The organism is uncultured Campylobacter sp., assembly GCF_944323605.1.
Taxonomy (GTDB): Bacteria; Campylobacterota; Campylobacteria; order Campylobacterales; family Campylobacteraceae; genus Campylobacter_D.
Genome location: NZ_CALUTC010000005.1, coordinates 57,672 through 114,487, shown reverse-complemented (window position 1 = coordinate 114,487; position 56,816 = coordinate 57,672). Strand labels below are relative to the sequence as shown.

The window sequence follows — 56,816 nt, the reverse complement described above, 5'->3', positions numbered from 1 at the left end:
AAAACTACTCAAATTTCAGAGCTAAAAAAAGCCTTAATGAATACCTAAAAGAACACGGAAAAATAGGCGTTTATGATATTGATACGAGATTTTTAGTAAAAATGATACGAGATAGTGGAAATTTAAACTGTGTAGTTTCCACAGAAATTTCAAACAAAGAAAAACTAAAAGAGCTTTTAAAATCTAGCAAAAAGATAGATGAGGTTAATTGGGTAGCTAAAGTTAGCACTAAAAAACCATACAAACACCAACAAGGCGTATGGAATACCGCAAACAAGGCTTTTAACAAGGCTAAAAAGTGTGTAAAAAAACTTGCAGTGCTTGATTATGGAGTGAAAACAAATATCTTAAATGAGCTTGTAGAAGTGGGTTTTGAAGTAGAGGTTTTTCCTCATAATACAAAAGCAGATGAGCTAATCAAGCTTTATGATAGTGGAAAAATAGAAGCTATTTTCTTATCAAACGGTCCTGGTGAGCCAAAAAATTTAAAAGATGAGATAAAAGAGCTTAAAAAACTTATAGATAAAAAAATTCCTATGCTTGGGATTTGTTTAGGACATCAATTACTAAGCAATGCCTTTGGATATGAAACATATAAAATGAAGTTCGGACAACACGGAGCAAACCACCCTGTATTAAACCAAGAAAACAAAAGGATAGAAATAACCGCACAAAACCACAACTACAACGTCCCAGAAGAGATATGCGAAGTAGCTATAATAACTCATAGAAATCTTTTTGGAGATAATGTAGAAGGAGTAAGGTATAAAAATTATCCTATCATATCGGTTCAACACCATCCAGAAAGCTCGTCTGGTCCTCACGAAAGCAAATATATATTTAAAGAATTTATGAGTTTGCTTTGAGTATTTTAGCCACCGCATTAGTAGCTATACTTGCTAGTTTTGGGCATTGTTACTTTATGTGCGGTGCTTTTGTGATACTTATAAACAATTTAAGCAAAAATTTAAAATATCCATTTTTAGGCATTTTTTTATATCATATTTTTAGAATTTTAGTTTATATTGTTTTAGCTTTTGTATTTTTTTCTTTTTCCTCCTTGCTTTTTATGAATGACTTTAGTAAGGGCATAGTATTTTTTATATTAGGTATATTTATGATACTTCTTTCTTTGTCTTTAATTTTTAGATTTAAAATTTTACACTTGCTAGAAAATTCATATCTATTTGATAAAATCTTACCTATCGTAAAAGGAAAAATAAAACTTAAAAGCTACTATGGGCTTTGTTTTCTTGGTGCTTTAAATGGGCTTTTGCCTTGCGGACTTGTGTATTTTTATCTAGCCTTATCTATAAGTGCGGATACTGTTTATCAAGCACTGCTTACTATGGCTGTATTTGGAATTTGCACTATGATTGTTATGATGATCTTGTCTAAATTTGCATTTTTATTTTCTCAAATTTTTATAAAAACCTCATCTTATATAGCGTATATCATAATACTTTTTTATGGACTTTACCTATCTTATAGTGGATTAATGCTTAGTAGATGAGTTTCTTTGTTTTAAAATTTCTAAAACATCATTTAAGCTTAATCCTGCATCCTCAAGCAATACAATCAAGTGAAATATCAAATCAGCAGCTTCATTTTTTAGCTCTTCCTTGTCTTTAACCGTGGCAGCTAATGCTGTTTCCACTCCCTCTTCTCCTACTTTTTGAGCTATTCTTTTTGTGCCTTCTTTAAAAAGTTTTGCCGTGTAAGAAGATGTTTCATCAGAATTTTTTCTACCTTTAACAAGGTTTGCAAGTCTTGACAAAAATACAAAATCAGCCTTACTGGAACAAGCTTCAAAACAAGATATATTACCACTATGACAGGTTACACCGTGTGGTTTTGCTAGAATCAAAAGGCTATCATTATCGCAGTCTAATCCAAGCTCTACTATATCTAAGAAATTTCCGCTACTTTCTCCCTTAGTCCAAAGCCTATTCTTGCTTCTTGAAAAAAAACTAACCCTCTTTTCTTTTAAGCTTTTTTCCAAGGCTTCTTTATTCATATAACCAAGCATTAAAACTTCAGAGCTTTTATAATCTTGCACTACAACGGGAAGTAAATTTGATACCTTTTGCCAATCAACCTTATTTATTATATCTTCGCTCATTTATAACCTTATACAAATGGAATTTTCTTTTAGAAAAAGTTTTAAGTCTTTTATATCTATGATCCTTTGATGAAAAATAGATGCAGCCAAACACGCATCTATGCCTATATTAAAGGCTTCTAAAAAATGCTCTTTCTTTCCAGCGCCCCCGCTTGCAACAAGAGGAATTTTGCAATTTTGCCTTACTTCGCTTAGCTGCTCTAAGTCATAGCCGTTTTTTAAGCCATCTTTATTCATCATATTTAAAACTATCTCTCCAGCTCCTAAGTCTTGCACTTCTTTTACCCATTCGATGGTATTTTTTCCGCTATGAGTAGAGGTTTTTTCATCTCCTGTATATTTAAAAACCTTTAATCTTCCGTCCTCATCTTTAAAGCTATCTATACCAACAACTACACACTGCACACCAAAATTTTGTGCTAATTCTGTTATAAGCTTTGGATTGTTTAAAGCTGGAGAATTAATTGAAATTTTATCTGCACCGTTTGCCAAAATTTCCTTAGCATCTTCTGAAGTTTTTATGCCTCCAGCTACACAAAATGGTATAGAAATTTCTCTAGCCACCTTTTCAACCCAAGACCTTGAAACTCTTTCATTTTTTGCACTAGCACTTATATCATAAAAAACAAGCTCGTCTATGCCATTTTGAGAGTAAAATTTAGCAAGTTCGACAATGTCTCCCATATCTTTGTGGTTTTTAAACTGCACGCCTTTTACTACACGGTTATTTTTTACATCAAGACAAGCTATTATCCGTTTTGTAAGCATTCTAAACCCTCTTTAACAGTAAAAACCCCGTCTAATAATGCCTTTCCTGCGACTATGTCACTACAAATTCCTTTTAATCTTTTTAAGTCTTCTAAAGAATTTAAGCCTCCAGAAGCCTGTGTAGCTACGCTAGGAAATGCCTTAGCTATGCTTTCATATAAAGATATATTCATACCTTGTAAGGTCCCATCTCGCGAAATATCAGTGCATAATATATGTTTTAAGCCGTTTTTCAAGTAAAATTCTATGCTTTCAAAAAGCCTTTGCTCGCTTTGCTCCTGCCAAGCATTTATGGCAATAAAAAAATCATTATTATTAGGGACTACATCAAGTGCTATGCAAATTTTTTCTCCTGTAAAATGATCCAAAATATCCAAACAAAGCTTTGGATTTGTTATAGCCAAAGAGCCTATCGCCACACGTTTTACGCCTATATCTAATAATGCTTTTACCTCATCTTTCGTGCGAATTCCGCCACCGACTTGCAAATTTACAGAGCTTTTTTGTATTAGATTGTTTATAAGTTTTATCTGCCTTTTTTTAGGATCTTTTGCACCGTCTAAATCAACCAAATGTATCCATTTAGCTCCCATATTTTCATATTCTTTTAGCTTTTCTAAAGGGTCTAACTCATCATAGCTCGTCTTTTTTTTATAATCTCCCTTTATTAGTCTTACTATCTTTGAATCTATTAAATCAAGTGCGGGGATTAATTCGGTTTTCATCTTATCCTATATCCTTTATAAAAGTTTTTATCAAAATTTCACCAGCTTCAGCACTTCTTTCAGGGTGAAATTGAACTCCGTAAAAATTATCCATTGCCACAGCTGCACTAAAAATTTGAGAATACTCGCAACTTGCTATACTATAATCATTTATATCTACGCAAAAACTATGAACAAAATAAAAATACGCTCCATCAAGACCTTTAAATAATGGATGTGAGCTTTTTATATCATTCCACCCCATATGAGGTAGAGTAAAACCATCTTTTTTCTTAAATTCATAAGTTTTAAATGGTATTATACCTAAAGTTTCTTGCCTCAATTCTTCTGAAAAAATTCCTAATATTTGCATTCCTAGACAAATTCCTAAAAGGGGTTTTTTGTTTTTCTGCAAAAAAGATACAAGATCTAATCTTCTAAGAGAATCCATAACATTTCTTGCAGTGCCAACACCCGGCAAAAACAGCTTATCAGCCATTTCTAGTTCTTTTAAATCTCTAGTAATTAAAGCTTCATGCCCCAGTCTACCGCAGCAAAATTTTAAAGAAGCTAAATTTGCACAACCTGTATCTATGATGCAAAGTTTCATATAAATCCCTTTCTCTTAACAAAATCATAGCAAAAAAAAATATATTTTTAAAAAATATTTAAAAAAAATATTTATCCATTTTAAAAAAAGATGTTATAATAAAGGCTAAATATATTTTAAACATATATAATGTAGAAAAAGGAATTTGATATGAATAAGAAAAAAGAATTAACACTTTCTGCAAGACTTTATTTAAGTTTTGCTTGCGTTATAGCTATTATGTTATCAATAGCTTTTTACTCCATATATAAGGTTGATTTTTTAAACGAAAGTCTAAATCAAGCTACAAATGTAAATGCTGTCATATCTAGACAAGCTATAAATTTTAGAGGTTCTGTGCATGATAGATCTATCTTAATACGAGATGCTATTATGATACAAAACGATAAGGCTGATTTAGAAAATACTTTAGCTACTATAAAAAAACTTGAAGATGACTATAATAAAGCCGACGTAGAATTTAAAAAATTTATTGAAAACAATATCTTAAATTCAGAAGAAATAGCGATGTATCAAAAGATAGATGATACTAGAAAGCTTACTGTATCTACTTATGCTAAGATTATTGATTTTGTAAAAAATGGAGATAATCAATCCGCAAATGAGCTTGCACTTAAGGAAGTAAGACCTCAATTTATACAGTGGTTAGCTGATATAAATAAAATTATAGACTATGAAGAAGCACAAAACCAAAAACTAACTCAAATAGCAATCAGCGAATCAACAGCTTTCATAAGCATTATGGTAATATTTGTGATAATAGCCTCTTTAGTTTCTATTGCAATCGCTTACATTATATCAAGATATGTAAAAGTATCAGTTGGCGGAGAACCTGGATATGTAAATAAAATTATTGCCGAAGTTGCAAACGGAAATTTAAGGACAAATATACAAGATAGTTATAGTGGAAGTATATTAAGCTCTATTGTTAAAATGCAAAAGCAATTAAGAGATATTATTCAAAAAGTAGCCACTCTTTCTAACTCCATAAATCAAAAAGTTGATACTGTATCAGAAGTGTTTTCTAATGCAGAAATAAGCTCTGCTAAACAAAACGACTTATCTTTACAATCAGCAAAAGGAGTTCATAGCCTTGTTGAAAAAACAAAAAATATTTCAAAAATAGCTGATGAAACAGAACAAAATTCACAAAATACAAAACAAATTTGTGAAGAAAGCGTAAGTGCTGTGCAAGAAACAGCTGCTAAAATGGAGGTTATAGCTGAAAATTCTACAAGAACATCAGAGCAAATTTCATTTTTAACAGAACAAGCACAAACCATAGGTGCTAGCACAGATTTGATTAGCGAAATAACAGACCAAACAAATTTACTAGCATTAAATGCTGCTATAGAAGCAGCACGTGCTGGAGAAGTAGGAAGGGGATTTGCTGTCGTTGCTGATGAGATTAGACAGTTGGCTGAAAAAACAGGTGGAGCAACAGAACAAATCACGATAATAAACAAAAAAATACAAGAAGAAACAGTAGCCACTGCTAGTGCTATAGAACAATCCATACCTCTTATAATGCAAGGTAAAGAGCTAAGCGATAGAATGAGAGATGATATGGAGACTATATTAAAACAGGCAAATGATAGTTTGCTTAAAGCAAGAGATGTAAATAAAGAAGTAAATGAACAAATGAAGCTTATGGAAGATATAGAAAAAGGTATAAATTTAAATGTTGAGCTTTCTGTTCAAACACAGAAATCAATAAGTGAAAACAAAAATATCACTAATGAGCTAAAAGATATAGCATACAGTCTACAAAAAGAGATAAGATCGTTTAAACTATAAGCTATCTATCATATACATATAGCTTGGTAGACTTATTTCTACAAAAGGTTCTATTAAGGCACTTTGATAGACTTCATCATCTATGATTTCTTTCACTGTGCCTACTGGAACACCCGAAAAAAATATATTATCCAAACCACTAGTATAAACAGTATCGCCTAAATTTATATTTTTGGTTTTAGGTATAAATTTTATGCTTACACTGTTTCCAAGTCCTTGTAAAACTCCTGGGACCTTGTCTTTGCCTATATAAACTGAAAAAACGCAGTCTTCATCTTGCTGAAGAAGTGCCATTGGTCTATTATCATCAAGCACTGCTATACCAGCGGTATAACCCTTATAAATAAGCCCTTTATTTTTATTTCCTGTAAAACTAGTGCTAGAAAGCCATAAACGGTTATAATTATCAAGCCTAGTGTAAGATATAGCCCTTACCAAAGATACTTGTGGGAAATGCTGACTTGAATTTTTATCCTCAAGCAATAAATTCAACTGATTTGCGAAAGTAGATACTAAAGCATTGGCTTCTTCTAGTTTGTGATTTTGCTCTTTTAAAAGTCTTATTTGCTCGGCTTGATCAAGATGTTCGCTTATGCTATCTGCTATATAACCACCTATATCATAGCTAAAATTTATAACAAAATCATTTATTTTTAAGACACTGTTTTTTATCTTTTCTCCATAATAAAGCGAAACAAATATCAAAAAAGACAGTATCAATATAGCATAAATTTTACTCTTCATTAGTTAATTGTTTTAATAATGCTATCTCTTCTAAAATTTTGCCAGTTCCTCTAGCGACAGCTAAAAGCGGCTCATCTGAAATATAAACAGGAAGTTTTACTGTTTCTGACAAATACCTATCAAGACCTCTTATTAACGCTCCTCCACCAGTTAAAACTATGCCATTTTCAACTATATCAGATGCTAAATCAGGTGGCATAGATTCTAAAACCATTTTAAGTGCATCAGCAATTTCTTTTAAATTTTCTCTCATTGCCTCTCTTACATCTTCGCTAGTTAGTTCAACCCTAGCTAATAAACCGCTCACTTGGTCTCTACCTTTTACCACCATTGTAAGCTCTTTTTCTCCTTGATAAGCCGAGCCTATGCCTATTTTTATCTCTTCTCCTGTTCTTTCACCTATAACAAGATTATATTTTTCTTTAACATAATTCACTATACTTACATCTAGTTTATCGCCAGCAACTCTGATTGATTTTGATATTACCAAACCTCCAAGAGAAGTTACGCCTATTTCAGTGGTTCCTCCACCTATATCAACAACTAAATTTCCCTTTGGCTCTTGTATGGCTAAATTTGCACCGATTGCAGCAGCCATAGGCTCTTCTATCAAAAAAACCTCTCTAGCACCAGCACTCAAGGCGCTTTCTCTAACCGCTTTTCTTTCTACCTGAGTCAAACCATAAGGAACGGAAATCACTATCCTAGGTCTTAAAAAATTCTTTCTTTTATGAGTTTTCTCTATAAAATAGCGAATCATTTTTTCAGTCATATCAAAATCAGCTATAACACCGTCTTTCATAGGTCTTACAGCTTCTATATTAGCAGGTGTTTTACCTACCATCTCTTTTGCTTCTTTGCCAACTGCTAAAATTTTAGCTTTTCCACCATATCTTTCTCTTTCAACCGCCACAACAGAAGGTTCGTTTATTATAATGCCCTTATCTTTTACCAAAACTAGAGTGTTTGCTGTACCTAAATCTATCCCCATATCGCTAGAGAAAAAGCCTATAACTTGATCAAATATCATTTATCCAACCCTTTTTGTCTTTATAAATAAAGGCTTTGCACCTTCTTTAACTACGTCTTTTGTTATAATTATATCATAATTTTTATATTCTGGTAGTTCAAACATTAAATCTACCATTAATTCCTCTATGATACTCCTAAGTCCTCTAGCCCCTGTTTTTCTCTCTAAAGAAAGTTTTGCTATCTCTCTTAAGGCTTCATCTTCGAATTTTAATTTTACGCCGTCTATTGCGAAAAGCTTTTGATACTGCTTTATTATGGCATTTTTTGGCTCTGTTAATATGCGTATCATATCATCTTCATTTAATTCGTTTAAAGAAGCGATCACGTGAAGTCTGCCTATAAGCTCTGGTATAATCCCAAAATGCACTAAATCATCTGGTTCTATTTTGTCTATTAATGTATCTTTATTTTTTGGCTCTTCACTTTCAAAAAAACCTACCACTTTATCGCCCATTTTTCTTTTTATTATAGTTTCTATACCATCAAAAGCACCACCACAAACAAATAAAATATTTGAAGTGTCTATTTGTATAAAGTCTTGATTAGGATGTTTTCTACCACCCTTTGGAGGGACATTAACTAAGGATCCTTCTATTATCTTTAAAAGGGCTTGTTGTACGCCCTCTCCGCTTACATCTCTTGTTATAGACCTATTTTCGCTCATTCTAGCAATCTTATCTATCTCGTCTATAAAAACTATACCCATTTGTGCCTTTTCCACATCACCATCGGCAGCTTGTAAAAGCCTTGTTAATATATTTTCAACATCTTCGCCGACATATCCAGCTTCCGTTAAGGAAGTAGCATCACAAATTGCTATTGGAACATCTAAAAATTTAGCTAATGTTTGTGCTAAAAGAGTTTTTCCAGAACCTGTCGGTCCTACTAATAAAATATTTGATTTAAAAAGCTCTGTATCATCATCTTGAAGTTCTGCTCTAAAAAGCCTTTTGTAGTGATTATAAACACCTACGCTAAAGATCTTTTTAGCTCTTTCTTGCCCTATGACATAATTATCAAGATGAGCTTTTAACTCTTTTGGAGTTATATTTTTAAATTCTTTTTTATCCTTACTTTTTTTTTGTATAAGCTCATCTCCCCCGTGCAAAACGCCATAAGCGGCATCTATACATTGTGTACATATAAAGTCGTCTTCATTTATCCCGCTTAAAAGTCTTCTTTGAGGACTTTCTGCAAAACCACAAAAATTACAGTGCTTTTTCATTGATTTTTTCTCCTATACATTGGGATTCCACGTGAAGTATTTAAGATAAATTCACACATTTTCTTTACATTATCACTATTGGTTTCGTCTAATAATGCAAGAGCATTTTCTTTCAAATCACCCTTATTAAACAATCTTTTGTAAGCCTTATTTAAAATTTCAACCTCTTCTTTATCAAATCTTCTTCTAATACCTACTAAATTTAAGCTTCTTATGCTTGCTCTGTTTCCCTCAGCTAGACAAAATGGCACTATATCTTGAGATAAGGCTGAAGCACCAGCTATCATCGCACCTTCTCCAACCTTTACAAATTGATGTATAGGGGTAAGCCCACCAACTACGGCAAAATCTCCTATTTCAACGTGTCCAGCAAGTGTGGCATTATTAGCCAAAATGACATTATTTCCGATATTACAGTCGTGTGCTATATGACAATACGCCATTATAAAGGCATTATCAGCTATCCTTGTAAAACCGTCTCCTTTGGCTGTGCCAGAATTTATGGTTACAAATTCCCTTATAGTAGCTTTTTTGCCAATTATTACCCCGGAATTTATATCATCATTATACGATATATCTTGTGGTATATCTCCAACTATAGCATAAGAAAATATAGTGCTATCATCACCTATTTGGGTATTTGCTAAAATTCTAGCACCTTGTTTTATGCATACATTATTGCCTATTATAGAGCCAGAACTTATGTAAGAATAAGCCTCTACTACTACATCATCTCCTAATACAGCACCATCTTCTATAACTGCACTTGGGTGAATTTTTTTCATCACTTATCCATTATCATAGCTTTTAATTCAGCTTCCGCTACCAAAGAGCCATCAACGAAAGCTTTTCCTTCAAAAATCCATAAAGTGCCTCTATTTTTAACAACAGTCATTTCGTAATCTAGCCTATCTCCGGGTCTAACAGGATTTCTAAATTTAGCCTTATCTATACCGGTAAAATACACAACTTTTTCTTTTGGATTCACTTTATCATCCATACTCTCAAAAGCTAAAACTCCTCCTGTTTGTGCCATACCCTCAAGTATCAAAACTCCGGGATATATGGGATGTCCAGGAAAATGCCCCATAAAAACTTGTTCGTTTATGGTGATATTTTTATAACCCCTTACAACCTCTCCTATTTTTAATTCAGTTATCTTATCTACCAAAAAAAACGGATATCTGTGAGGTAATATACCTTGAATTTGCATAGCGTCCATCATAGTAGCAACCTTTTTAAATACTAAAAACCTTAATTATACAAAAAAGAATTTAATGTAAGGTTTAAAATTTAGCATAGCAACAAAAAATTTTAATGAAAATTAAACATATTTTACTATATCTTCTAAATTTTGTCTGCTTTTGGCGTGCTTTGGTGGATTTAATCTGTATCCTAAAGCTAGCATAACACAAACTTTAGATTCTTTTGTATTTAAAACACCCTCTTTCTCTAGTAAAATATTAACATTATCTTGGTGAAATCCTTCTATAGGCAAAGAGTCTATACCTCTTAAAGCCGCTACGAACATCATATTTGCTAAGGCTATATAACACTGCTTACAAGCCCAGTCAAAAGTAGCCCTTTTATTTTCTAAAAGCTTAAAATGTTCTTGCTGAAAGACCGTGTAAAATTCTATCTTTTTTTCTTGTATATTAGCAGGAAGCTTTTGAACATCATTCATCATATGCTTTATAAAACTACTATTTGGCAATAAATTTTCTTGTGTTTTTGCCAAAATTAACACAAAATGAGAAGCATTTTTAAGGGCGTCTTGTCCTCCCCAAGTTAAATCTAGCATCTTTTCTTTTATATTTTTATTGTTTAAAACTACAAAATTCCACGGCTCAAAACCAAAGGAAGAAGCAGATAGTCTAGCACCTTGCATAATAGTGCCAAAATCTTCATCGCTTATCTTTTTATTAGGATCAAAAGCCTTGCAAGCGTGTCTAAAATTCAATACTTTTAAAATATTTTCCTCATTTAAAATTTGCATAGTTTCTCCTTGTGTTTTTTAAAGTATAACTAATTAAATACAATATTTATTTTTTATTTGCTATCATTCTTTCTTTTTTATTTTTAAATTTAGGTTTTTTATGGGAAAAAAAATAATTTTTATGGGGACTCCAAGCTATGCTGCTACTATTTTACAAGCTTTAATCAACAGTGGTTTTAATGTATTAGCCATATTTACACAACCCGATAAGGCTGTCGGAAGAAAGCAAATTTTAAGTGCTAGTGAAGTTAAAATTTTAGGGCTTAACAATAACATAGATGTATTCACGCCAAATAACTTAAAAGACGAGCAAATATCAAAGCTTATCTCCTCTTTAAACCCTGATTTTATAGTAGTTGCTGCATACGGCAAAATTTTGCCAAAAAATATTTTAGATATATGTCCTTGTATAAATTTGCACGCTTCTTTGCTCCCAAAATACCGTGGTGCTAGTCCCATACAAAGTGCTATTTTAAACGGAGATGAAGAGAGTGGAGTTTGCTCTATGCTTATGCAAGAAAGTCTTGATAGCGGAGATATACTAGAAAAAACATCATTTAGTATAAAAAACAAAAAAGCTGATGAGGTATTTGAACTTATGTCTAAGGAAGCTGCAAAGCTTTGCATTAGCACCTTAAATAATTTTTATAAAATAAAACCGCAAGCTCAAGATGAAAGCAAGGCAACTTTTTGCAAAAAGATAAAAAAGAGCGATGGGCTTGTAAATTTAGAAGATGCAAAAACTCTATATCAAAAATTTCTAGCATTTTATCCTTGGCCTGGCGTGTTTTTAGAAAATGGATTAAAATTTATAGATATAAATTTAATAGATGATATAAGCAAAAATAAAGAAGCCGAAATTTTAGATATACAAGGGGAAAGCTTTTTGCTTGCTTGTAAAAAAGGTGTATTAAAAATAAATAAAATTCAAGAAGCTGGAAAGAAAATTTGTTCTGCTAAATCATGTCTTAATGGAAAAAGGCTTAAAAGTGGAAATTATTTGTATTGATGAGCTAGATTCTACTCACACCTTTATGTGCAAAAAGATAAGAGAAGGCGAAATAAACAAAAATATAGCTATATACGCCCTAAAACAAAGTAATGGCGTAGGCAGTAGAGATAATGAATGGCAGAGCAAAGAAGGGAATTTGCACTTAAATTTTTGTATAAAACAAGATGATTTAAGTCCTGATTTACCTCTTTGTTCTATAAGTATTTATTTTGGATTCATAATGAAAGAATTGCTATCTTCTAAGGGTTCTAAAGCTTGGCTTAAATGGCCAAATGACCTATATATAGGAGATAAAAAAATCGGAGGATTGATAAGCTCAAAAATACAGGATTTTATAATAGTAGGTATTGGATTAAACCTAAAATATTCGCCACTTTACGCAACTGTGCTTGATATAAATATCGATTTAAAGGACTTGATTTGTGAATACATAAAAGAAGTTGAAAAAAAAATTTTATGGAAGCAAATTTTTAGAAAATATATAGTAGAATTTGAAAAATCTCGTTCATACAAAGCTAATATAGATGGGCGTGAAGTATCTTTAAAGGACGCTTTGCTGTATGAAGATGGTTCGATTTTACTTGAAAATAGAAGGGTATATAATTTAAGATGAGCGAAGTAATATCTATAGCCAATCAAAAAGGTGGGGTTGGAAAAACTACAACTGCTATAAATTTAGCAGCTTCCTTTGCTGTTGCAGAAAAAAAAGTTTTGCTTATTGATGTAGATCCACAGGCAAACGCCACAACAGGGCTTGGATTCAACAGAAATAATTACGAATATAATATGTATCACGTTTTTACAGGTCGTAAAAAATTTGCTGATATTATACTAAAAACAGAACTTGCTAAACTTCATCTAGCACCTTCTAATATAGGTTTAGTTGGAATAGAACAAGAATTAGCAAAAGATGAATCTATAGAATTAAAAACAGTTCTTAAAAATAGACTTGTAGAAGTTATAGATGATTATGATTACATAATAATAGACACACCGCCAGCACTTGGTCGTATAACTGTTAATGCTTTTGCGGCAAGCGACGGGGTTATCATACCTGTGCAGTGTGAATACTATGCACTTGAGGGTGTAGCTATGGTTTTAAATACCATTAAAATAGTAAAAAAAACATTAAACCCAAGGCTTAAGGTAAAAGGTTTTCTACCTACTATGTATAGCTCTTCAAACAATATATCTAAAGTTACTTTTGAAGATTTAAAATCAAATTTTAAGGAACATTTATTTGTAAATAATGATAATGCCGAAGAATTTATAATAGTTCCTAGAAATGTTAAATTAGCTGAAAGTCCAAGTTTTGGTAAGCCTATATTACTTTATGATATAAAATCACCAGGCTCTATAGCTTACAGAAATTTAGCTCACGCTTTGATGTAGGATTTTTTATGGCAAAAAGACCAGCTTTAGGTAGAGGCTTAAGCAGTATCTTAGGTGATGTAGATGAGGCTTACGGGAAAGAATTGGGTTTTGGTGATACAGAAGAAGTAAGCATAAGCGATATAGAGCCAAATCCATACCAACCAAGAAAAGATTTCAAAGAAGAATCCTTAAAAGAACTAGCAGCTTCCATAGAAAGATATGGACTTATACAACCTGTAGTTCTCGTAAAAAAGAATATAAACTCTTATATACTAGTCGCTGGAGAAAGAAGGCTAAGAGCGTGTAAAATGCTTGGAATGTCAAGCGTAAAATCAGTTATACTAAAGGAAAATGAAAACAAATTAAGAGAGTTAGCTCTCATAGAGAACATTCAAAGGGAAAATTTAAATCCTATAGAATTAGCAATATCTTACAAAAGTTTGATAGATGAATATGGACTCACACAAGAAACATTAGCAGACATTATGCATAAATCAAGAACCCAAATAACAAACACTATGCGTTTGTTAAATTTAAGTGATAGAACAAAAGACTTTATCATTTCTGGCAAGCTTTCTCAAGGACACGCTAAAATTTTAGTTGGTCTAGATAAAGAAAATGAAGCAAGGCTTGTAGATAGCATAATAGGACAAAGCTTAACAGTTAGAGAAAGTGAAAAACTCATACAAAATTCCAAAAATAAAACAGATAAAAAAACGCCTATTACAAAAGAAACTGACTTTAGTGTAGAACTCAAAAAACTAAAGCAAGCATTTGAAAATATTGGTGTGAAGTGCAGTGTAAAACAAAATAAAATAAGTTTGACTGTGGATAATTTGGACAAAATTAAATATTTAAACAAAATATTACAATGATTTTTTAAAAAATTTATACTTTTTAGTTATAATGCTAAGTAATGATAATAAAATAAAAGGTATATATAATGTTTGATGATGTCCATTTATCCACTATATTATCCACTGTTGTTATATTTTTACTTATGATAGTAGTGCTTAATGCCATTTTATATAAACCTCTTTTGAGTTTTATGGGACAAAGAGATGAATCCATAAAAAGCGATGAAGCTAAGGTTAAACAAGATTTTGAAAAAATTTCTACAGTGGCAGAAGAGCTCGAAAAAATAAAACAAAGCACAAGAGAAGAGATTTTTCAAATAAAACAAAGAGCAGTTGAGGTTGCTAGAGCTGAAGCTGAAACTGAATTTAATAAGAAAAAACAAGAATTAGAAGAAAAGATGTCAAACTTTTACTTAAATTTAGAAAAAGATAAGAAAAATTTAGAAGAAGAGTTGAAAACCCATATATCAGAGTGGAAAAATACTCTTAATGCAAATTTGAAAAATATATAGGATTTTAATATGAAAGCTCTAACATTAATGCTTATGATGTCGCCTGCGATATTACTTGCCGCTCCTAGTGGTTCTGGAGAATATGATATAATCCCTAGAACTGTAAACTTCATTATTTTCGTAGCCATTATGTTTTATCTTTTAGCAAAGCCTATTAAAAATATGTATGATACACGTATAAAAAAGATAGCTACTAGATTAGAAGATATACAAAAAAGGGTTTTAGAAAGCAAAAATAAAAGATTAGAAGCCATCAAAAGCTTAGAAGATGCAAAAAAAGAGGCTGATAATGCTATAGCTCTAGCACATAAAGAGGCTGAACTTATGGCAAAGAAAATAAAAAGCGATGCAAAAAACGATATGCTTATTTTAGAAAAAACTTATGATGAACAACAAAACTATGAGCTTAGAAAGATGCAAAAAGATGTGGTAAGTGCCGCTCTAGCTCAAATTTTTGACGATTCTTCACTTAAACAAGACGATATAATAAACATTATGCTTAAAAAGGTTTCTTAAATGAATGATTTACTAGCAAAAAGGTATGCGAAAGCTATTTTAAGTAGAAATGATTCTGATGAATTTTATGAATTTTTATCTTCTGTAAATACAGCTTTTTCTCTACCTAAATTCAAAGAAATTTTAAACTCTTACGAGCTAAAAAAAGATAAAAAGTTAGAACTTATCTTATCTTTTTTTAAAGAATTAAAACCTAGTTTTGTGAATTTTCTAAAAATTCTTACTCAAAATTCACGACTTTATCTAATACCTTTCGTGTTAGAAGAACTAAGAAAACAAAAAGCATTAAAAGAGCAGATTTATTCTGGTATAGTTTTTTCTAAAAATGAAGTTGATAGCTCTAAACTACTCGAACTTGAAAAAGCCTTATCTAAAAAATTTGCTGTGAATATCAAGCTAACAAACAAGCTTTCAAAGGATAGTGGCGTGAAAATAAGTTTAGATGAGTTAGGATACGAGATATCCTTTTCAATGCAAAATCTTCAAATGAAGATGAGTGATTATATACTTAAAACAATGTAAGGAGAATTTTTATGAAAATTAAAGCTGATGAAATTAGTTCCATCATTAAAGAAAAGATTGAAAATTTTGATTTAAACCTTGAAATAGAAGAAACGGGAAAAATTATTTCGATAGCAGACGGAGTTGCAAAGGTCTATGGTCTTAAAAACGTTATGGCTGGCGAAATGGTCGAATTTGAAAACGGAGAAAAAGGTCTTACCCAAAATCTAGAAGAAGCTAGTGTTGGTATAGTTATATTAGGAAAGGGTGAAGGCTTAAAAGAGGGTAGCTCTGTAAAAAGACTTAAAAGACTATTGAAAGTGCCTGTTGGAGAAGCTCTTGTTGGTCGCGTTGTAAATGCTCTAGGCGAACCAATAGATGCTAAAGGTAGCATACAAGCTACTGAATTTCGTTTTGTAGAAGAAAAAGCTAAGGGCATAATGGCTAGAAAAAGCGTTCATGAACCTTTACAAACAGGTATAAAAGCTATAGATGCCCTAGTTCCGATAGGTAGAGGACAAAGAGAGCTAATCATAGGCGACAGACAAACAGGAAAAACAACAGTCGCGGTAGATACCATAATAAACCAAAAAGGGCAAAATGTAATATGTATATATGTGGCTATAGGACAAAAACAAAGCACGGTTGCACAAGTCGTAAAAAGACTTGAAGAACACGGTGCTATGGAATATAGCATAGTTGTAAATGCTGGTGCTTCAGATCCTTCAGCATTACAATTTTTGGCCCCTTACACTGGCGTAACTATGGGAGAATATTTTAGAGACAATGCAAAGCACGCTTTAATAATCTACGATGACCTATCAAAACACGCAGTTGCTTATCGTGAAATGTCTTTGATATTAAGAAGACCTCCGGGAAGAGAAGCTTATCCTGGAGATGTTTTCTACCTACATTCAAGACTTTTAGAAAGAGCTGCTAAGCTAAATGATGAGTTAGGTGCTGGCTCTCTTACCGCATTGCCTATCATAGAAACACAAGCTGGAGATGTTTCGGCATATATTCCTACAAACGTTATATCTATAACAGATGGACAGATATTCTTGGAAACAGATTTATTTAACTCTGGTGTTAGACCAGCTATAAATGTCGGACTTTCAGTATCTCGTGTAGGTGGTGCAGCACAAATAAAGGCTATCAAACAAGTATCTGGAAATTTAAGACTTGATCTGGCACAATATAGAGAACTACAAGCTTTTGCACAGTTTGCAAGCGATCTAGATGAGGTTAGTAGAAAACAACTTGAAAGAGGACAAAGACTGGTTGAAATCTTAAAACAAGCTCCTTATTCTCCACTTGCAGTTGAAAAACAAGTATTGATAATTTTCGCTGGAACAAGAGGATTTTTAGATAATATAGAAGTATCAAAAATAGGTGAATTTGAAAGCGGTTTATACACATTTATAGAAACAAAATATCCTGATATTTTCGAGCAAATTCGTTCTAAGAAGGCTTTAGATAAAGATTTAGAAGAAAAACTTCATAAAGCCTTGAGTGAATATAGCTCAAGTCATATTTAAGGGCTTTTTATGGCTAGTTTAAAAGAAATAAAAAGAAAGATAAAGAGCACAAACAATACTCAAAAAACTACTAAAGCTATGAAATTGGTTTCAACGGCTAAACTAAGAAAAGCCGAAGAAGCTGCTAGACGCTCTAAGCTTTATGCACAAAAGATAGTTGATGTATTGGCTGATATATCTTTATCTGTTAGCAAAATTTCTGGCGATGATGGAAGGTTTATCTTTTTTAATAAAAGAGAGGTAAAAACCGTTGATATTATCTTTATAACCGCAGATAAAGGTTTATGTGGCGGTTTTAACTCAAAAACCATAAAAGCAGTAGTCGAAATGTTAGACAAATACAAAAAAGACGGTGTAAAAGTAAGATTAAGAGCTGTTGGAAAAACTGGGATAGAATTCTTTAAATTTCAAGGACAAGATTTACTTAAAACATATCTAAATTTAAGTTCTAGTCCAGATTATGAAAAAGCTTGTGAATTAGTCAGTGAGGCAGTAAAAGACTATGTAGATGGCTTATGTGATGAAGTTTATATAGTGCATAATGGTTATAAAAATATGATAACACAAGAACTTAGAATAGAACATCTTTTACCTGTTGAACCAGCTAAACTTCAAGTGGATACACAGTCAAATTCAGCTCTTGACACAGAGCCTGAAGATGATGCATTGCTAAATGAGCTTTTAAATACTTATTTTGAATACAATATGTATTTTGCTCTTATAGATTCCTTAGCAGCTGAACACAGTGCTAGAATGCAAGCTATGGATAATGCTAGTAAGAATGCTAAAGAAATGGTTAAAGCTTTAAATTTAGCCTATAATAAAGCTAGACAAGAGTCGATTACAACGGAACTTATAGAAATTATAAGTGGCGTTGAGTCTATGAAATGAATTTAAAGGGAGAGTATTATATGCAAGGAATTATTTCTCAAGTTTTAGGACCTGTTGTTGATGTAGATTTTGAGGATTATTTACCAAAGATAAATGAGGCATTAGTCGTAAATTTTGAAGCTGAGGGCAGAAAATACAAACTAGTTTTAGAAGTAGCTGCCCACCTAGGAGATGGTAGAGTAAGAACCATAGCTATGGATATGACTGAAGGTTTGGTGAGAGGTCTTAAAGTAGAAGCTACTGGAAGCTCTATAACTGTTCCTGTTGGAGAAAAAGTGCTTGGTAGAATTTTTAATGTAACAGGGGATTTGATAGACGAAGGAGAAGAGCTTAACTTTGATAAACGTTGGGCTATACATAGAGATCCTCCTCCTTTTGAAGAACAAAGCACAAAGAGTGAGATTTTTGAAACGGGAATAAAAGTGGTTGATTTACTTGCACCTTATTCAAAAGGTGGAAAAGTAGGATTGTTCGGTGGTGCTGGTGTTGGCAAAACTGTTATCATTATGGAATTAATACACAACGTTGCTTTTAAACATAGCGGTTACTCGGTTTTTGCTGGTGTTGGAGAAAGAACACGTGAAGGAAACGATCTTTACAACGAAATGAAAGAAAGTAATGTATTAGATAAAGTTGCTCTATGCTACGGACAAATGAATGAACCACCGGGTGCTAGAAACAGAATAGCATTAACAGGGCTTACTATGGCTGAGTATTTCAGAGATGAAATGGGGCTTGATGTGCTAATGTTTATAGATAACATATTTAGATTTTCACAGTCTGGTTCAGAAATGTCAGCACTTTTGGGAAGAATTCCTTCTGCCGTTGGATACCAACCTACACTAGCGAGTGAAATGGGGCGTTTCCAAGAAAGAATTACCTCTACTAAAAAGGGATCTATAACATCAGTTCAAGCTGTTTATGTGCCAGCAGATGACTTAACAGACCCTGCACCTGCTACAGTGTTCGCTCACCTAGATGCTACAACAGTTTTAAACAGAGCAATAGCAGAAAAAGGAATTTATCCTGCAGTGGATCCACTTGACTCTACATCTAGAGTGCTTGACCCACACATAATAGGGGAAGAGCATTACAATGTAGCAAGAGGGGTTCAATCAGTTTTACAAAAATACAAAGATTTACAAGATATAATTGCTATATTAGGTATGGACGAACTTAGCGAAGAAGATAAAAGGACAGTTGAAAGAGCTAGAAAAATAGAAAAATTCTTATCTCAACCTTTCTTTGTGGCTGAAGTTTTTACAGGAAGTCCTGGAAAATATATAAGCCTTGAAGATACTATAGCAGGATTTAAAGGAATTTTAGAGGGTAAGTATGATGACTTACCAGAAAATGCTTTCTATATGGTTGGAAACATAGATGAAGCCATAGAAAAAGCTGAAAAACTAAAAGGATAAATATGACTTCCTTGATACACTTAGAAATTGTAACGCCTATGGGTATGATTTTTAAGGGTGATGTTAAAATGGTTGTTTTGCCTGGAAGCGAAGGAGAATTTGGCGTGTTAAAAGGTCATGCTTCCTTGTTATCTTCTCTAAAAGCTGGTATTATAGATGTTGAAAAGGAAGATTCTAGTCACGAGCTTATAGCTATAGACTCTGGCTATGCAGAAGTAAATGAATTTAAGGTGGAAATTTTGGCTAAAGGAGCAGTTTCCATAAATGGATCTGATGGAGAAATAGCCAAAAATCTAGAGCAAGCGAAAGAACTTATAAAATCTATGAGTTCAGATAGTGTGGCTTTAGCATCCACTTTTGCCACCATAGATAGTAAAGCAGGAATTAAGTAGTGATAGATGTTTCTTCTATCCTACATTTTTTAAATGAGTCCACACTCATTACCTATGTAGTATTGTTTTGGCTGTCTTTTTATTTTATAGTATCTTTTGCTATCTTATTTTCCAGGCTAACATACCTAGCGGTTTGGACCTCAAAAGAAAGAGACGCTTTAGAGGATATATTGACATCTCGAAGAGAAATTTTTCAAACCGAATCTATACTTAGAAAGAGTTCTGAATTAAACAAAAACAATTTAGAATTATACAAAAATTTAGCAGAAAAAAAAGCTACCGTAGGGCTTACTTGGCTTAGCATTATAGCTTCAACTTCACCTTTCATAGGTCTTTTTGGCACTGTTATATCTATACTTGAAACGTTTGGCGGTCTTGGTGGTCAAAATTCACTAAGCATAATAGCTCCAAAAATAAGCGAGGCACTGATAGCCACTGGTTGTGGAATTTTTGTAGCCATACCTGCTTACACCTTTCATTTGATTATAAAAAGAAAGGCATTTGAGCTTTTGAGTATAGTAGATAGCGAAATTAAATTTTTAGTTAAGGCTTAAAATGCTTTTAGATGAAAAGCCTGAATTAAATATAACTCCTTTAGTCGATATTATGCTAGTTTTGTTGGCTATACTTATGGTTACAGCTCCTAGTATAGTCTATGATGAGAAAGTAAATTTACCAAGCGGCTCACAAAAAAGCTCTAGTGTAGCAACACTAAAAAGTCTTTTAATCACCGTAAATGAAAAAAGACAAGTTTTTTTTGACGGAAAAATTTTTCCTCTATCTTCATTTCCAGATAACCTAGCACTTTTAAAAACAAAATTTAATACAGACGAGCCGGTTTTTATAAGGGCTGATAAAAATCTAAAATACGATGATGTTATGTTTGTGTTAAAAACTGTTAAAAATTTGGGTTTTACTAAGGTAGCCTTACAGACGGAATAGTATGAAAGATTATGGTTTAGGCTCTATAAATTCATTTTTACTAGCTTTGTTAGTATATATGTCCTTAGTTTTTTTTGTTTTTTTTAAAATTAGCACAAAAGACGATGTTGTAAAATACACTGATTTAAAAGATAGTTTTGTAGATGTAGATTTAGGAGCATTTTCTGCAAAAAATTTAACTCAAGAAAAAAAACAAGAGGAAGATGCTTTAAAAGAAAACGAGAAAACAGGTCAAGAAACTACAAACAAAGAAGTTAAAACCCAAGAGGTTAAACAGGAGCAAAGTGATATAAATTCTCTTTTTGGAAACATAAAAGATTTTCAAGAAGAAAAAAGCACAAAAGTTCAGTCCTCTGCAAAATCAACTCCAGATGCTTCTAAACCAAAAGATGCAGCAGAACTTTTTAAGCAATTAAATGATAATTTATTGCCCCAAGAGCAAGAAATTGGAGAAAGCACAAACGCACAGATGACTGGTGTGTATGATGAATTTCGTGGAAAAATAAGAAGAATTTTAGAGCAAAGATGGAGACTTTATGAAGCTAGCGGAAATTTTAAAGTTTTAATTAAATATTATATAGACAGTAATGGAAAATTCGGATATACTCACGTAGAAAAAAGTTACGATGAAAATTTTGATGCAAAAGTTTTGGAATTTTTAAATACTTTGAATGGAAAATTCATAGCTTATCCTCCTAAAAATCAAAATTTTCAAGGTGATATGGAACTAAGCGATAAACTAAAATAGAGGATTATAAATATGAAAAAAGTTGTTTTTGTTTTAATGTGTTTATTTTCTTTTTCGGTAGCAGATTCGACTATATCTGTTACAAATGAAGGTGTTGCCTTACCAAAAATTATCTTAAAAGACATATCTACTCTTAATGATAGAGACTTAAAAAGCAATTTTTACAATATCTTGCTAAATGATTTAAAGGTAAGCTCAAATTTTGAAGTATTAACAAGAGGGGATGAAAAAGGAAATTATGTTTTTGAATACTCCTTAGCCAAATCAGGCACAAATCTTGATTTAAAAGTTACAATAAAAGCTAACGGCGAGGAAAAAAGCAGTAAAAATTATTCTATATCTAGCTTAGAACAATATCCATTTTTAGCCCATAAAAGCGTAAAAGAATCTGTAAGGGATCTAGGCTTAGCTCCAATCGAATGGATGGATCATAAAATTTTAATAGCTAGAAACAGCGGAAACAAAAAAAGCCAAATAATTATGGCAGATTATACACTAACTTATCAAAAAGTAATGGTTGGAGGTGGTTTAAATTTATTCCCTAAATGGGCAAATAAAGAGCAAAGTGCCTTTTACTATACTGCATACGATCACAATGTACCAACGCTTTATCTTTATGATTTAAAAACAAACAAAGCTAGTAGAATCATATCTAGCACTGGTATGCTTGTAGCCTCTGATGTTAGCAAAGACGGTTCTAAGCTAGTATTAACAATGGCTCCAAACGATCAACCAGATATTTATCTATATGACTTAAAGAAAAAAATGTTACAAAAGATCACTAATTATTCCGGTATAGATGTGAATGGAAATTTTGTTGAAGATGAAAAAAAGATAGTATTTGTATCAGATAGACTTAGCTATCCAAATATTTTTATACAAACTATAGGCTCTCCAAACGCAGAACAATTAGTATTTCACGGTAGAAATAATAGTGCCGTTTCAACATACAAAAATTACCTAGTTTATTCAAGCAGAGAACCAGAACAAAGGGGTGTTTTTAACATATACCTAATGAGTACTCAAAGTGATTATATAAGACAGCTTACAGCAAATGGAAAAAACCTCTTTCCACGCTTTTCAAATGACGGAGGTAGCATAGTTTATATAAAATATATAGGCGAACAAACTGCACTAGGCGTTATAAGGGTAAATGCAAATAAAAGCTTTCATTTTCCGCTAAAGGTGGGTAGGATTCAGTCGATTGACTGGTAAATAAATATATTTATAAATTTTATTTATCTAAAATTTAAAAATTTATTTGATTTTTAGAATTTGTTAGATAAAATTAGCAGAATTTATCTCAATTTTGAAAGGAAAGGTTATGAAAAAACTTCTTTTAGTTTCAGTAGCAATCTCTGCATTGCTTCTTGCAGGTTGTGCCCCAAGAGCTAAAACTTCAGTTGATAGTTCTTCAAGTGCAAACGGTGCTGGTGGTGCTTCTGGTGGTAGCGATGTATTTGGCAGTTTGTCAAGTGGATTAGGCAAAATTTATTTTGATTTTGACAGATACGATATAAAACCAGAAATGCAAGCTGTTGTAAATTCTGGCGCTAATCTTCTTAAAGGTCAAGCTGGTTCTGCTAAGATAACAGTTGAAGGACACTGCGATGAGTGGGGTAGCGATGAATACAATCAAGCTTTAGGTCTTAGAAGAGCTAATTCTGTAAAAAGAGCTTTAACTACTCTTGGTATAAATTCAAAACAAATCACAGTTAAGAGCTTAGGCGAATCTGCACCTGCTTGTACTACTTCTCCAGGAGACAAAGGACAGTGTGACGCACAAAATAGACGTGCTGAAATCAAGGTTGGTTTATAATACTAACTTATGAAAAAAACAATATTAGTGGTTCTATTTTTTGGAACCACTGCCTTTTTAAATGCCGAACAATCAGCTTTTGATGCTGGAAATATTAACAATAATTCTGCTTACGGTTTAACACAAAACGAACAAATTATAAAAAAACGACTAGACGATTTACAAAATAACTATATGCAAAATTCTTCAAATCTAAACAACATAAATGAAAGATTAGAAGGCTTACAAAGCACTTTAGAAGGAATAAATTCCCAGTATAGCAAATCTAATTCTAGACTAAATGCTCTAGAAGATAGAGAAGCGAATTTAAGCAAGGAACTTTCTAGCTTAAAGGCTTATGTTAGAGAAAGTAGAAAAATTCAAGAAGAAAACAATAAAGAAATAAAAAAAACATTAGAAGAGCTTTCAAAAATGCTATCTGCTGATGTTAATTTGGATTTAAATTCTACAGATACTTTAAAAGAAGATAACAAAGAAGATAACAACGATACAAAGATCAAACAAGAAGAAGAAAAAAAAGAAGTAGATGAATCTTGGAAGAAAAAAGATAGTGATGATATATTAAATTTAGCTATGAAAGAGTTTAAAAGCAAAAAAACCTTAGAGCAGGCTAAAGCTAAATTTGAATATCTATTAAGCAAAAATTACAAACCAGCTAGAGCAAATTTTTATCTAGGTGAGATTGAATACAAACAAAAAAGATATGCAAATGCCATAAACTATTATAAAAAATCAACCTCTCTTTACTCAAAGGCTGATTATATGCCTACCTTACTTTATCACACTGCAATAAGCCTTGATAAAGTAGGCGATACTAAGAGTGCGAATGGTTTTTACAAGGCATTAAAAGCAACTTATCCAAAAAGCCCTGAGGCAAAAGCCTCACCAAATAGAAAATAATCAAATTTAAGGAGACAAAGATGGCAATAGAAAAAAATAGTGTAGTTTCTATGTTTTATGAATTAAAGGATGCTAATACAAACGAGCTTTTAGAGTCAAATCTTTACGGAGAGCCTATATCTTTTATACTAGGCAAAGGACAAGTTTTAGAAAGCTTAGAAGAAGAAATTTACAAGCTTGAAAGCCCTTGTAATGCAGATGTTATAATAAAAAAAGAAAATGCTTTAGGTGAATACGACCAATCAGCGATACAAACTCTACCAAGAGAACAATTTGCTGGCATAGAGCTTAAGATTGGTATGGAACTTTTCGGAGAAAGTGAAGAAGGCGAAACTGTAAGAGTTACTGTTAAAGATATAAAAGATGATACTGTTACAGTTGATTATAACCACGCTTATGCTGGTAGAGATTTACTTTTTTCTTTGAATATACTAGAAGCACGTGTTGCTAGTGAAGATGAAATTTTAACAGGTATAATAGCTGGTTCTCACTCTTGCGGTTGCGGTTCTGGTCACGGTCACGGTGGTGGTTGTTGTGGTGGCGGACACGGTCACGGTGGATGTGGTTGTCATTAATGAAAGCTGTATTTTTATTTGCCGGTCAAGGTTCGCAAACAGTCGGAATGGGTAAAGATTTTTACGAAAATTCAAGCAAGGCTAAGGATTTTTTAGATTCTGCTAGTGATTTTTGCAAGATAGATTTTAAGCACTTGCTCTTTGAGCAAAACGAGGACTTGAATAAAAGCGAATTTACCCAACCAGCAATAGTCTTAAATTCGCTTATGGCTTTTATAGCCCTTGAAGAAAAACTCACAAACCTTAACGCTGACTACGCTTTAGGACATTCTTTAGGAGAATTTTCTGCCCTTGCCGTTCAAGGTGGCATTGATTTTAAAGAAGTATTGACTCTTGTTAATAAAAGAGGCAAATTTATGCAAGAAGATTGCTCTAAAATAGAAGCATCTATGATGGTTGTCCTTGGCTTAAAAGATGAAGTTGTAGAGGATATTTGCAAAAAAGCGAGGGATAAGGGGAAAAAAATTTATGCTGCAAACTACAACTGCGATTCTCAAATAGTAGTTGCTGGTTTAAAACCTGACCTAAAGGAATATGAACCGTATTTTAAAGAAGCTGGGGCTAAAAGAGCTATGCTTTTAAATATGAATGTGGCTTCTCATTGTCCTATATTAGAAAATGCTTCTACAAAACTAAGTGCTGAACTTATGCCATTAATAAAAGATGAATTTAAACCAGTTATTTCAAATGTTAGTGCAAAAGCGTATAACACCAAAAATGACGCCTTATCTCTTTTAAAGCAGCAGCTTACAAAGCCTGTGTTATACAAACAAAGCATATCTTCCATAGAAAAAGAAGTTGATATATTTATAGAATTTGGGGCTTCTATACTAAAGGGATTAAACAAAAAGATTACTCAAAAAGAGACTTATTCTATAACAAATATGAATGATATAGATGAAGTATTAAAGGTTTATAAATGAAAATAGCTATTTTAGGTGCAATGCCAGAAGAAATAACACCTTTGCTAGAAGTGCTAAAAGAGTATGAAAAGATAGACTATGCAAATAATAGCTACTATCTTTGCAAATATAAAAATCACGAGCTAATACTTGCCTATTCTAAGATAGGTAAGGTAAATTCGACCTTAAGTGCTACTGTAATGATAGAAAAATTTAAGGCTCAAAAACTACTTTTTACGGGTGTTGCTGGTGCTTTTAATCCAAAATTTGAAATAGGGGATTTGATATATGCTGAAAAATTAGTTCAATATGATTTGGATATAACAGCTTTTGGACATCCTCTTGGTTTTGTGCCCGGAAATGAAATTTTTATAAAAACTGATGAAAGCCTAAATTTTTTAGCCCTTGAAGTAGCTAAAGAACTCGGGGTAAAAATACAAAGCGGGATAATAGCAACGGGAGATGAATTTATATGCGATGAAAACAAAAAAGCTAGGATAAGAGAAATTTTTTCTGCCGATGCTTGTGAAATGGAAGGAGCTTCTGTGGCTTTAGTGTGCGATGCATTAAAAGTGCCTTGTTTCATACTAAGAGCTATTAGCGATAAAGCTGGTGAAAAAGCAGAATTTGACTTTGATGAATTTGTAGTAAAATCAGCCAAGATATCTGCTAACTTTGTATTAAAACTTTGTGATAAGCTATGATAAAATTAAGCAAGAAACTCATACGCCAAGTAGCACAAGCAAATGCAAAATATTCTCTTATAAAAGATAAGGATAGAGTTCTTTTAGGGCTTAGTGGCGGTAAAGACTCTTTGGCTTTAGCTCATCTTTTAAATCGTATGCAAAAACACGCTCCATTTTCTTTTGACCTAAAAGCCGTTACTTTAAGCTATGGTATGGGTGAGGATTATTCTAAACTACACAAACATTGTGAAGAAAATGGCATAGAACACGAAGTGATAGATTCAAATATATATGAAATTTCAGGAGACACCATACGCAAAAATTCCAGCTTTTGTAGTTATTTTTCGCGTATGAGAAGAGGGGCTTTATATAGCTATGCTTTAGAAAATGGCTTTAACAAACTTGCAATAGCACACCACCTAGACGATGCTGTTGAAAGCTTTTTTATGAATTTTATACATAATGGTGCTTTACGAACCCTAGCTCCTATATATACTAGCAAAAGAGGCGTAACAGTCATAAGACCTTTGATATTCGTACGTGAAAGACAACTAAGAGATAATGCAACTACCAATGGATTAGAAGTCATAGGAAATGAATTTTGTCCCGGAATGAAACTAAGTGAGAAAAATGTCAAATTCCCACACGCTAGGCAAGAAGCTAAAGAATTATTAGCCAAGCTGGAAAAGGAAAACCCAAAACTTTTCACTTCATTAAAATCAGCCTTTGAAAACATACATCAAGAAAGCTTTTTCAAGGCTGTATAGTGGAAAAAGCTTTAATAATAGTTGATTATCAAAACGATTTTATAGATGGAAGCTTAGGTTTTGAAAAAGCAAGGCTTATAAAAGATGATATTTTGCTTTTACTAAAAGAATTTGATGGGGATTTGATTTTCACCCTAGATACACATTATACAAATTACTTAGAGACTAGAGAGGGTAAAAATTTACCTATCTTACATTGTCAAGATAAAAGCCACGGACATAAAATGCCAAGCGAATTTGATAAATACATTGAAAAGGCTAAGAAAATTTTCAAAAAGCAAAGCTTTGCTAGTTTGGAGCTTGCAAATTTTATACGAGAGCAAAATTACAAGCAAATAGAATTTTGTGGTTTAGTTTCACATATTTGCGTATTCAGCAATATCATACTAGCATTTAATGCTGCTTTAAATGCTGAAATAATACTACACAGCAAAGCAACCGCCTCGCACGATGATGAGCTTGAAGAGGCTGCTTTTAAAATTCTAAAAGCTTACGGCGTAAAAATAGTATAAATTTATTTCTTCAAATAATCTTGCAAACTCTTTACAGATAAATAATCGTCTTTTTTCATATTTTGCAAAGAATTAGCCGCTATCAATGCTGAACGTATATTTGTGAAATACGGAATTTTAAGACGAGTGATATTTGACCGTATTATTTTTGTATCACTTTTTACGCTATTTTCATCACTTGTGTTAATCACCAAATCAATCTCTTCATTTTTAAGCTTATCTTCTATATTTGGACGACCCTCTGAAATTTTATACACAAGCTCACAATCTATCTTTGCTTCTTTTATAGCGGACATTGTGCCACTTGTGGCTATGATTTTAAAGCCTAGCTTAGAATAAGCTTTAGCCAAGTCTTTTGCATACTTTTTATCTTTCTCTTTTAATGATATAAAAAGCGTCCCAGAATCTGGCAAATCATTAAAGGCTGAAATTTGGCTTTTTGCATAAGAGGTGGCAAAATTTTTACTAATACCCATAACCTCTCCCGTTGAACGCATTTCAGGTCCAAGCTCTAAATCCCCTAAACTAAGCTTAGCAAAAGGAAACACAGCCTCTTTAACGCTACTATGTTTAGAAGGTTTTGTCCTAAACACTCCATTTTTTTCCTCTACAACAGAGTATTTATCATAAAAACTCAAAGCCTCTCTTAAATTGCCTTGATACATAACCCTAGTAGCAACCTTTGCTAAAGGAAGTCCCGTTGCTTTACTAACAAAAGGCACTGTCCTACTTGCTCTAGGATTAACCTCTATCATAAATAATTCATTATTATATAAAGCAAACTGTATATTTAAAAGTCCGATCACTCCTAAATTTAAAGCTATTTCTTTTGTTTTTTGCTCTATTAGTTCTATTGTTTTTTCATCTATATTATAAGGTGGCAAGGAACAAGCACTATCGCCTGAATGAATTCCAGCCTCTTCTATATGTTCCATTATACCGCCTATATAAACATCTTTGCCATCGCTTATAGCATCTACATCTAGTTCTGTGGCATTATCTAAAAATTTGTCTATTAATATAGGGCTTTTATCGCTAACTTCTATAGCCTCTTTCATATAAAGCTTTAATTCATCTTCATTATATACAACACGCATAGCCCTACCGCCTAAAACATAGCTAGGTCTAACAAGCACAGGATAGCCTATATCACTTGCCTTAGAAAGTGCTTCATTTATGCTTGTGGCGGTGTGGTTTTTGGGTTGTTTTATGCCAAGTTTTTCCATAAATTCGGCAAATTTCTTTCTATCCTCAGCTAAATCTATAACCCTAGCCGAGGTGCCTATAATCTTAGTTCCAAAAATACTAAGCTTTTTAGCAAATTTTAAAGGAGTTTGCCCTCCAAAATGCACTATCAAGCCATCTGGCTTTTCCCTTTCTATAACGGCTCTTAAATACTCAAATTCTATAGGCTCAAAATAAAGCTTATCGCTTACATCATAATCTGTCGAAACTGTTTCTGGGTTACAGTTATACATTATGGTTTTAACCCCTAAATCCCTCAAAGCAAACGAAGCATGCACACAAGCATAGTCAAATTCTATGCCTTGACCTATGCGGTTTGGTCCTGAGCCTATTATCATTACCTTTTTTTCATTTTTTTGCTTTTTTTCCTCGCTAAAGCTTTCTTGCATAGGAGAAAAAGATGAGTAATAATAAGGAGTAAAAGCCTCAAACTCGCCAGCGCAAGTATCTACTTCGTTAAAATTACTTAAGATAGCTAGTTTTTGTCTTTTGTGATATATATCATTTTCGCTTAGGTCTAAATTATCTTTTTTGTTTATAAGTTTTGCTATCATCTTATCTGAAAAGCCCATAGTTTTAGCCCTTCTAAGCAAGGCTTTATCATTTAGTATATCCATATCTATCTTAGCTTCAAAATCCACGATTTCTTTGATTTGATGTAAAAACCATTTATCTATCTTGCAAAGCTCGTAAATTTCATCTATACTAAAACCATCTCTAAAAGCTTGTGCTATGCAAAGCAATCTTTTTTCATTTGGATTTCTTAGCTTAAATACCAAATCATTTCTTTTCATATCAAGCTTTTCAAAACCACTTAAATCCTTCTCTAAAGAACAAAGTGCTTTTTGTATGCTTTCTTTAAACGTCGCACCTATTGCCATTACCTCGCCAACACTCTTCATAGCAGTGCCTAAAATTTCACTAGCTTCAGGGAATTTTTCAAAGGTAAAGCGAGGAATTTTTGTAACTATATAATCAATGGCGGGCTCAAAAGAAGCCGGAGTAAGTGTGATGTCATTTTTTATCTCATCTAAGGAAAAGCCCACAGCTAAAAGCGTGGCAACCTTTGCTATAGGATAGCCTGTAGCCTTACTAGCAAGTGCTGATGAGCGAGAAACTCTTGGATTCATTTCTATGACTATCATTCGTCCGTTTTCTGGATTTATGGCAAATTGCACATTTGAACCACCCGTATCAACTCCTATCTCTCTTAAAATGGCAAAAGAAGCATTTCGCATAACTTGATATTCTTTATCAGTAAGCGTTAGTGCAGGAGCTACCGTTATGCTATCTCCTGTATGCACTCCCATGGGGTCTAAATTTTCTATGGAGCAAACTATGATACAGTTATCATTTTTATCCCTTATAACCTCCATTTCATACTCTTTCCAGCCAAGCAGGGATTCTTCTATTAAAATTTCGTGTATTGGAGATAATGATAATGCAGTTTTTGCAAGCTCTTTAAATTCATCTAAATTATAAACAACCCCGCTTCCCGCACCACCAAGCGTATAAGAAGCCCTTATCATCAAAGGAAATCCTATCTCATCAACAGCCTTTAAGGCTTCATCGTAATTATAAGCATACATAGACTTAGGCAAATCCATACCTATCTTTTTCATACATTCCTTAAAGACTTGCCTATCCTCACCCTTTTTTATAGCCTCTGGCTTTGCGCCCAAAAAGACTGCATCTTTTGCTTCGCCGCTTTCATAAACCGCCATAGCCACATTTAAGGCTACTTGTCCGCCCATTGTGGGTAAGATGGCGTCAATATTTTCTTTTTTGATGATTTTTAAAATACTTTCTTTTGTTATAGGTTCTATGTAGGTAGCGTCTGCAAATTCTGGGTCTGTCATAATTGTGGCTGGATTTGAATTTATTAAAACAACCCTATATCCAAGCTCTTTAAGTGTCTTTGCAGCCTGAGTGCCCGAGTAATCAAACTCACAAGCCTGACCTATGACTATAGGTCCGCTTCCTATAAGCAAGATATTTTTTATGTCTGTTCTTTTTGGCATTTTTTATCCTAGTTTTATGCTTTTTTGTGTGAAATTATAACAAGAACTTTTTAATATTCTTTGAAAAAAATCCTTAATATTAATGGCTATTTTGCTAGAATTTAGCTAAAAATTTTTAAGGTTATTGCTATGTTTTATTACATAATGGCTCTTTTTATAGGCGTGGCTTTAGCAGTGCAAGTGCCTATCAATGCAGCTTTAGGACGCTCTGTTTTAAATGCGCATTTAGTGGCTGCCTTTGTAAATTTTTTTGTTGGCACTCTTTGTTTGCTTGTTATTATTTATTTTGCTGGGCTTTTGAATGCCTCTGTTTTTAAGCTTAGTATAAGTCAGGAGTGGTGGAAGTATTTAGGAGGCGTTTTAGGAGCTTTTATAGTCTTTGCGGCTGCTTTTTTAGCACCAAAAATCGGTCTTACAAATATGTTTTTAATGCTTGTTTTAGGACAAATTATAACAGGTATGATCCTAGATAGAATGGGTGCTTTTTCCTTGGCTGTAAAAGAAATTTCTATCTTTAAGATACTTGGTTTAGCAGTTATTTTCATAGGGCTTTTCATCTTTTTTTATAAAGAGCTTTTTCCTAAATCCTAGTATGAAATTTCACACCTTTATAGCCCTTACTTTGATTATCATAAATTTTAGCATACAGCTTTTTAGCTCCTTGCATTACAGGCTTTATAGAAAGTATTTAAAATACTGCTACAATGGTATGTTTTATGAAATTTTAGCTAAGGAACAAAGCTTAAGAAATAATTTTAGATTACTACTTTTTAATATCTGCAAATTAAGTCCCTTGCTCTTTTCATTTTTAATTCTTTTAGCCTTGTTTTAATCTAAAAAGCTTATTAAAGGATTAAAATTTAGACTAAAAGGAAAAATATATGAAAAAGAAAATATCTGCGAATTTTGCTTGGTTTTCAGTACTTTTTGGTGGCTTTGTTGAAATTTTTTGGGTAAGTGGGCTTAAATACTCGCAAAGCATTTTAGAATACTGCTTAACAGCTATTGGAGTTTTAATCTCTTTCATCTGTATGCTTTTGGCTGTGAAAAGACTTGAGGTAAGCATAGCTTACGCTGTCTTTGTTGGCATAGGAACGGCTGGGGTTGTGCTAAGCGAAATGCTAGTTTTTGCCGAATCTGTATCTTTGATAAAAATCATACTCATAGGCATTCTTTTACTAGGCGTTATAGGGCTTAAGCTTGTTAGCAAGGAACAGGGCGAAAAAAGCGATGAGGACTTAGCACAAGAGCTTTCAAAAAATTTAGGCATAGATGAGCTTGAGGAGATCTTAGGAGAGAAAAAATGAGCTGGGTTTTTTTGATTTTAGCTGGACTTATGGAGGTTGTGGGTGTTATAGCTATGAAAAAATTTGTCAGCACGGACAAAAAAATCTTTTTATTAAGCATAGCTTTTTGCTTTATCCTATCCCTTGGCTTTTTATCTCAGGCTATGCAAGGAATTTCAATGGGAACGGCTTATGCGATATGGACAGGCATAGGAGCTGCTGGTGGAGTTATGGTAGGGATTTTCTTTTTTAAAGAAAACAAATCCTTTGCTAAAATATTATTTTTAGGGATAATAATAATAAGCTCGATAGCATTAAAGGCTATTTCATAATGCAAATTTATGTTTGTGGCACATCTACTGACGTTGGAAAAACACATTTTTGTGCTATGTTTTGCGAATCCTTTAAGTATGAATATTTTAAGCTTATACAAGCTGGAGAACTTAAAGATAGCGATATAGTATCTAGCTTTGCACTAAAAAGCAAAATTCATAAAGAGGGTATTTTTTTAAAAACTCCAGCCTCGCCTCACATAGGTAAAAAGCTAGAAAATTTATCATACAATGCTTTTGATATAAAGATTCCTAATAGTAAAAATTTGCTTATAGAAACTGCTGGTGGGCTTTTTACGCCCATTGATGAAAAATGCTGTATGATTGATTATATGGCTTTAAATCCAAAGCCTTGTATCTTGGTAGCAAGTTATTATCTTGGGACTATAAATCACATAATACTTAGTATAGAAGCCCTTAGAAAAAGGCAAATTCCTATACTAGCTCTTGTTATGAGTGGTGAAAAAGACAATGAAATAGATGACTTTGTTTATAAATACTGTGATATTAACATACTTCATTTAAGCTATTTTACAAAGCAAACTTTTTCTGCGATAAGTAAAGAATTTAAAAAGGGAGCAAAAAAATTGATAATTTAAGAATTATATATTTTTTACAAAATTAAACGTATAAAAACTATATGAGTTTTACACATTTTAAACTTATGCTTAAACTTTAAAATCTATCTTACTCTTATCTACTTTAAATAACTTTTCTAATAATTCTAATACATCATTACCTTTTTTTCTTTCATTCTCTAAGAAAGTTAAAAAGAAATTTTTAGCTATATCATCATAAGTAAAAGTTTCACTTTTACTTTCAGCTTGTATGGGGGTGAAGGAGGGTTTATCGTTTTTGTTTTCATTTAAATCATCATTAGGAATTTTAGACAGTTCTTTTTCTTTAAGCTCTTTTGAAAAGTTTTGTAAAAAGTCTTCATACTCTTTTTTAAATTTTAAATACTCATCTTTAAATTCATCTAAGCTAAGGTTTGAGTTTAAAAGCTCTTTGTATCTTTGTAAAAAGTTAGATGCTTCATTTTGTAAGCTTAGATTATGTTCCTTGCTTAGAGCTAAATTTAAACTTAAGCCTATTATATCTAAGCTAGAGCTGTAAGAGCTAGTGCTTGAATTAAAATTTAGCTTGTTTGCATTCATAAAGCTAGTAAATTTCTCTAAGTCTTTCTTGCTTACACCCTTATCAAGTCCGTTAATTTTACCAAGAGTGGTGGTTTCACCCTCTACAAAAGGCGAATTTATAAGCTTAGAAGCAAAGAGTAAAAATACTCCTGCCTTTGATATGTTCTCATCTTTATTTGTATAAGCACTAAGGTCTAAAGTTGTATGGCTAAATAATATATCATTTTTGCTTGTTTCATTTAAGATAACAAGTTTTGTGCCTTTTTCTGCTATATAATCTCCCATACCCTGCCATTCTTTAAAATCATAGCCTTGTATGAAATTTAGACTTTTTTCATCGTATATAAAAGCTGCTGGAAAGGAGGCTAAGTCATCTTTTGTATAAAAAGTAAAATTATTTTTAGGAGCTATTTGAGTGAAAAGATTATAGATATTTTTAAGGCTTTGTGCTATATCAATAGAGCTAAAAGCTTTTAAATCAGAGCTAGAAAAACTATCTAGCAAATTTTCTATATCCTTTGCGTAAATTTTAAAGTCTTTTGGAAGTCCTGCTTTTTCATTAAAATCAGATGTAAAATACCCTTCCTTATCTACACCATATCCTAGAATTTCACTTATGGCTTGACTTTTGTCTTTGACTGTATTATTTAAACTTTCATTAGATGAGCTTAGTTTTTGAGGTTTTTTTCTAAACTCATTTATATGTTGAGATATTTGATTATGAGATAAAGAGCTGATACTTAAATTATTCATCTTTTATTCTTTTATTTTACAGAGTAATATTATTAAAAGCATATCGTCAAATTTTAAAAAAGATTTAGCAAAGTTACTAGCTCTTTCTTGCAAAATCGCATCTTTTGCAAATATCCTCTAGCAAGATGCCATTTCTAAAACCATCTTTTATATCTTGCACCCTTTTGCTCTGCAATATCAAATCCAAATCATCATAAAATATGTTTCCAAGCGATATAACACCGTCATAATCCATACAACAAGGTATCACAGTTCCATCGCTTAAAATTCCAAGTTGCTTAGAAAGCCCATAACAAGTGCCTTTATCTCGTTTGATTTTAGAAAAAGACCAGTCAAAAAGGCTTTTTTGATGAAGCACAACATAATCTTTTAGTTTGTTAAGTTTTTTGTTTTTGTCTATTTTTATATCAAATTCATTTTCTAAAGCTTCATAAAACAAAGTATTTTCGTCGGGGGGATTAAAATTTTTATCTAAATTCCATAGCCTTAAATTTATAAATTTTTTCTTAAAATCATATCTTAAAAACTCAAGCAATGGCGTAAAATATTCTAAAAAAGAAAGTCTTTTTTGGCTAAAAAATGAGGCTAGGGAAAAATTTACCTGCCTTATAATATCGCTTTTTTGCAAAAGCTTTGTTTTGCTGCTATCCAAATAAAAACCACTGCTCGTAATCTCTAGCTTCATGGAGTATTGTTTAGCAATAAGCATATAAGATTCTAAATCTTTTAAAAGTAAAGGATCTCCTAAAATATGAAAGGTAAAAATTCTAGCCCTTTTATGAACTTTTTTTGCTACAGTTTCAAAATTTCCTAAGCTCATCACGCCTCTTTTGCCCTTTTTGCTCGGGCAAAAAACGCAGTCAAGTCCGCAAATATCGCTTAATTCTATATATATTTTTTCAAACAAAACAGTTCCTAAAATGGCTCATCATTTTTATCTAAAAAATCACTTGTTTTGAAATTATCTCTTGCTAGAAATTTTATAAGTTTTTCTAATTCCTTACAGTATCTTTCATCGCTAAGATCCTTAACTATATCCTCATCTTCATTTATCAAGCACAAATTTTTATATAAAAAATTAAAAAAATCTTTCTTACTTAATTCCTTTTTAAGTCTTATACTTTTCTTGTCTAATGCATTTAGAGCCTGTTTTTTAAGTGCTTGTTTTAGTGAAGTTTGTTTTTGACGCGAAAAAAAACTATAATTTATCTTGCATATAGCAGATAAAAATTCATCGCTTCCTTTTAACTTGCTTAAATCTTTCATTTCAAGCTCTCTTATAAGCACATCTTCGTTTTTTGCATCTTGCAAAATTCTATTAAGCGTTTCTTTCATAATAAAAAAATTTTCATTACTGATTCTAAAAAAAATATCTTTATAATGTTTATTTTCATATAAAAATTTACAAAGTTCAGCTTCGGCTAATACAAAAACGGGCTTTTCTTTAAATATAGATATTTTTTCTTTTTTAGCTTTTTTTTGTGTCCTACTAAGATTCACAAAATCCCTAGATACATTTAGCAAATTTGAAACTAGAATTTCGTAGTGTTGTGCGATGAGCGGGTCTAGCTGAAAGCTAAATTCTTGCACTGCTTCCAAAGCTTTTTGCTTTTGAGTTATATTGCTTAAATCAAAATTTGATATAATGTGCCTTATGTAAAATTCAACAAATACATACCCCTTATCAAAAATTTCAAACACTTTTTTTTCTTGAGAGCTAAAAACAAGCTCGGCTACATCTTTTCCGCCACTTATAAAGCAAACCTTGCCTTCCATCTTAGCAAGACTTAGCAAAAAAGAAGAACGTGCAGCGGCTTTAAGCCCGGCTTCATCGCTATCAAAACAAAGCAAAACCTCCGCTTCAAGCCTTTTGATTATATTTATATGAGAAGGGGTCAAAGCTGTGCCTAATACGGCAACAGCATTGCAAAGCCCTATTCTATGAAAGGCTATAACATCTAAATAGCCCTCGCATATAATTATTTGCTTTTTTCTTTTTACTTCATCTCTTGCCAAATTAAGAGCATAGAAAATCCTTGATTTATCAAAAAGTATGTTTTGTGCTGAATTTATGTATTTTGCTCTATTTGAGCCATCTATTATCCTAGCTCCAAATCCTACTAAAAAGCCTTTTGCGTCATATATTGGAAAGGAAATTCTTTTAGAAAAAGCAGCATAGTAATTTTTATCCTCTCCAAGTTTTACAGCACCAACAGCTAATGCGTCGCTTAAAGGTATTTGTTCTTTTTTTAAAAGCTCTAAGGTCTCGCTTGAAGAAGGTGCAAAACCTAGTTCAAATTTCCTTATATCATCATCATTTAAAGACCTAGAATAAAGATAAGCTAGGGCTTCTTTATGTTTGACTAAGCAATCCTTGTAAAATGCGTTTAGCATTGGCAAAATATTTTTTAAATTTTTATTTGTTTTATACTCTTTACTATCTGTATAGCGTAAGGAAAAATTACTAAGATGTGCCACTTTTTCAACAGCTTCATTAAAGCTTATACGTTCATAATCTTGCACAAATTTAAATACATCTCCGCCAGCTTTGCAAGCAAAACAGTGGTAAAAACCCTTTATAGCACTTACACTCATACTTGGATTTTTGTCTTGATGAAATGGACAAACACCTACATAATTAGCCCCATTTTTTCTAAGCTCTACATAGCTAGATATTATATCTACTATATCAGCTCTTTGTCTAAGTTCTTCTATGCTTGACTTATCTATCATTAAGAAAAAAAGTCCTCTATGAGTTTGAAGCTTTCGTTATAATCATCACTTTTATTTACATTTTGTCTGAAACTAGCGGCGTTTTCATATCCTTTGCTATACTCGTGTAAGTGTTTTTTAAACATAGAAAGCCCTAATTTACTATGATGTTTCATCATAGCCTCAAAGTGAAAAAGTATAATTTCTTTTTTTAGCTCTTTAGAAACGGTTTTACCATTTTTAATCTCATAAAAAATCCAAGGTCTGCCAACACTAGCTCTTCCTATCATCAAAGCATCTGCTTTTGTGTGCTTAAAAACCTCATCTGCATTTTCAACATTTATATCACCATTTGCTACAAGAGGAATTTTTATAGCTTGTTTAGCTTTTTTTATAGCGTCATAATCAGCTTTTCCACTATACATTTGCTTAGCAGTTCTTGCATGTATGCTTATGTAATCCACTCCAGCTTGCTCACAAGCCTTTGCTATTTCTTGCACATTTTCCCTATCAAAACCAAGTCTTATTTTTACACTTGTGCTTTGCTTTTTACTATACTGTTTTATGAGTGCTAAGCAAGATTTTAATTCGTCTAAATCTCTAAGCAAAGATGAACCAGCATTTTGCTTTATAACTTTTTTTACAGGACAACCACAGTTAAAATCTATGCCGTCTATAAAATCAAAATCATTTAATATAAGCACTGCTTTTTTTAAAACTTCTTTATTTGATCCGGCAATTTGGACTATATAAGGCTTCTCAAGCTCATCTTTTTCAAGCATCTTAAGTGTTTTTTTGCTTTCATAAACAAGAGCATTCGAGCTTATCATCTCGCTTACAGTAACATCGGCTCCAAAATTCTTAACCACTGATCTAAAAGGCAGATCTGTAAAACCTGCCATAGGTGCTAAAAAAAGCGGTTTTTGCGAGAAATCTATCATTTTATAATGTCATATAAATTTATCTTGATATTGTGTTCTCTTGCCAAGATAGCTAATTTAAAATCATTGAATTTTTTATCATCTTTTATTTCAAGTTTTAACTCATCAAAAAGTGCTAATTCAGCTAAAACAAAGCAATAAGCTCTCTTTGCTTCGATATTGCTATCGCTAATCTTTTTAAAAAATGCTATGAGAGAATTCGGATCAAACTTCTTTACACAAGATTTTGCTACGCTTAGATACTCACCTTCGCTAAGTTCTGTGTCTGTTAATATATTCTCTAGCTTATCCAGCTCTACTGTAAAATTTTCCTCTTTTAATCTTTGTATGTATTGCTGGATAAATTCTTTATTTTTAGGGAGTTTTAAATTTGTTATTTGCTCCACTGTGCCAAATTGCATAACTGTTTTAAAAGCAAGATTATCAAGCTCATCTTCTAGTTCCTTTTTGTGTTTTATCCTATCATAAGCATAAGAAACATCGCTTAATATGTGATTTTTCTCATTTCTTAAAAACAATGCATTATCAAAACCTAATCTAAATTTCTTCAAATTTACTATTTTATCGTTATTAATATCCATAAGCAAATCTATAACTTCATTAAAGTGATTTAAATTATGAATCTTTTCTAGTTTTTTCATAGACAAGCAAAGCTCTGCAGCACGTTTAAATTCACTAGTTTTAAAATTTGGTTTTGGATTCTTTTCAAGCAAAACATCGCACACAAAATCTTCAAATTTAGCAGAATCTTTAAAGAAATTTTTATATTTTATATATCTTAAAAAACCGTAAAAACTCATATGCAAAAGGGCAAATACAAACAAAATAAAAGCTGGTAACACAACCCAAAAAGCTACAGAAAAAGTATAAGAAAAAGATGCAATTTCTAAAGTGTAAGGATCAGAATTTATATGAAAAACAAAAGCACCCAAAATAACAAAATACAACACGCAAGAAAAAATAAATAATCTTATCTTCATAAAAATCTCCTCATTTATGATACGGATGTTTTTTAATTATACAAAAGCCTCTATAAATCTGCTCTAAAAGGACAAGCTTAGCAAGACTATGTGCTAATGTTAGTTTGCTTAAGGACAAAGTAAAATCACAGTTTTTAAGAAAATTTTCGCTAAAACCGTAAGCCCCTGCTATAAAAAAACTTATCACAGCTTTTGAGTCTAAAAGTTGTGAAAAATCTTTACTATCAAGCTCTTTGCCTTTTTCATCTAAGGCTATATTAAAGCCTTTTTTAAGAGGCAAAAAAAGCTCCTCATAACTCTTTTGTGCTAAATTTAAGCTCTGTTTTTGGGCTTGTGAAATTTTTGAATTAAAAAAAGTATAATCCTTAAGTTCAGCATACGCACTTATTAGCTTCACATATCTTGCTTTAGCCTCTTCTAAATCTTTAGCTTTTTGTATAGAATTTATATAAATTTGCAAAATAATCCCTATGTAAAGAATTTCAAAAAATCGCCTAGGTATTTTCTTTGTTCGCTTCTAGGAGTTATGGCGTCTATCAAGCCGTGCTTTAGCAAAAATTCAGCAGTTTGAAAACCTTCTGGTAAATCGGCTCCTATGGTTTGTTTTATTACTCTAGCTCCTGCAAATCCTATCAAAGCTCCCGGTTCTGCTATTATCAAATCTCCTAAAAAAGCAAAAGACGCAGATACGCCGCCCAAGGTAGGATGAGTTAAAATACTTATATAAGGCAATTTATCCTGTGCTAAAAGCTTTAAAGCTGCACTTGTTTTGCTCATTTGCATTAAAGAAAAGGTGCTTTCTTGCATTCTAGCACCTCCAGAAGCCGATATTATAATAAGAGGTGTTTTTTTAGATCTTGCTCTTTGAGTTGCTCTAACTATTTTCTCTCCCTCAACCGAGGCTAAAGAACCACCCATAAAAGAAAAATCAAAAACTACAATCTGTGTTTTTATGCCACCTATAACGCATTCGCCGCTAATGGCTGAACTTTTTTTGTTTGTCTTTGCTTCTGCTTCACTTAATCTTTTTTTGTATGACTTGCTATCTACGAATTTAAGAGGATCTACAGCTTCTAAATTAGCGTCATATTCCACAAAAGAGCCCTCATCGCACAAAAGTGCTATTCTATCCATAGGAGAAATTCTCATATGAAATCCACATTTTGGACAGACATTTAAATTTAACTGAATTTCTTTATCATACATAAGTGCAAAGCAGCTATCGCACTTCACCCAATGATTAGGGGCGTCTTTTGGACTTGACTGTTTGCGTCTAATCCCTGAAAACATATCTAAAAAATTCATATCAAAACCTTTTTTATGAAAAATGAAATATTTTACTACAATTAAAAAAATCTTAGCTTAAAATCTTGTTCCTATTGTAAATTCAAAAGTGCTAATTTCATCTCCTGGTTTTGGATTTAAAGGTTTTGCAAAGACTAGCTGTAAAGGACCAAAAGGAGTTATCCACTCTATAGAAAGACCCGTGCTATACCTGTGTTTGCTTTTATGCACATCCAAAACTTCTCTACCTATTGCACCGTAGTCAAAAAACAAAGCTCCTCTTAACTTAATCCTATCTATCAAAGGAAAAGAAAGCTCTGCTGAATTTGTAAAAGCTATAGTTCCGCCCTCTTCATAACCGTATATATTTTTAGGGCTTAAGGTTCTATTTTCAAAACCTCTAACAGAACCTATCCCGCCCAAGAAAAATCTTTGATTTATAGGTAAATTTCCCATATCCCAAGTTTTATAGAAATTTGCTTTATACCTGTAAATCAAATCTATTCCTATAAAATCCTTAAGTCCTTGATAAAAGTTAAAAGATGTAGATGATGTTAAAAATCTCTGATCCCCTCCAACACCAGCCACTTCAAGACTGGTAGAGGCTATTATACCCTTGCGTGGCAAATAGTAATCATCTGTATTATTAAAAGATATATAAGGCGTTACAGAGCTTTTTATAGTTTTTCCTAGCTCATATCCTGTTAAAATAAGCTCTTGACTAAGCGAGTATATATCATTTTGCTCTAAATTATAAGAAAATCCTGCAGAAAAATATCTGGCAAATCTTCTGCCTATATTTATTTCCCCACCATAAATTCTATCGCTATAGTTATCCCAAGTATATTGATTGGCATATAAACTGCCTCCTAAACTATAATCACTATCTGCTAGACGCGGGTTTGTAAGCCCTATTCTACCCATCAAGTATGTATAAGACTTATCAACGCTTACTATACTTCTCATACCAGAACCAAGAAGGTTATTATCGCTATAAGAAGCGTTTAATAAAAGTCCGTCAGCTGAGCTAAAACCAACACCACCGCTAATCGCTCCAGTCGCAGCCTCTTTAACCTCTACAATAAGGTCTATTTGAGATGAATTTATCCTTTTTTCCTCAAATTTAACATCATCAAAATAAGATGTTCTTTTAAGTGCGTTTATAGATTCTGACAAATCATCCTTGTGATATAAGTTACCTTCTGTTACATAAAGCTCTCTTCTGATAACTCTATCCACAGTTCTTGTATTTCCCTTAATAATAACATCTCTAATATAAACCTTATCATTTGGTATAACTCTAAAAACTATGCTAGCTTCAGCATTTATCTCATCTTTTTGTATATCAGGATAAACCTGTGCAAATGCATAACCTAAATTTGCAGTATCAGTTTGTATATAATTTATATCTGCTCTTATTTTTTCTATGTCTGCAACATCTCCAACTTCACTTTGCAAAGACTGTATTTTTTTATCGTTCTCTTCCTCGCTAAATACTGGATTTTCTATCTTTATACTTGAAATTTTATAAACCCGCCCTTCTTTTATGAAAAATGACAAATCAGCTATGTATTTTCTAGAATCTACCCTAAGTGCGGCTGGAGAGACTTCAACATCTAAAAATCCTTCTTTCATATATTCATCAGCGACTCTAGAGCTATCATTTGGCAACTCAAAGATATTAAGCTTTCCGTCATTTCTTCCCCACATCCAGCCCATAAATTCGCGTTTTTTATTGACTAAAGAAGGCTCTACATCAGAGTAAGAAAGTTCTTTTGCTCCGGATAAAATCACATTTTCTATGATTATATTTTCACCACGATTTACCAAAAAATTTACTTGCAAGGCATCAGAATCGCCTAAATTTTCTTTGTTAAATTCTACTACAGTATCAAAATAACCCTTTGATTCGTAGTATAGCTTTATCCTTTGTGAAGCTTCTTTTAAGCTATATTCATCATAAAGCGTTCCCTTTTTTATACCTAAAATAGTATCTATTTGCTTTCTATCATTAGATGAAACGCCTGTTATATCAATCCTAGCAATAACTTGTCTTTGCTTTACACGGAATATAAGACTACTTCCTTCTTGCTCAACTTCTATATCGCTAAAATAATTTTGTTTATATAAATTTAATATAGCATCATTTATCTTTTCTTCACTAATTTCATCTCCTATTTTAAGACCACTAAGTGCTATAGCACTTTCCTGTGATATATGAGTAAGCCCCTCAAAACTTATAGAGCTTATTTGCAAAGAATAAGATAAGGTTAATGTAAATACTAATGCAAATATATTTTTTTTCATTATTTTCCAATTTTTTTTATAACAAAAACTTGTATAATAACTAAGATTTTTTAACTTAAGGTTATTTGGAGGTAAAAGCTTATGAAAGTAGCTATAATAGGTCTTGGGCTAATAGGTGGCTCTCTTGGACTTTGCTTAAAAGAAAATAAACTTATAAGCACTGTATATGGTCTTGATTCAAATAAAGAACACGAAAAAGAAGCTCTAAGCTTAGGACTCATACACGAACTCATAGACTTTAATGATCTTGGAAGCTGTGATATAATCTTCATAGCAGTTCCAGTCGATGCTATAATTACAATCTTGCAAAATTTAACAAACCTTCCTTCAAATACCACAGTTATAGAGCTTGGCAGCACAAAAAGAAAGATAGTAGAAAGCCTACCAAAGAGCTTGATTAAACAGACTATTTTTGCACATCCTATGGCAGGAACAGAAAATAGCGGTCCAAGTGCAGCCCTTAAAGACCTCTACACAGACGCCGTTTGTGTCCTTTGCGATAGTGAAGTAGCTGATGATTTGCACCAAAAAAGAGCTGTTGAACTGTTTTCAAATTTAAGAATGCGTATAATATTTATGGATAGCATATCTCACGATGAACACAGTGCCATAATATCTCATTTACCGCACGCCATAAGTTTTTCTCTAGCAAATTATGTAATGAATAAAGAAGATAGAAGAAATATAGCATATCTTGGAGGTCCATCCTTTAAAGGAATGTCTCGTCTTGCAAAATCAAATCCAGCTATGTGGGTTAGTATATTCGAGCAAAACAAGGAAAATATAATATCTAGCATAGAATTTTTTCAAAAAGAGCTAGAGTATTGCAAACAAATGATAAAAAATTCTAAAACAAAAGAGCTTGATGAATGGATGAAAAAAGCAAACTGTTTAAGAAATATATTATAAATTATTATAGCATTTACTAAAAATAGTTAGAATTTTAGTAAATGAAAGGAATAAAAATTTTATGTTTAAGACTAGACGAAAAAAAAGAAGATATTTATATTATTTTATTTTTATCTTTGTCGTAGTGATTTTATTTTATTCCTTTAGTAAATTTGAAGTCTTTGAAAAAGAAGAGCCTATCATACACGCTTCTAATACAGTTTTTACAAATCCAAATGAAGATTTAAATATAAAAATTACAGATGAAAGTTCAGGAATCAGCAATATATCAATAACATTAAAGCTAGACTCAAATGATAGCGGAGTTACCATAAGCAAACAAAGCATAAATAAAGAAAAAGAGCTAAATATAAGATTAAAACTAAGCGAAATTTTGCCAAAAAATAGCGGAAAATACTATGTTTTAAGAGTAGAGGCTAAAGATAGCTCTTATTGGAATTTCTTAAGAGGAAATATAGCAACAAAAGATATAGTGATAGTATTAGACAGCAAAAAACCTCTGGTAAATGTAATATCACATTCGCCATATATAGAAAAAGGTGGTGCTGCAGCAGTAGTTTTTAGAGCTAGAGATGACAATTTAGCTGAAGTTTATATAGAAGACAATGAAGGTAGAAAATTTATAGCTAAAAAATACCTAAAAGACAGTTTCTATGCTGCTTTAATAGCTTGGGATCCTAGAAAAAAAGATTTCTCGGCAAATGTTGTAGCAAAAGACAAGGCAAAAAATATAACAAAAGAAAGAATAAAATTTATCGTGCAAGATAGACAGTATAGAATTTCAAACATAGCCTTAAAAGACAGTTTTTTAGACGGAAAAATAAAAAGCTTAACCCAGCAGTATTCTCCTGAAGGTAGCGATTTTAATAGACTTGAAAGCTTTAAATTTATAAATGAAACATTAAGAAATTCTAATGAAAAATTAATACACGAACTAAGCTCTAAAATACCGGAAAATGAACTTAAAAATTTCAAACTAAGTCCATTTTTGCCTCTAAAAAATTCTGCTAAAGTCGCTGATTTCGCAGATCATAGATTTTACTCGTATGAAAATGAAGCTGTCTCAAACTCGCACCATTTAGGGCTTGATTTAGCAAGCGTAGCACAAGCTCCTATAATAAGTAGCAATGAAGGCTCTGTTGTATTTGCTGGAGAAAATGGAATTTATGGCTTAAATATTCTAATTTATCACGGTTTTGGTCTTTATAGCCTTTATGGACACTGCACTAACTCTTATGTTCAACTTCACGATGAGGTTAAAAAAGGCGATGAAATAGCGACTACAGGGATTAGCGGTCTTGCTTTGGGAGATCACTTACACTTTGGTATCTTAGTGCAAGGAATAGAAACAAGACCAGAACAGTGGCAAGATAGAAAATGGTTGCAAACTCATATACATCAAGTTTTAGACAACGGTTCAAAGTATATTTTAGGTAGGTAAAGTATGAAACAAGTTAGCATAGCAAAACCTGTTAAAGGAGTTGGGATAGGGTTACACAAAGGAGAACCAATAGAAATAACCCTTGAGCCAATGGAGGCAAATTCCGGTATAGTGTTTTTTAGAAGCGATTTAAACGCTACTTACAAAGCCGATGTTTCAAATGTGATCAATACACAAATGGCAACGGTTATAGGAGATAAGAGAGGTTTTGTATCAACTATAGAGCATTTGATGAGTGCCATAAATGCTTATGGCATAGATAATATACGCATAGTTTTAAACGCAAATGAAGCACCTATAATGGACGGAAGCAGTATAAGCTTTTGTATGATGCTTGATGAAGCTGGTTTAAAAGAGCTTGACGCACCAAAAAAAATAATGCTTATAAAAAAGCCTGTAGAAGTTAGAGATAAAGATAAATTTGTAAGGCTTACACCTACCAAAATGCCTCGTATTAACTATACTATCAAATTTGACAATGCCATAATAGGTGAGCAAAGTTATAATTTTGAATTTAGCAAAAAAAATTATATAGAAGAAATAGCTCGTGCTAGAACCTTTGGTTTTTTAAAAGATGTAAATATGCTAAGAGCTATGAATTTAGGGCTTGGCGGTAGTTTAGAAAATGCTATCATACTAGATGATAATAAGATACTAAACCCTGAAGGGCTAAGATTTAAAGATGAATTTGTTAGACATAAAATTTTAGATGCTATTGGAGATTTAACCCTTCTTGGATACAGAGTATTTGGGGATTACACATCTTATGCAGGAAGCCATCATCTAAACCATTTATTAACAAAAGAGGTTTTAAAAGATCCAAGTGCTTATGAAATAGTAAGCGTTGAAAAAGAATATGAAAAAACTTACGAAAAGGTTTTTGCATAAAAGAAGTTAAATTGCTTTTAAATGCTATATCAAAGCCCATTATGATAGGGCTTTATGAAGATGATATGCTGATAAAAGAATATAAAAGCGAACAAAAATCAAGTGAAATTTTGCCTATTTTTTTAAATGAAATTCTTAAAAATTATAGCTTAAAAGCTCTTTTTTATGCCAATGGTCCCGGCTCTTATATGGGTATAAAGCTTAGTTTTTTAAGTCTAAAAACCTTAAGTATAGTTCTTAATATACCGCTTTTTGCCATAAGTGCCTTTGAGCTAAATGGATACGGTGCGATAAGTGCAAATAAAGGGCTTTGTTTTGTGTATGAAAATTCAAAGATAAGCCTTAAAAAAACAGATAGCAAGGAATTTTTTTTACCAAAAAATTTAAGTAGTTTGAAGGTAGAAAAAGACAATCTACCTTTTTATTTTTTAGATGTAATTTAGGATATAAAATGCAAATAATAGTTCCGGCAACGAGTGCAAATTTAGGACCGGGTTTTGACTGTTTAGGTCTTAGCCTTAAATTTTTTAATAAAATAAGCATAAAAAGAAGCAAGATTTCTAGCATAAGCATAAGTGGAGAAGGCGAGAAAAATATCTTTTTAAGAAAAAACAATAGCTTTGTTAGAATATTCAACGAAAACTATAGCAAACTACTTGGCAAACAAGAAAATTTTAGCTTTAAATTTGAAAATCAAATTCCTATTTCAAGGGGTCTTGGTAGCTCATCAGCAGTGATAGTATCAGCCATAGCAAGTGCTTATTTTATGGCTGATAAAAACGTAGATAAAACAACAATTTTAAATGAGGCACTAAAATACGAAAGCCATCCGGATAATATAGCTCCTGCAAGTCTTGGCGGCTTTGTCTGCTCCTTGGTAGAAAAAGGGAAGGTTTTAAGCATAAAAAAAGAAATAGACAAAGACTTAAAAGCTGTGCTAGTGATACCAAATAAAATTATGAAAACAGAACAAAGCAGATCGGTTTTACCTAAAAAAATCAGTTTTGATGATGCGGTTTTTAATTTATCGCATTCTTCTTTTTTAACCGCTTGTTTTTTGGAAAAAAAATATGAGCTTTTAAGAGAGGCTAGCAAAGATAGATTGCATCAAGATAAGCGTATGAAAAATTACGATGTGCTTTTTGAAGTGCAAGAATTAGCACTAAAAAACAATGCTCTTTTAAGCACCCTATCTGGTTCAGGCTCTAGTTTTCTTAACATAACATACAAAGATGATGCAGAGCTTTTAAGTCAAAAACTTAAAGATAAATTTAAAAATTTTGTAGTTAAAATACTAGAATTTGATGACAAAGGTTTTGAATTTTTGTAAAAATCAAGGAAAAAAAGATATAATTTTGAAAAGAAATCACACCGCAATTAGAATGTGCATAGTTTGCAAACAGAGATTTGAGCAAAAAAAATTGTTTAGATTTTGGTTAGAAAATGGTGCTGCAATTTTAAATTCAAAAAAAGGACGAAGTCTTTATATGTGCGAAAACTGTCTTAAAACAAATGATTTTAAGACTAAAAAAAAGACACTTGCAAGATACGGAGTGAAAAATAGCGAACAAGAATTAAAGGAGATGTTTTTAAATGGCTAAGGTTAGAATTCATGAAATTGCCAAAGATAGTGGCTTTGAAAGCAAAGATGTTTTAGCAAAAGCACGCGAACTTGGCATAGATGTAAAAACAGCCTCATCTTCAGTAGATGAAGAGGTAGCTGCTGCTATATATGAATATTTACAAACAAACAAAATACCAGAAGCTTTTGCCAAAAAAGAAAGCAAGAGCAAAAGCAAAAAAGAAGTTGTTGCCAAAAATGAAAAACAAGTAAAAAATGAAGAAAAAATCACCGCTAAAAAAGAAAATAAAAAAGAACCTAAAGAAGAAACAACAAACAAAAAAGAAGAAAATAAAGATGAGATAGAAGAAACACAACCTCAAACAAGCATTAGAAGAGGTCTTGTTATAGTTAAAAAGAAAAATAATTCAAACACTAATATTCAAAACGAAACAAAACAAGAGCAAAAGACAGTAAAAAGCATAGATCTTAAAGATATGTTTTCAAACGCTCAAGATGAAAATCTAAGCAAAAAGGTAAAGAAAAAAGATAAAAAGCAAGTTGCACAAAGCAAAAAAGAAAACGCACAAAAAGTTGATATACTCGGCAATAAAGATTTTGCTGATATATCCTTAGATGATGAAGATATAGTAGTCTTACCAGAATTTAGCACAAAGATAGAGCAAAACACGCAAAGCATTCAAAATAAAAAACAACCAAGCCTTTTAAGACAATCATTTACTAAATTTACTGAAAATTCCATACAAAGAAGAGCTAGGAAAAAAGCTCCTAAAAAAGTAGAAAAAAAAGAAAATTTAGAAGTAAAAAGCGTGGAAATTCCAAAAGAAATTCGCGTTTATGAATTTGCTGACAAGCTAGGAAAAAATACAAGCGAAATAATCTCTAAGCTTTTTATGCTAGGTATGATGACTACTAAAAATGATTTTTTAGATGAGGATGCTATAGAAATTTTAGCTTCTGAATTTGGGGTGGAAGTTAATATAATAGACGAATCGGACGAATTTGACTATGTTAAAGATTATGATAAAGAGCTTTTAAATGATGGTGATTTAAGCCCAAGAGCACCTGTTATAACTATAATGGGGCATGTTGATCACGGAAAAACTTCATTGCTTGACTATATAAGAAAATCTCGCATTGTAAGTGCTGAAGCAGGAGGCATAACTCAACACGTTGGTGCTTATATGGTGGAAAAAAACAAAAGAAAAATTACCTTTATAGATACTCCGGGACACGAAGCTTTCACAGCTATGAGAGCTAGAGGAGCTAGTATAACGGACATAGTTATAATAGTAGTAGCAGCAGATGATGGAGTAAAACCACAAACTAAAGAAGCCATAAATCACGCAAAAGCAGCGTCTGTGCCTATCATAATAGCAATAAACAAGATAGACAAAGAAGGTGCAAATGTAGATATGGTAAAGACTCAATTAGCAGAACTTGATATAGTGCCGACAGAATGGGGCGGGTCTTATGAATTTGTAAATGTTTCTGCAAAACAAGGCACCGGTGTTGATGATCTTTTAGAGCTTGTTCTTTTACAAGCCGATATTTTAGAATTAAAAGCAAATTCTAAAGCAAGAGCAAAGGCTAGCATAGTCGAAAGTTCGGTTCAAAAAGGTAGAGGAGCGGTAGCAACTGTAATAGTGCAAAATGGGACATTAAAAGTAGGTAGCACAGTAGTAGCTGGAGTATCTTATGGAAAAATTCGTGCCTTGTGTGATGATACAGGCAAGGCTTTAAAAGAAATAAAACCAGGGGAATGCGGCGTTATAATAGGGCTTAGTGAGATAGCAAGTGCAGGAGAAACTTTAATAGCAGTTCAAAGCGACAAAGAAGCAAGAGAATATGCTGCAAAAAGATATGAATACAACCGTCAAAAAGAGCTTAGTAAATCTACAAAAGTAAGCTTAGATGAATTAAGCACAAAAATAAAAGAAGGAAATTTAAAATCACTACCTGTGATACTAAAAGCCGATGTGCAAGGTTCGCTTGAAGCTATAAAAGCAAGTCTTGAAAAGCTTAAAAACGATGAAATCAAGGTAAATATAATACACAGCGGCGTTGGAGGCATTACTCAAAGCGATATAGAGCTTGCAAGTGCTAGTGAAAATTCAGTTGTCTTAGGCTTTAATGTCCGTCCAACTGGCGAAATAAAGGAAAAAGCTAAAGATAAAGGTGTTGAAATAAAAACATATAATGTAATCTATAATCTAATCGATGATGTAAAAGCACTTTTAAGCGGTCTTATGAGTCCTATTATAACAGAAGAACAGTTAGGTCAAGCCGAGATAAGACAAGTTATTTCTGTGCCAAAAATAGGACTAATAGCCGGTTGTATGGTTAGCGATGGGGTGATAAACAGAGGAGCTAAAATAAGGCTTATAAGAGACGGTGTTGTAATTTTTGAAGGAAATGTAAGCTCTTTAAAAAGATTTAAAGATGATGTAAAAGAGGTAGCAAAAGGCTATGAATGCGGTGTTGGCATAGAGGGCTGCACGGATATGAAAGTCGGTGATTATATAGAAAGCTACAAAGAAATTTCACAAATGGCTAGTATATGAATGATGTAAAGGTGCTTAGAACACAGTCTGTATTAAAAGAGCTTATACCAGAAGCTTTAGCCTCGTTAGATGATGAGGACTTAAAAAATTTATGCGTGATAGATGTAGAATGCAGAAAAGGCAGATACGATGCTTTTGTATTTCTAGATAAAATGCATTTTAACTTGGCAGAACAAGAAAAGATTTTAAATAAATTAAAAAAAGCAGCCCGAGCCTTGCAAAACTACTGTATGGCGGAGCAAGGCTGGTATAAAGCACCTAATTTACACTTCAAATTTGATGATAGTTTAGAGCAGCAAAACCGTATAGATGAGCTTTTCGAGAAAATAAAGGCAAAAAAATGAATTTAGAAGCTTTATGTGCTGAAGTTGGACTTGATTTTTATGACGATGAGCTAGTAAGCGAAAATGGCAGAAAGATTTATAGAGTGTATGTCAGCAAACAAGGCGGGGTCTCTTTAGATGACTGTGCTAAACTTAGTGAAATTTTATCTCCTATTTTAGATATAGAATCGCCCGTAAGCACAGAATACAGCTTAGAAGTCTCATCAACTGGGCTTGAAAGAAAGCTTTCTAAGCTAAAACATTTTGAAAAAAGTATAGGTGAGCTTGTGAGTATAAGCACTATTTCAAAAGAAAAATTTCAAGGAAAGCTTGTAAGTGTAAAAGACGGACTTTTAACATTGCAAAACAGTGAGGGAAAGATAGAGCTAAATTTCAATGATATAAAAAAGGCAAAAACCTTTGTCATTTGGGATTAAACTAGGCAAAATAAACTACAAATTTTAAAGCAATTTATAAACCTAGCACAAAAATACTCTTAAAAATAAATTTTTAAACTAATATATTCTTTTTTTAAGATACAAGAATTAAAATCTAAAAGAAAGATAAGTAAAGGCTACATTACCAAAATTTTTAAATCCCGGAACATAAACTGTTTGTATTGAAAGCCTGTCTATATTTAAACCAAACATTGGCAAAGGAAGTGGTATAGGCACATAGTAGTATTCTTGTCTTTGAGTAAAGCCGATAGTATAGCCTATTGAAACCTTTATGCTATTATCATTTAAAAAATAATTATGCAAATAACCAAACATAGTTTGTGTATGGTAGTTTGAATCCTCAAAAACAATGGCGTAAAGCCCGTATTGCTCTTTTTCTTCTTGCACGAGCCTTGCATAACCAAGCCCCAATGGACTTTCATTATATCTATTTATGTGTGTTTCATCATAAGCAAGTCTATTATGCCACGTATTAAGCGGTATTACAATGGAGTTAGAACCATAATGATATGTTTTTTTAAACTGATCGTGAAAATAAGTAAGCAAATTAAAATCATTACAAAACAATGGCTGAAAAGCTGCTATTAAAAAGAAAATCTTTTTTATCATTTTAATACATCATAATTGCTTGGAATTCTCGCTTTGAAAATATCGTTATTTAAACTTATGTTTCTTTGCTGATTTTTTAATTCTATAATAACAGTATTATCAAAATCATCTTTATATGAGACTTGTTTTATCTCATCGTTTTGAAGTATGATTTTATACAAAATTCCATCATATTGAGTTTCATACTCTGTGTCTGATTTTTTCTTAGCATTCTTAAATATGATACTTAAATTTGGAATTTTATCAAGGCTGGTATAAATAACTTGCTCAAGGTCATTTTCGATTATGGTTACATCTTTATTGTTTATATAAATTTGCTTGTTAGTAGGTCTTTCATAGGACCAAAATGCTTTAGAAGGAGTTAAAACAAAATATCCTTCATAGTTTATGCTAGAATTTATAGACTTAACGGTCTGGGTAAAATCGCTTTTAAAAGTTTTAAAATTCGTATCAAAAGCAAAAAGATTAAGAGCTAAAATAGCTAGTAAAAAAAAATTCTTCATTTATTCTCCCAAAAATTTATTTATTGTAGCTAAGTTTAATTAAATAAAGGTTATAATTTGCATTTCATTATTATAAAAGGATATTTTGATGATAAAAATAATAAAAAGTATTTTTGGAACCAAAAACGATAGAGAAATAAAAAAATATTTTAAAAGAGTAAATGAGATAAATTTTTTAGAAAATAAATACCAAAAATTAAGCGATGAAGAGCTTAAAAAAGAATTTAAACTTTTGCAAGATAAGGTATTAAAACAGCACACTTTGCTTGATACAGTTTTAAATGATGTTTTTGCTATAGTTAGAGAAGTTAGCAAAAGGGTTTTAAATATGCGTCATTTTGATGTGCAATTAATAGGCGGTATGGTATTGCACGAGGGAAAAATAGCAGAAATGAAAACTGGTGAGGGAAAGACACTGGTTGCATCTTTGGCAGTCGTTTTGAATGCTATGAATAAAAAAGGGGTGCATGTAGTAACTGTAAATGATTATCTTGCTAAAAGAGATGCCGAACAAATGGGTGAAATTTATAAATTCTTAGGCTTTAGCGTAGGAACAGTGCTTTCAAACGATAGCACAGATGAAAGCAGAAAAGCAGCCTATGAATGCGATATAACATATGGAACAAACAATGAATTTGGCTTTGATTATTTAAGAGATAATATGAAATTTTCAGCAAGTGAAAAGGTGCAAAGAGAACATAGCTTTGTTATAGTAGATGAGGTAGATAGCATACTCATAGATGAGGCTAGAACACCTCTTATAATAAGCGGTCCAACTAGCAAAACTTTAGATGGATATATAAAAGCCAACGAAGTAGCCTCTAAAATGCAAAAAGGAGAAGCCGCTACTATGCCAAATGAAAAGGCTAGTGGGGATTTTGTAGTAGATGAAAAAAACAGAAGCATACTTATCACAGAAGCCGGTATAGCTAAAGCTGAAAAGCTTTTTGGGGTAGAAAATCTTTACAGTTTAGATAATGCTATGTTAGCTCACCACCTAGATCAAGCTTTAAAGGCTCACTATCTATTTGAAAAAGATGTGCATTATGTTTTAAGAGATAATCAAGTTGTAATAGTAGATGAATTTACAGGCAGGCTAAGTGAAGGCAGACGTTTTAGCGAAGGACTTCATCAAGCTTTAGAAGCAAAAGAAGGGGTTAAGATACAAGAAGAAAGTCAGACCTTAGCAGATATAACCTTTCAAAACTATTTTAGAATGTATGATAAATTAGCCGGTATGACAGGGACAGCCCAAACAGAAGCAGCCGAATTTTCACAAATTTATTCACTTGATGTAATATCCATACCTACAAATTTGCCGGTAAAAAGGATAGATAAACACGATTTAATCTACAAAAGCCAAAATGAAAAATTTAAAGCTGTCATAGAAGAGGTAAAAATAGCAAATAAAAAAGGGCAGCCTGTATTAATAGGAACTGCTAGTATAGAACGCAGTGAGCTTTTTCACTCTATGCTTGTTAAGGAAAGGATAGCACACCACGTATTAAATGCAAAGAATCACGAGCAAGAGGCTTTGATTATAGCTGATGCCGGAAAAAAGGGTGCTGTAACCATAGCTACAAATATGGCTGGACGCGGGGTCGATATAAAAATAGATGATGAAGTAAGAAATTTAGGCGGACTTTACATAATAGGGACAGAAAGACACGAAAGCAGACGAATAGATAATCAGCTAAGAGGTCGTGCTGGTAGGCAAGGAGACCCTGGAATGAGTAGATTTTATCTAAGCTTAGAGGATAATCTACTTAGAATTTTTGGTGGGGATAGAATAAAAAATATAATGCAAAGACTCGGTATAAAAGAAGGAGAAAGCATAGAATCAGGCATAGTAACAAGAGCCGTTGAAAATGCACAAAAAAAAGTAGAAAGTATGCATTTTGAAAGCAGAAAACACTTGCTTGAGTATGATGATGTAGCAAACGAACAAAGAAAAACTATATACAAATACAGAAATGAACTCTTAGATGAAAACTACGATATAAGAAGCAAAATTTCTCAAAATATAAACGAATATAGCACTTCTTTAATCAACGATACAAGTCTTAGCAATGATGATTTAGAGCTTGACATTCAAGCTCTAAAAGCAAGGATATTTTCTGATTTTAACTTTGAATTTAATGAAGATGTAAATAATTTAAGCACAGATGAGATTTTAAGCAAGGTAGAAAATTTTCTTAATGAAAGCTATGATAAAAAAATGGCTGTGCTGACCCAAGAAGACAGAAAAAAAGTAGAAAGAATTTTTTACTTACAAGTGCTTGACAATGCTTGGCGTGAGCATTTGTATCAAATGGATATACTAAAAACAGGGATTTCACTAAGAGGATACAATCAAAAAGACCCCTTAGTAGAATACAAAAAAGAAAGCTATAATCTTTTTTTAGAGCTAGTAGAAAGAATAAAATTTGAAAGCATAAAACTACTTTTTAGCTTAAGTATAAATGAAAAAAATGCAGACAATTTAGAACAAAGAGCAAATGAAGAAAATGAAAATTTACTAAAAAGTGCTAGTGAAAACATAAAACCAGAAAGCACAAGACAAGTAGAAGCTACTTCTAAAAAAGTTCCTAGAAATTCACCTTGCCCTTGCGGCTCTGGTAAAAAATACAAAGAATGCTGCGGAAAAAGCGGACCAAAAAGAGGATTGTTGGCATAAATGAAAAAAAGCCTTGTTAGATTCTTGTTATTTAAGTATTTGAGATTTGACAGAGATCAACCATTTATAAGCATTTCTATGATACTTGCTTTTTTAGGAGTATGTGTAGGGCTTTGTGTGCTTCTTGTCGCTATGGCTATAATGAATGGATTTTCTAAAGATTTCAAAGAGAGATTTTTTGTGATGAATTATCCGCTTACCATAGTTCCAAAATTTTATGAAAGAATAGACGATGAACTCGTAGATACTCTAAAAAATTCCTTTACAAATCTAAGTTTTAGCCCATATATAAGCACTCAAGTTATTTCAAGAGGAGATGGTAAATTTGAAGGAGGAATTTTATTTGGGATAAATTCGCAAGATGAAAAAAATATGAATAAAGTATTAAAAGAAGCTTTGAAAGATAAAGAATTAAAAAACTTTGAAATAGTAGTAGGCTCATCTTTGATGAAAGAATTTGCCCTGAAAGAAAAAGATAAACTAACGGTTATTTTTTCAAATTTTAATCCAAATGGACTTTCTTTGATTCCTCAAAGCAAAAGATTTGATATAGAGGCTAACTTTACTTCAGGTCTTAGTTTTTACGACAAAGCATTTTTATATGCGGATGTAAATGCCTTAAGAAAAGTGCTTGGGATAAGAGATGGAATTTATAATGGAGTGCATGTGTATTCAAACGATGCTATGAACGACTTAAATAAGATTCAAAGCTTTTTAGGAGATAATTTTATAGTATATGGCTGGTGGGAAGATAATGCGAATTTATTTTCAGCACTTGAACTTGAGAAAAGAGCATTATTTATAGTTTTAATGCTCATCATCTTAGTAGCCAGTCTAAATATAGTAAGCTCTTTACTTATGATAGTTATGAATAGACGCAGTGAGATAGCCTTGCTTTTAGCACTTGGGGCTTCAAAAAAAGAGATTCGCTCAAGCTTTTTTACTCTTGGTTCTTTAGTGGGAATAAGCGGGATTATAGCAGGCATTATCTTGGCATTTTTTGCTATGTGGCTTTTAAGGACTTTTGATATCATAAGCTTACCAGCGGATGTTTATGGATCTAGCAAAGTGCCTCTTGATTTATCTCTAATGGATTTTTGCTTAACTGTATTTGGTGCCTTAGTGATAGTAGCCTTAAGCTCGTATTATCCAGCCAGAAAAGCTACTCAAGTAGATGTCCTTGATACACTAAGAAACGAATGAGTTTAATTTAATATAGAAAGTTTTTCGCTGCATAGATCACGCCAATTTGAAGTAGCGTTTATATCTACGCAAGTTTTTAAGCTTTGAACTTGTGAATTTCTATCATTTAAGCTTTCAAAAATTTCACTTTGAGTATAAAGGGCTCTAGCTCTATCTTCTGCGTTTAGTTTGATCTTTAACAAGTCTTTTAAAACAGTCAAGGCTAATTGAGGCTGGTTTGTCTTTTGAAGTGTGTTTAAATAAGCAAATTCCAAGTCAGGACTATAAACATTAACCCCTTGGGAATTTTGATAATCTATAGCCTTTGGTGCATAAGTAAGCACTGTTAAATTTAAACCCCTATTAACGCTATAAAGCACAAGCTCGTGATAAAGCTCAACCATTTTGTAATTCATAGGAAAATTTTGCAAAAGCTGCAAGGTAGCCATTGCATTGTTATACTCGTCTTGTCTTAGCTGGGCTATAAATTTTATATAAAGGGCGTTAAATTCTTCCTCTTTACTTTTTATAGTCCTCGAATTTAAAACAGAATCGCTAAGACTTATGGCATTAGCGTAATTCTTATCATCTAGTTCAAACTGTGCCTTTTGCAAATCGTAGTAAATATCATCATCTCCTCTATTTTGCTCTACATAATTTTTTGCATAAGCCATATTATTTGTTCTTTTGAAGCACTCAAATAAAGATTTTTTATTAGAAACCTTTTGTCCTATATCGTAGTTTGAATACTTTTTAAATATTTCTATTGATTGTAAGCATTCATCAGCCGCTAAGCTCTTTTCAAGCTCTTTTAAAGCTG

The 56,816-nt window shown here is 32.3% G+C and carries 63 protein-coding genes (2 of these 63 cut by a window edge); 41 read left to right on the top strand and 22 right to left on the bottom strand.

All coding sequences use genetic code 11. The features are described from left to right. A protein-coding gene (carA, locus tag Q0J35_RS04650; protein WP_297193567.1) for a glutamine-hydrolyzing carbamoyl-phosphate synthase small subunit crosses the window boundary here: on the top strand, nt 1-866 show its 3' portion. 253 nt of this gene lie to the left of the window's left edge; 866 of the gene's 1,119 nt are visible here — the last part of the coding sequence; the start codon falls outside the window, past its left edge; it ends in the stop codon at nt 864-866. Further along, entirely contained in the window at nt 863-1,513 is a 651-nt protein-coding gene (locus Q0J35_RS04645) for a sulfite exporter TauE/SafE family protein (RefSeq protein WP_297193565.1), read from the top strand. Before carA ends, Q0J35_RS04645 begins: the two co-directional genes overlap by 4 nt. Here the strand turns inward: Q0J35_RS04645 and hisIE are convergent. From hisIE to hisH, 4 genes are read right to left on the bottom strand one after another with little or no spacing between them, the layout of a single operon-like run. After that, nucleotides 1,496-2,122 carry a bifunctional phosphoribosyl-AMP cyclohydrolase/phosphoribosyl-ATP diphosphatase HisIE gene (gene hisIE, locus Q0J35_RS04640; RefSeq protein WP_297193563.1) on the bottom strand — a complete coding sequence of 209 codons (627 nt, stop codon included), beginning with the start codon at nt 2,120-2,122 and terminating at the stop codon, nt 1,496-1,498. The genes Q0J35_RS04645 and hisIE overlap by 18 nt on opposite strands. Further along, nucleotides 2,123-2,890: an imidazole glycerol phosphate synthase subunit HisF gene (hisF, locus tag Q0J35_RS04635; protein ID WP_297193561.1), complete on the bottom strand. Its 768-nt coding sequence runs from the start codon at nt 2,888-2,890 to the stop codon at nt 2,123-2,125. Next, a complete protein-coding gene (gene hisA, locus Q0J35_RS04630; protein ID WP_297193559.1) occupies nt 2,872-3,615 on the bottom strand; it encodes a 1-(5-phosphoribosyl)-5-[(5-phosphoribosylamino)methylideneamino]imidazole-4-carboxamide isomerase in 744 nt (247 codons plus the stop codon). Before hisA ends, hisF begins: the two co-directional genes overlap by 19 nt. Before the next feature lies 1 nt (nt 3,616). After that, the gene (hisH, locus tag Q0J35_RS04625) at nt 3,617-4,204 is read right to left on the bottom strand and encodes an imidazole glycerol phosphate synthase subunit HisH (RefSeq protein WP_297193557.1); all 588 of its coding nucleotides are present in this window, start codon (nt 4,202-4,204) and stop codon (nt 3,617-3,619) included. 150 nt (nt 4,205-4,354) lie between these two features. Between hisH and Q0J35_RS04620 the strand changes: the two genes are divergently transcribed. Then, entirely contained in the window at nt 4,355-6,001 is a 1,647-nt protein-coding gene (locus Q0J35_RS04620; protein WP_297193555.1) for a methyl-accepting chemotaxis protein, read from the top strand. On the opposite strand, the gene mreC is transcribed toward Q0J35_RS04620, so the two are convergent. The 6 genes from mreC to Q0J35_RS04590 form a co-directional block, all read right to left on the bottom strand. Then, nucleotides 5,996-6,745, bottom strand: a complete 750-nt coding sequence (mreC, locus tag Q0J35_RS04615; RefSeq protein WP_297193553.1) for a rod shape-determining protein MreC — start codon at nt 6,743-6,745, stop codon at nt 5,996-5,998. The genes Q0J35_RS04620 and mreC overlap by 6 nt on opposite strands. After that, complete coding sequence (locus Q0J35_RS04610; protein WP_297193550.1) at nt 6,735-7,775, bottom strand: rod shape-determining protein; 1,041 nt, start codon at nt 7,773-7,775, stop codon at nt 6,735-6,737. The genes mreC and Q0J35_RS04610 overlap by 11 nt, the downstream gene beginning before the upstream one ends. Further along, nucleotides 7,776-9,002: an ATP-dependent Clp protease ATP-binding subunit ClpX gene (gene clpX / locus Q0J35_RS04605; RefSeq protein ID WP_297193549.1), complete on the bottom strand. Its 1,227-nt coding sequence runs from the start codon at nt 9,000-9,002 to the stop codon at nt 7,776-7,778. After that, nucleotides 8,999-9,787 carry an acyl-ACP--UDP-N-acetylglucosamine O-acyltransferase gene (lpxA, locus tag Q0J35_RS04600; RefSeq protein WP_297193547.1) on the bottom strand — a complete coding sequence of 263 codons (789 nt, stop codon included), beginning with the start codon at nt 9,785-9,787 and terminating at the stop codon, nt 8,999-9,001. Before lpxA ends, clpX begins: the two co-directional genes overlap by 4 nt. Beyond that, complete coding sequence (fabZ, locus tag Q0J35_RS04595) at nt 9,787-10,227, bottom strand: 3-hydroxyacyl-ACP dehydratase FabZ (protein WP_297193545.1); 441 nt, start codon at nt 10,225-10,227, stop codon at nt 9,787-9,789. Before fabZ ends, lpxA begins: the two co-directional genes overlap by 1 nt. A gap of 99 nt (nt 10,228-10,326) precedes the next feature. Next, on the bottom strand, nt 10,327-10,998 hold the full coding sequence (locus tag Q0J35_RS04590) for an NAD(P)H-dependent oxidoreductase (RefSeq protein ID WP_297193543.1): 672 nt from the start codon (nt 10,996-10,998) through the stop codon (nt 10,327-10,329). A gap of 100 nt (nt 10,999-11,098) precedes the next feature. On the opposite strand from Q0J35_RS04590, the gene fmt reads away from it, so the two are divergent. From fmt to Q0J35_RS04480, 22 genes are all read left to right on the top strand, one after another. Further along, a complete protein-coding gene (gene fmt / locus Q0J35_RS04585; protein WP_297193541.1) occupies nt 11,099-12,007 on the top strand; it encodes a methionyl-tRNA formyltransferase in 909 nt (302 codons plus the stop codon). Continuing rightward, nucleotides 11,970-12,623 (top strand): biotin--[acetyl-CoA-carboxylase] ligase, encoded by a 654-nt coding sequence (locus tag Q0J35_RS04580; RefSeq protein ID WP_297193539.1) that lies wholly within the window; start codon nt 11,970-11,972, stop codon nt 12,621-12,623. Before fmt ends, Q0J35_RS04580 begins: the two co-directional genes overlap by 38 nt. After that, nucleotides 12,620-13,402 (top strand): AAA family ATPase, encoded by a 783-nt coding sequence (locus tag Q0J35_RS04575; RefSeq protein WP_297193537.1) that lies wholly within the window; start codon nt 12,620-12,622, stop codon nt 13,400-13,402. The genes Q0J35_RS04580 and Q0J35_RS04575 overlap by 4 nt, the downstream gene beginning before the upstream one ends. An 8-nt stretch (nt 13,403-13,410) precedes the next feature. Then, nucleotides 13,411-14,259, top strand: coding sequence for a ParB/RepB/Spo0J family partition protein (locus Q0J35_RS04570; protein ID WP_297193535.1), 849 nt, complete (start codon nt 13,411-13,413; stop codon nt 14,257-14,259). 68 nt (nt 14,260-14,327) lie between these two features. Then, nucleotides 14,328-14,753, top strand: a complete 426-nt coding sequence (locus Q0J35_RS04565; RefSeq protein ID WP_297193533.1) for a F0F1 ATP synthase subunit B' — start codon at nt 14,328-14,330, stop codon at nt 14,751-14,753. A 9-nt stretch (nt 14,754-14,762) separates the two neighbouring features. Continuing rightward, nucleotides 14,763-15,269 carry a F0F1 ATP synthase subunit B gene (locus tag Q0J35_RS04560; protein WP_297193531.1) on the top strand — a complete coding sequence of 169 codons (507 nt, stop codon included), beginning with the start codon at nt 14,763-14,765 and terminating at the stop codon, nt 15,267-15,269. Continuing rightward, nucleotides 15,270-15,791: a F0F1 ATP synthase subunit delta gene (locus Q0J35_RS04555; RefSeq protein ID WP_297193529.1), complete on the top strand. Its 522-nt coding sequence runs from the start codon at nt 15,270-15,272 to the stop codon at nt 15,789-15,791. It begins immediately after the preceding gene. An 11-nt stretch (nt 15,792-15,802) separates the two neighbouring features. Further along, entirely contained in the window at nt 15,803-17,308 is a 1,506-nt protein-coding gene (gene atpA / locus Q0J35_RS04550; protein WP_297193526.1) for a F0F1 ATP synthase subunit alpha, read from the top strand. A 9-nt stretch (nt 17,309-17,317) separates the two neighbouring features. Further along, nucleotides 17,318-18,199: an ATP synthase F1 subunit gamma gene (gene atpG, locus Q0J35_RS04545; protein ID WP_297193523.1), complete on the top strand. Its 882-nt coding sequence runs from the start codon at nt 17,318-17,320 to the stop codon at nt 18,197-18,199. Between the two features lie 20 nt (nt 18,200-18,219). Continuing rightward, nucleotides 18,220-19,617, top strand: coding sequence for a F0F1 ATP synthase subunit beta (gene atpD, locus Q0J35_RS04540; protein WP_297193521.1), 1,398 nt, complete (start codon nt 18,220-18,222; stop codon nt 19,615-19,617). Between the two features lie 2 nt (nt 19,618-19,619). Beyond that, nucleotides 19,620-20,009 carry an ATP synthase F1 subunit epsilon gene (gene atpC, locus Q0J35_RS04535; protein ID WP_297193519.1) on the top strand — a complete coding sequence of 130 codons (390 nt, stop codon included), beginning with the start codon at nt 19,620-19,622 and terminating at the stop codon, nt 20,007-20,009. A gap of 2 nt (nt 20,010-20,011) precedes the next feature. After that, a complete protein-coding gene (locus Q0J35_RS04530) occupies nt 20,012-20,563 on the top strand; it encodes a MotA/TolQ/ExbB proton channel family protein (protein WP_297193581.1) in 552 nt (183 codons plus the stop codon). Nucleotide 20,564: 1 nt separating this feature from the next. Continuing rightward, nucleotides 20,565-20,951: an ExbD/TolR family protein gene (locus Q0J35_RS04525; RefSeq protein ID WP_297193517.1), complete on the top strand. Its 387-nt coding sequence runs from the start codon at nt 20,565-20,567 to the stop codon at nt 20,949-20,951. 1 nt (nt 20,952) lies between these two features. Continuing rightward, nucleotides 20,953-21,699, top strand: a complete 747-nt coding sequence (locus Q0J35_RS04520) for a TonB C-terminal domain-containing protein (RefSeq protein WP_297193515.1) — start codon at nt 20,953-20,955, stop codon at nt 21,697-21,699. Between the two features lie 12 nt (nt 21,700-21,711). Further along, a complete protein-coding gene (gene tolB / locus Q0J35_RS04515) occupies nt 21,712-22,914 on the top strand; it encodes a Tol-Pal system protein TolB (RefSeq protein ID WP_297193514.1) in 1,203 nt (400 codons plus the stop codon). Nucleotides 22,915-23,023: 109 nt separating this feature from the next. Then, on the top strand, nt 23,024-23,518 hold the full coding sequence (locus Q0J35_RS04510; RefSeq protein ID WP_297193513.1) for an OmpA family protein: 495 nt from the start codon (nt 23,024-23,026) through the stop codon (nt 23,516-23,518). A gap of 9 nt (nt 23,519-23,527) precedes the next feature. Then, on the top strand, nt 23,528-24,418 hold the full coding sequence (locus Q0J35_RS04505) for a hypothetical protein (RefSeq protein WP_297193512.1): 891 nt from the start codon (nt 23,528-23,530) through the stop codon (nt 24,416-24,418). Between the two features lie 20 nt (nt 24,419-24,438). Then, nucleotides 24,439-24,993, top strand: a complete 555-nt coding sequence (locus Q0J35_RS04500) for a peptidylprolyl isomerase (RefSeq protein WP_297193511.1) — start codon at nt 24,439-24,441, stop codon at nt 24,991-24,993. Next, the gene (gene fabD, locus Q0J35_RS04495) at nt 24,993-25,916 is read left to right on the top strand and encodes an ACP S-malonyltransferase (RefSeq protein WP_297193579.1); all 924 of its coding nucleotides are present in this window, start codon (nt 24,993-24,995) and stop codon (nt 25,914-25,916) included. Before Q0J35_RS04500 ends, fabD begins: the two co-directional genes overlap by 1 nt. Then, nucleotides 25,913-26,599, top strand: coding sequence for a 5'-methylthioadenosine/adenosylhomocysteine nucleosidase (locus Q0J35_RS04490; RefSeq protein WP_297193510.1), 687 nt, complete (start codon nt 25,913-25,915; stop codon nt 26,597-26,599). The genes fabD and Q0J35_RS04490 overlap by 4 nt, the downstream gene beginning before the upstream one ends. Next, nucleotides 26,596-27,348: a tRNA 2-thiocytidine biosynthesis TtcA family protein gene (locus tag Q0J35_RS04485; RefSeq protein WP_297193509.1), complete on the top strand. Its 753-nt coding sequence runs from the start codon at nt 26,596-26,598 to the stop codon at nt 27,346-27,348. The genes Q0J35_RS04490 and Q0J35_RS04485 overlap by 4 nt, the downstream gene beginning before the upstream one ends. Further along, nucleotides 27,348-27,860, top strand: coding sequence for an isochorismatase family cysteine hydrolase (locus Q0J35_RS04480; RefSeq protein WP_297193508.1), 513 nt, complete (start codon nt 27,348-27,350; stop codon nt 27,858-27,860). Before Q0J35_RS04485 ends, Q0J35_RS04480 begins: the two co-directional genes overlap by 1 nt. Before the next feature lie 2 nt (nt 27,861-27,862). On the opposite strand, the gene carB is transcribed toward Q0J35_RS04480, so the two are convergent. Further along, on the bottom strand, nt 27,863-31,126 hold the full coding sequence (gene carB / locus Q0J35_RS04475) for a carbamoyl-phosphate synthase large subunit (protein WP_297193507.1): 3,264 nt from the start codon (nt 31,124-31,126) through the stop codon (nt 27,863-27,865). A gap of 129 nt (nt 31,127-31,255) precedes the next feature. Here carB and Q0J35_RS04470 point away from each other — a divergent pair, with 129 nt between their 5' ends. The 5 genes from Q0J35_RS04470 to bioD are packed head-to-tail and all read left to right on the top strand — an operon-like array spanning nt 31,256 to nt 33,343. Beyond that, complete coding sequence (locus Q0J35_RS04470; RefSeq protein WP_297193506.1) at nt 31,256-31,717, top strand: DMT family transporter; 462 nt, start codon at nt 31,256-31,258, stop codon at nt 31,715-31,717. Between the two features lies 1 nt (nt 31,718). Next, nucleotides 31,719-31,958 carry a hypothetical protein gene (locus Q0J35_RS04465; protein ID WP_297193505.1) on the top strand — a complete coding sequence of 80 codons (240 nt, stop codon included), beginning with the start codon at nt 31,719-31,721 and terminating at the stop codon, nt 31,956-31,958. 49 nt (nt 31,959-32,007) lie between these two features. Further along, nucleotides 32,008-32,433 (top strand): multidrug efflux SMR transporter, encoded by a 426-nt coding sequence (locus Q0J35_RS04460; RefSeq protein WP_297193504.1) that lies wholly within the window; start codon nt 32,008-32,010, stop codon nt 32,431-32,433. Then, nucleotides 32,430-32,744: a multidrug efflux SMR transporter gene (locus tag Q0J35_RS04455; RefSeq protein ID WP_273404518.1), complete on the top strand. Its 315-nt coding sequence runs from the start codon at nt 32,430-32,432 to the stop codon at nt 32,742-32,744. The genes Q0J35_RS04460 and Q0J35_RS04455 overlap by 4 nt, the downstream gene beginning before the upstream one ends. Further along, nucleotides 32,744-33,343 carry an ATP-dependent dethiobiotin synthetase BioD gene (bioD, locus tag Q0J35_RS04450; RefSeq protein ID WP_297193503.1) on the top strand — a complete coding sequence of 200 codons (600 nt, stop codon included), beginning with the start codon at nt 32,744-32,746 and terminating at the stop codon, nt 33,341-33,343. The genes Q0J35_RS04455 and bioD overlap by 1 nt, the downstream gene beginning before the upstream one ends. A gap of 69 nt (nt 33,344-33,412) precedes the next feature. Here the strand turns inward: bioD and Q0J35_RS04445 are convergent, their stop codons facing one another. The 8 genes from Q0J35_RS04445 to bamA all read right to left on the bottom strand — a co-directional run bounded on the left by Q0J35_RS04445 (nt 33,413) and on the right by bamA (nt 42,860). Then, nucleotides 33,413-34,636, bottom strand: coding sequence for a Cj0814 family flagellar-dependent secreted protein (locus Q0J35_RS04445; protein WP_297193502.1), 1,224 nt, complete (start codon nt 34,634-34,636; stop codon nt 33,413-33,415). 76 nt (nt 34,637-34,712) lie between these two features. After that, complete coding sequence (locus Q0J35_RS04440; RefSeq protein ID WP_297193501.1) at nt 34,713-35,543, bottom strand: radical SAM/SPASM domain-containing protein; 831 nt, start codon at nt 35,541-35,543, stop codon at nt 34,713-34,715. Between the two features lie 8 nt (nt 35,544-35,551). Continuing rightward, a complete protein-coding gene (dnaG, locus tag Q0J35_RS04435; RefSeq protein WP_297193500.1) occupies nt 35,552-37,369 on the bottom strand; it encodes a DNA primase in 1,818 nt (605 codons plus the stop codon). Further along, nucleotides 37,369-38,289, bottom strand: a complete 921-nt coding sequence (locus Q0J35_RS04430) for a tRNA-dihydrouridine synthase (protein WP_297193497.1) — start codon at nt 38,287-38,289, stop codon at nt 37,369-37,371. The genes dnaG and Q0J35_RS04430 overlap by 1 nt, the downstream gene beginning before the upstream one ends. Further along, a complete protein-coding gene (locus tag Q0J35_RS04425) occupies nt 38,286-39,269 on the bottom strand; it encodes a hypothetical protein (RefSeq protein ID WP_297193495.1) in 984 nt (327 codons plus the stop codon). The genes Q0J35_RS04430 and Q0J35_RS04425 overlap by 4 nt, the downstream gene beginning before the upstream one ends. 10 nt (nt 39,270-39,279) lie before the next feature. Further along, entirely contained in the window at nt 39,280-39,729 is a 450-nt protein-coding gene (locus tag Q0J35_RS04420; protein ID WP_297193493.1) for a 23S rRNA (pseudouridine(1915)-N(3))-methyltransferase RlmH, read from the bottom strand. Between the two features lie 8 nt (nt 39,730-39,737). Beyond that, nucleotides 39,738-40,574, bottom strand: a complete 837-nt coding sequence (accD, locus tag Q0J35_RS04415) for an acetyl-CoA carboxylase, carboxyltransferase subunit beta (RefSeq protein ID WP_297193491.1) — start codon at nt 40,572-40,574, stop codon at nt 39,738-39,740. A 57-nt stretch (nt 40,575-40,631) separates the two neighbouring features. After that, complete coding sequence (gene bamA, locus Q0J35_RS04410; protein ID WP_297193489.1) at nt 40,632-42,860, bottom strand: outer membrane protein assembly factor BamA; 2,229 nt, start codon at nt 42,858-42,860, stop codon at nt 40,632-40,634. 81 nt (nt 42,861-42,941) lie between these two features. Between bamA and Q0J35_RS04405 the strand changes: the two genes are divergently transcribed. From Q0J35_RS04405 to rimP, 9 genes are all read left to right on the top strand, one after another. After that, complete coding sequence (locus Q0J35_RS04405; RefSeq protein WP_297193487.1) at nt 42,942-43,769, top strand: prephenate dehydrogenase; 828 nt, start codon at nt 42,942-42,944, stop codon at nt 43,767-43,769. 61 nt (nt 43,770-43,830) lie between these two features. Continuing rightward, on the top strand, nt 43,831-45,210 hold the full coding sequence (locus tag Q0J35_RS04400; protein WP_297193485.1) for a M23 family metallopeptidase: 1,380 nt from the start codon (nt 43,831-43,833) through the stop codon (nt 45,208-45,210). 3 nt (nt 45,211-45,213) lie between these two features. Further along, nucleotides 45,214-46,098: a UDP-3-O-acyl-N-acetylglucosamine deacetylase gene (gene lpxC / locus Q0J35_RS04395; RefSeq protein WP_297193483.1), complete on the top strand. Its 885-nt coding sequence runs from the start codon at nt 45,214-45,216 to the stop codon at nt 46,096-46,098. A 41-nt stretch (nt 46,099-46,139) separates the two neighbouring features. Beyond that, nucleotides 46,140-46,541, top strand: coding sequence for a tRNA threonylcarbamoyladenosine biosynthesis protein TsaB (locus tag Q0J35_RS04390; protein ID WP_297193577.1), 402 nt, complete (start codon nt 46,140-46,142; stop codon nt 46,539-46,541). Between the two features lie 8 nt (nt 46,542-46,549). Continuing rightward, the gene (thrB, locus tag Q0J35_RS04385) at nt 46,550-47,428 is read left to right on the top strand and encodes a homoserine kinase (protein ID WP_297193481.1); all 879 of its coding nucleotides are present in this window, start codon (nt 46,550-46,552) and stop codon (nt 47,426-47,428) included. A gap of 25 nt (nt 47,429-47,453) precedes the next feature. Next, nucleotides 47,454-47,699: a DUF448 domain-containing protein gene (locus Q0J35_RS04380; RefSeq protein WP_297193479.1), complete on the top strand. Its 246-nt coding sequence runs from the start codon at nt 47,454-47,456 to the stop codon at nt 47,697-47,699. Further along, nucleotides 47,692-50,244, top strand: a complete 2,553-nt coding sequence (gene infB, locus Q0J35_RS04375; protein WP_297193477.1) for a translation initiation factor IF-2 — start codon at nt 47,692-47,694, stop codon at nt 50,242-50,244. Before Q0J35_RS04380 ends, infB begins: the two co-directional genes overlap by 8 nt. Continuing rightward, nucleotides 50,241-50,588 (top strand): 30S ribosome-binding factor RbfA, encoded by a 348-nt coding sequence (rbfA, locus tag Q0J35_RS04370; protein WP_297193475.1) that lies wholly within the window; start codon nt 50,241-50,243, stop codon nt 50,586-50,588. The genes infB and rbfA overlap by 4 nt, the downstream gene beginning before the upstream one ends. After that, nucleotides 50,585-51,004 carry a ribosome maturation factor RimP gene (gene rimP, locus Q0J35_RS04365; RefSeq protein WP_297193473.1) on the top strand — a complete coding sequence of 140 codons (420 nt, stop codon included), beginning with the start codon at nt 50,585-50,587 and terminating at the stop codon, nt 51,002-51,004. Before rbfA ends, rimP begins: the two co-directional genes overlap by 4 nt. A 108-nt stretch (nt 51,005-51,112) precedes the next feature. Here rimP and Q0J35_RS04360 read toward each other — a convergent pair whose 3' ends face one another. Then, nucleotides 51,113-51,634, bottom strand: a complete 522-nt coding sequence (locus Q0J35_RS04360) for a hypothetical protein (RefSeq protein ID WP_297193471.1) — start codon at nt 51,632-51,634, stop codon at nt 51,113-51,115. Further along, the gene (gene lolA / locus Q0J35_RS04355) at nt 51,631-52,137 is read right to left on the bottom strand and encodes a LolA-like outer membrane lipoprotein chaperone (protein ID WP_297193469.1); all 507 of its coding nucleotides are present in this window, start codon (nt 52,135-52,137) and stop codon (nt 51,631-51,633) included. Before lolA ends, Q0J35_RS04360 begins: the two co-directional genes overlap by 4 nt. Nucleotides 52,138-52,222: 85 nt before the next feature. Between lolA and secA the strand changes: the two genes are divergently transcribed. Both secA and Q0J35_RS04345 read left to right on the top strand, forming a co-directional pair. Next, nucleotides 52,223-54,814, top strand: a complete 2,592-nt coding sequence (gene secA / locus Q0J35_RS04350; RefSeq protein WP_297193467.1) for a preprotein translocase subunit SecA — start codon at nt 52,223-52,225, stop codon at nt 54,812-54,814. Further along, nucleotides 54,815-56,017 carry an ABC transporter permease gene (locus tag Q0J35_RS04345; protein WP_297193465.1) on the top strand — a complete coding sequence of 401 codons (1,203 nt, stop codon included), beginning with the start codon at nt 54,815-54,817 and terminating at the stop codon, nt 56,015-56,017. It begins immediately after the preceding gene. Between the two features lie 2 nt (nt 56,018-56,019). Here the strand turns inward: Q0J35_RS04345 and Q0J35_RS04340 are convergent, their stop codons facing one another. After that, nucleotides 56,020-56,816, bottom strand: the final stretch of a protein-coding gene (locus Q0J35_RS04340; protein WP_297193463.1) for a flagellar protein. The gene runs 1,561 nt beyond the window's last position; only the last 797 of its 2,358 coding nucleotides appear in the window; the start codon falls outside the window, past its right edge — the gene reads right to left on this strand; its stop codon occupies nt 56,020-56,022.

What these genes read in the sequence shown, in the direction of transcription:
- Q0J35_RS04490 (WP_297193510.1), top strand. Translation starts at nt 25,913, where the DNA reads ATGAAAATAGCTATTTTAGGTGCAATGCCAGAAGAAATAACACCTTTG.
- lolA (WP_297193469.1), bottom strand. Translation starts at nt 52,137, where the DNA reads ATGAAGAATTTTTTTTTACTAGCTATTTTAGCTCTTAATCTTTTTGCT.
- hisIE (WP_297193563.1), bottom strand. Translation starts at nt 2,122, where the DNA reads ATGAGCGAAGATATAATAAATAAGGTTGATTGGCAAAAGGTATCAAAT.
- fabD (WP_297193579.1), top strand. Translation starts at nt 24,993, where the DNA reads ATGAAAGCTGTATTTTTATTTGCCGGTCAAGGTTCGCAAACAGTCGGA.
- atpA (WP_297193526.1), top strand. Translation starts at nt 15,803, where the DNA reads ATGAAAATTAAAGCTGATGAAATTAGTTCCATCATTAAAGAAAAGATT.
- rbfA (WP_297193475.1), top strand. Translation starts at nt 50,241, where the DNA reads ATGAATGATGTAAAGGTGCTTAGAACACAGTCTGTATTAAAAGAGCTT.
- Q0J35_RS04575 (WP_297193537.1), top strand. Translation starts at nt 12,620, where the DNA reads ATGAGCGAAGTAATATCTATAGCCAATCAAAAAGGTGGGGTTGGAAAA.
- accD (WP_297193491.1), bottom strand. Translation starts at nt 40,574, where the DNA reads ATGAATTTTTTAGATATGTTTTCAGGGATTAGACGCAAACAGTCAAGT.
- clpX (WP_297193549.1), bottom strand. Translation starts at nt 9,002, where the DNA reads ATGAAAAAGCACTGTAATTTTTGTGGTTTTGCAGAAAGTCCTCAAAGA.
- fabZ (WP_297193545.1), bottom strand. Translation starts at nt 10,227, where the DNA reads ATGATGGACGCTATGCAAATTCAAGGTATATTACCTCACAGATATCCG.
- atpG (WP_297193523.1), top strand. Translation starts at nt 17,318, where the DNA reads ATGGCTAGTTTAAAAGAAATAAAAAGAAAGATAAAGAGCACAAACAAT.
- Q0J35_RS04565 (WP_297193533.1), top strand. Translation starts at nt 14,328, where the DNA reads ATGTTTGATGATGTCCATTTATCCACTATATTATCCACTGTTGTTATA.
- Q0J35_RS04445 (WP_297193502.1), bottom strand. Translation starts at nt 34,636, where the DNA reads ATGAATAATTTAAGTATCAGCTCTTTATCTCATAATCAAATATCTCAA.
- rimP (WP_297193473.1), top strand. Translation starts at nt 50,585, where the DNA reads ATGAATTTAGAAGCTTTATGTGCTGAAGTTGGACTTGATTTTTATGAC.
- Q0J35_RS04505 (WP_297193512.1), top strand. Translation starts at nt 23,528, where the DNA reads ATGAAAAAAACAATATTAGTGGTTCTATTTTTTGGAACCACTGCCTTT.
- Q0J35_RS04470 (WP_297193506.1), top strand. Translation starts at nt 31,256, where the DNA reads ATGTTTTATTACATAATGGCTCTTTTTATAGGCGTGGCTTTAGCAGTG.
- Q0J35_RS04555 (WP_297193529.1), top strand. Translation starts at nt 15,270, where the DNA reads ATGAATGATTTACTAGCAAAAAGGTATGCGAAAGCTATTTTAAGTAGA.
- Q0J35_RS04425 (WP_297193495.1), bottom strand. Translation starts at nt 39,269, where the DNA reads ATGAAGATAAGATTATTTATTTTTTCTTGCGTGTTGTATTTTGTTATT.
- hisH (WP_297193557.1), bottom strand. Translation starts at nt 4,204, where the DNA reads ATGAAACTTTGCATCATAGATACAGGTTGTGCAAATTTAGCTTCTTTA.
- dnaG (WP_297193500.1), bottom strand. Translation starts at nt 37,369, where the DNA reads ATGATAGATAAGTCAAGCATAGAAGAACTTAGACAAAGAGCTGATATA.
- Q0J35_RS04345 (WP_297193465.1), top strand. Translation starts at nt 54,815, where the DNA reads ATGAAAAAAAGCCTTGTTAGATTCTTGTTATTTAAGTATTTGAGATTT.
- hisA (WP_297193559.1), bottom strand. Translation starts at nt 3,615, where the DNA reads ATGAAAACCGAATTAATCCCCGCACTTGATTTAATAGATTCAAAGATA.
- hisF (WP_297193561.1), bottom strand. Translation starts at nt 2,890, where the DNA reads ATGCTTACAAAACGGATAATAGCTTGTCTTGATGTAAAAAATAACCGT.
- Q0J35_RS04360 (WP_297193471.1), bottom strand. Translation starts at nt 51,634, where the DNA reads ATGATAAAAAAGATTTTCTTTTTAATAGCAGCTTTTCAGCCATTGTTT.
- Q0J35_RS04455 (WP_273404518.1), top strand. Translation starts at nt 32,430, where the DNA reads ATGAGCTGGGTTTTTTTGATTTTAGCTGGACTTATGGAGGTTGTGGGT.
- lpxC (WP_297193483.1), top strand. Translation starts at nt 45,214, where the DNA reads ATGAAACAAGTTAGCATAGCAAAACCTGTTAAAGGAGTTGGGATAGGG.
- Q0J35_RS04620 (WP_297193555.1), top strand. Translation starts at nt 4,355, where the DNA reads ATGAATAAGAAAAAAGAATTAACACTTTCTGCAAGACTTTATTTAAGT.
- Q0J35_RS04580 (WP_297193539.1), top strand. Translation starts at nt 11,970, where the DNA reads ATGGAAAAAGGCTTAAAAGTGGAAATTATTTGTATTGATGAGCTAGAT.
- Q0J35_RS04525 (WP_297193517.1), top strand. Translation starts at nt 20,565, where the DNA reads ATGCTTTTAGATGAAAAGCCTGAATTAAATATAACTCCTTTAGTCGAT.
- infB (WP_297193477.1), top strand. Translation starts at nt 47,692, where the DNA reads ATGGCTAAGGTTAGAATTCATGAAATTGCCAAAGATAGTGGCTTTGAA.
- Q0J35_RS04485 (WP_297193509.1), top strand. Translation starts at nt 26,596, where the DNA reads ATGATAAAATTAAGCAAGAAACTCATACGCCAAGTAGCACAAGCAAAT.
- mreC (WP_297193553.1), bottom strand. Translation starts at nt 6,745, where the DNA reads ATGAAGAGTAAAATTTATGCTATATTGATACTGTCTTTTTTGATATTT.
- Q0J35_RS04520 (WP_297193515.1), top strand. Translation starts at nt 20,953, where the DNA reads ATGAAAGATTATGGTTTAGGCTCTATAAATTCATTTTTACTAGCTTTG.
- atpD (WP_297193521.1), top strand. Translation starts at nt 18,220, where the DNA reads ATGCAAGGAATTATTTCTCAAGTTTTAGGACCTGTTGTTGATGTAGAT.
- Q0J35_RS04570 (WP_297193535.1), top strand. Translation starts at nt 13,411, where the DNA reads ATGGCAAAAAGACCAGCTTTAGGTAGAGGCTTAAGCAGTATCTTAGGT.
- Q0J35_RS04460 (WP_297193504.1), top strand. Translation starts at nt 32,008, where the DNA reads ATGAAAAAGAAAATATCTGCGAATTTTGCTTGGTTTTCAGTACTTTTT.
- Q0J35_RS04405 (WP_297193487.1), top strand. Translation starts at nt 42,942, where the DNA reads ATGAAAGTAGCTATAATAGGTCTTGGGCTAATAGGTGGCTCTCTTGGA.
- Q0J35_RS04610 (WP_297193550.1), bottom strand. Translation starts at nt 7,775, where the DNA reads ATGATATTTGATCAAGTTATAGGCTTTTTCTCTAGCGATATGGGGATA.
- Q0J35_RS04500 (WP_297193511.1), top strand. Translation starts at nt 24,439, where the DNA reads ATGGCAATAGAAAAAAATAGTGTAGTTTCTATGTTTTATGAATTAAAG.
- thrB (WP_297193481.1), top strand. Translation starts at nt 46,550, where the DNA reads ATGCAAATAATAGTTCCGGCAACGAGTGCAAATTTAGGACCGGGTTTT.
- Q0J35_RS04510 (WP_297193513.1), top strand. Translation starts at nt 23,024, where the DNA reads ATGAAAAAACTTCTTTTAGTTTCAGTAGCAATCTCTGCATTGCTTCTT.
- carB (WP_297193507.1), bottom strand. Translation starts at nt 31,126, where the DNA reads ATGCCAAAAAGAACAGACATAAAAAATATCTTGCTTATAGGAAGCGGA.
- fmt (WP_297193541.1), top strand. Translation starts at nt 11,099, where the DNA reads ATGGGAAAAAAAATAATTTTTATGGGGACTCCAAGCTATGCTGCTACT.
- bioD (WP_297193503.1), top strand. Translation starts at nt 32,744, where the DNA reads ATGCAAATTTATGTTTGTGGCACATCTACTGACGTTGGAAAAACACAT.
- Q0J35_RS04390 (WP_297193577.1), top strand. Translation starts at nt 46,140, where the DNA reads ATGATAGGGCTTTATGAAGATGATATGCTGATAAAAGAATATAAAAGC.
- Q0J35_RS04430 (WP_297193497.1), bottom strand. Translation starts at nt 38,289, where the DNA reads ATGATAGATTTCTCGCAAAAACCGCTTTTTTTAGCACCTATGGCAGGT.
- bamA (WP_297193489.1), bottom strand. Translation starts at nt 42,860, where the DNA reads ATGAAAAAAAATATATTTGCATTAGTATTTACATTAACCTTATCTTAT.
- Q0J35_RS04465 (WP_297193505.1), top strand. Translation starts at nt 31,719, where the DNA reads ATGAAATTTCACACCTTTATAGCCCTTACTTTGATTATCATAAATTTT.
- atpC (WP_297193519.1), top strand. Translation starts at nt 19,620, where the DNA reads ATGACTTCCTTGATACACTTAGAAATTGTAACGCCTATGGGTATGATT.
- Q0J35_RS04400 (WP_297193485.1), top strand. Translation starts at nt 43,831, where the DNA reads ATGTTTAAGACTAGACGAAAAAAAAGAAGATATTTATATTATTTTATT.
- Q0J35_RS04590 (WP_297193543.1), bottom strand. Translation starts at nt 10,998, where the DNA reads ATGCAAATTTTAAATGAGGAAAATATTTTAAAAGTATTGAATTTTAGA.
- tolB (WP_297193514.1), top strand. Translation starts at nt 21,712, where the DNA reads ATGAAAAAAGTTGTTTTTGTTTTAATGTGTTTATTTTCTTTTTCGGTA.
- lpxA (WP_297193547.1), bottom strand. Translation starts at nt 9,787, where the DNA reads ATGAAAAAAATTCACCCAAGTGCAGTTATAGAAGATGGTGCTGTATTA.
- Q0J35_RS04560 (WP_297193531.1), top strand. Translation starts at nt 14,763, where the DNA reads ATGAAAGCTCTAACATTAATGCTTATGATGTCGCCTGCGATATTACTT.